The sequence below is a fragment of the Wolbachia endosymbiont of Leptopilina clavipes genome (assembly GCF_006334525.1).
GTDB lineage: Bacteria > Pseudomonadota > Alphaproteobacteria > Rickettsiales > Anaplasmataceae > Wolbachia.
Map to the genome: position 1 here is coordinate 1 of NZ_QJHA01000042.1, position 57,671 is coordinate 57,671.

A 57,671-nucleotide genomic window follows, 5' to 3' on the forward strand; every position below is an offset into this window, starting at 1 on the left:
AACCACAGTAGACATGTATAATGCTTTTCGAGCATAAAATCTGCCACCTATGACTTGGGCCTTGCTCACTTTCCTTCCGCTTTCACTAGTTTTTGGTGCAACTCCAACTAGACAAGCTATTTCCTTATTATCTAACCTGCCAAGTTCAGGTACCTCTATGAGTAGGATACTTGCGGTTTTCCGTCCAACACCTTTATAGCTAGTTAGCAGTTTGCTTTTTTCCTTCAAATCAGGATCAGAGTTTATTATATCTTCTATGTCTTGCCTAACTTGCTCTAATTGTTTTTTTGCAAATTCTATCTGTTTTTCTATATATTCCCTGGCTTTTCCTGTAACCTTATGTGTAATAGTCTAGACTTAATCTGACAAGCATGAATTAACTGACAGAAGAATTAACAAAGTCAAAACCAAAATCAGCATCCTGTTTAATGCTATCAATATTTTTCTGATAAGCAATATGCATACTATCAAAAAAGGTTTGCATAGGAGTCTTACCATAGCAATATTTACCTGAATGCGGTCTAGATCTATTGTAAGAATGCACCCAATGGTCTACGTCTAACTGAAGTTCTGCCAAAGAGGTGTAAATTTTCTTTCTAAAGATAATATTGTAACATTCATCTTGCATAGTTCTGTGGAACCTTTCACATATGCCATTAGTCTGTGGAGAACGAGCTTTGGTTCGAGAATGATCAATATTTTCTACCCCTAAATATAGCTGGTAAGCGTGATTTTCAGGTCTGCCACAATACTCTGTACCACGATCCGTCAAAACACGTAGCAATGATACTTTCTGTTCATCAAAGAACGGTACTACCCTATCATTAAGAAGATCTGCAGCTGTGATAGCAGTCCTTTCTGTGTAAAGCTTAGCAAAAGCAACTCTGGAATAGGTATCAACAAAGGTTTGCTGGTAAATTCGTCCAATACCTTTGATATTACCAACATAATAACTGTCTTGGCTACCTAAGTATCCTGGATGCTCTGTTTCAATTTCTCCATGGGCCTCTTTTTCTTCCTTAGCCTTTTCTAGAGCTGTTATCTGTTCTTCTGTTAAAATGATACCATCCTGAGCTACTTTTGCTTCTAATGCCTTTAACCTCTTTTTAAAATTTTCAAGATCGTTTCTTTGCCACACTGATCTTATTCCACTTGCAGAGATGAGAATTCCTCTCTTTTTCAGTTCGTTTGCTGCTCTTTCTTGTCCGTATGCTGGAAACTCTATTGCTATTTCAACTACTGCTTTTTCTATATCCTCCGACACTCTATTTGCATACAATGGCTTGCTTTTGCTTATCTCGTGTAAAGCCTCTTCTCCTCCTGTTTCATACAGTTCTTTGAAGCGGTAAATGTATCCCTTGAATATCCCATTACTTTACACGCCTGTGATACATTTCCTAATTGCTTTGCAAGTTCTAGCAATCCCAACTTTGGTTTTAGTATTTTTTCTTGTGTTGTATTCATATCTGACACTCCTTTAAAACTTGTCTATATTTTTATCTTACTTTGTTTGCTTGTCAGATCAAGTCTAAACTATTATAAGTAAGTAATTCTCGATTTACTCTTCCTCATATAGAATTGTTATCGACATGCAAAGCGAATGTTAATGCAGCAGATCATAAGGGTGCTACTCCCTTACATTATGCTGCTTGCGGAAACCGCTTAGAGGAAATGAAATTATTGCTTAAAAACGGAGCAAATGTTAATGCAGTGGACAATTCTGGTTTTACTCCTTTGCATTTGTCTGTTTGTGAAGGCTACACGGAGATAACACAGTTATTGCTTGGAGAGACAGAGAGTCCAAGCACAAGCTGCAGCGACGCAAGCATTGAGAATGTACAAACAATCAATCAGTTTTATCATTGGTGAGAGTAGAACATCTTTTACTAAGGTCTAACTTAAAGATAGATGGTCCCTTAAATCCTACATCTAAATGAGTTAACTATTTTTCTTGCTAACTAAGGTGTTGTAAATTTGGTCTACATCAAAACTCATCTTAGGGCACCAAATAGGGCCATCTAAGTGTGCCTCGATATAAAGAGGACTATTGTGATTTGGTAGTATGAAAAAGAGTCTGAATATAGAAGTTAAGGAGAAATTAGATAAGATTAAATTAGAAGAGATAGAACCTGATGCTTGATCGATACTAAACTGTGAACTAGTTGAACATACACCACTGTTAATACTTACTTTTCCATTAATATTTTCAAAAAGCGTACTGCCATTATATATATCAACGTAAGCAAGCTTGGAAATTTCAGGTTTATTCTTACTGCTTAACAACTTAGTGATGAATGAATTAAAATCCACATTTGTAAACTCTATTTTCTGTGCTTGAAAGTTTACATTTCCTGATAAGTTACTAGCCCAATCATCAAAGCTTGTTCCTTGAGTTTTGATTTCACCACTTAAGCTTATCTTGCCATTTATGTTATTAACTCCTATAACTTCCTTGGTGTCCAAATTTGCAATAGAAAATTTTGTGTGAATTGAGCCTGCTTTTAGATAACCCTGAAAAAACATTTGTCCATGTTCTAGTATGTAACTTATCTGTTTGATAGTGATAGTGTTGTTTCTTATCACTGTATCCAAGTTAAAATCTTTTAAGACGTTTTGCCCAATTTTAAATTCTGTAGTTTTGATTTGCACGTTTGCATCAAAATCTCCTTTCTCATCTAAAAAATTAAGCTGCTTTGTTGACCATTGAATTTGATTTATTTCATTTCTTGAGTTTCTTTTTACCTCTAATAGTTTTGGTAATTTAAAGATATTTCCATTAAATTTATTACCTGTAAGGTTTACGTCTAATAAAGGCTTAGTGTATTTTTGATCCACTAATATTTTTACACTACCGGTAATGTCGAAATCTTCTCCGAATAACTTTATTTTATCTGCAACTAGCTTGTTCTCTTGTATTTTTAATGAAAAATCCAAATCTTCAATTTTTGTGCCATTGAATATAGAATCTTTAACACTAGTTCTTATATTTACATCATATTTAAGATTTTTCAGCCATTGCACTTTGCTGAATAATGAATAATCATATTTATCTATATTAATGTTATGTATGCTAAATTTGCTATCGATCATATTGTGTTTTTTTGTGTGATTTACCTTAATTGATCCTTGCCAAGATTCTTTGTTATTTAGCAATCTGATATCTGAAAGAGATAATATTCTAGGTGCTAAATATAGTTTAGAACTTGCTGTAAATTGACTTTTCTCTCTTTCTTGCATCTTGATAGAAGGTAAAATATGTGAAATGAACGACTCACCCTTTATCAATATATCACCATTAAATTCAGACAAGTTGCCATTGTTTGAAACTCTTCCTGATAAGCGAGATATATTATTGGTTCCAGGAAATTGAAGAAGAGTATCAACGTTTATTTCGCCATTAGCAAATTTTAGCGTAGCATGAAATTTGTCCAATATCCTGTTTTGATATTGAATATTTGAAGCTTCCATATTAAAATCCAAGCTCAGGTTCTTTGGCACAACCTCTCTAAAAGATTCTAAAAGACCCTTCATATCTGTTGTTTTGTGTGAGCCGTTTTTTAGGTCGACTTTACTAAAACTAATATTGATATTAGTATGATCACTTTTTCTATCATTTTGTATTATACCAGTGCCTTGCATGCTTTTGGACTCAATTTTTAAATCAGTTGCCGTAAACTCGCTTTCATTGATATTGATATTGGATGATATCTCAATATTTTCGCTGGGAATCACATAAGAAAGGAAGCTAAGATTAATGATTTTTGCTAAATTGCTCACAGAACCGGAATTGTTATTGATTGTCAGTGTTAAATTACCCTGTTGATTTCTATTACCTTTAAATAGCAAATTTGCAAAATTTGAATCAACACTAATGTGTACATTATTTTTTGTGACATTAACCTTTCCAGAAAAATCGTAATTGTTGTCACCAATCTGTACTTCACCAAAAAACTGCTTATTTTTTTTTATAGCAACTTCCTTGATGTTAATAGTATCGGCGTTAAAACTTATTTGGCTGTCCTTTATTAATATATCAACTATATTATCATTGGCTTTCGTATTTATAATATTAAGTAAATTTTCTTTGTTGCTTTTCATGCCCAAAAATGAGATTGACTTTGGTTGCAATGAAAATGAAAACAACGATGGCCTTATTTCAATTTTTTTTGCACTAATTAAATCTGATAATTTTTGTTCCTTGTTTTTGTTATATTGTACATATACATTGTGAATAGTAAGTTTTGGAGTAATGAGCGAAACTTCAATTTTTCCTCCAACATGTACTTTAGCATCATACGTCTTCTCTAACTCTTTTACGATATATTCTCTGTAGCCACTCCAATCCTTAAAAGTTGCAGCAACGTGCATGAGAATTAATAGAAACAAGATTGATGATATGGCGTATAAAGAAAGTTTCATAATAGACCTCTCATTCCAGCATCCCTTCTCTTCTTGTCATCCCAGTCTGGGATCCAGGAAATTTGATTAGACATTAAGTTAATTAGCAAAAAAGTAGCTATTCTTATGTTAAAACACAGCATTTTTACATGAGAAGCTGGTCTGATGAGCACTGGGTTCCCAGTGGAAATTGCTCTCAAACCACAACACTCATACAGTTGTGTGTGTGACACTGTGATCCAGTGTGACTTAAATAAGGTTTTCCAGATTATATAATCAACAAAATTTCTGGATCCCAGTGTCAAGCACTGGGATGACAGGAATAGGTGCTGGAATGACAGGAATAGGTTATGGGATGAAAGGAGTGGATATTGGAATAGTAGCTGAAATGACATATAGCAATACAAAGGGTGTAATTTATACATATTTCAAATTTCCTCTAAAAATTAGGTAAAGAGTGCTAGAATAAATAATAACACTCAAAGCTATTAAAGTTACTAAATAAACAATACGAGCTAGCCCTCTATCGAAAAACAACCCTGCTGATAAGTAATTAGAGAGATAAAGAACTATTGACATAACCAATGTTGCAGTGAGAATTTTTACAATATTTAGTAATAATGCTTGGCTAATCTTATACATCTTATTTATTGTTAAATAATTAATCAATAAAATAGAATTTATCCAAGTGGAAATGGAAGTAGCAATAGCAATTCCTATATGTTGGTATTTGTTCATTAATATGAGATTTAGTATTACATTAATTCCAAGGCACGTTAATGAGAACATAGTTGGTATTTTTAGCTTTCCCCTAGCAAAGAATGTGGGTAGCAATACTTTATTTATAATAAATGCGGGTAAAGAAAGAGAAAATGCTACTAATGTAGGAACAGTTTGCTGCACTGCATAATAATCAAATCGGCCGTAAGAAAAAAGCGTAAGTAAAATTATGTCAGGAATAATGATAAAAGCAGCAGTTATTGGCATAATTAATATTAACCCTATATTAAGGGCCTTGTTCTGTATTTTGACTATATTCTCAGTATCATTTATTCGTTTTGAAATCAGAGGAAGAAGTACTGTACCAATTGCAGTGCCAATTACTCCTTGCGGTAGTTGATTTAGTCTATCGGCATAATATATATAAGAAACTGCATTTGGTATAAAACTCGCCATGATTGTGTCAATCCATACACTTATTTGTATTACACAATTGTTGATAATTGCAGGTATCACACGTTTAAAAAATAATTTTACTTCGTTACTTAATTCTAAACTAAAAGAAAAGAAAGCCTTTAATTTGTATGCACTAAATATTATTAAAAGTAGCTGCAAAATCCCTCCAATCAGGACGGCTATAGAAAGGTTATGAGCCGGTGTTTCAATGTAAGGTAAAAACAAACTGATGATTAAACAGAGGTTCAAAATGATTGGTGAAATAGCTGTTGAAGCAAAATGCTGTTTTACTTGCAACATTCCACCAATAAGTGATGCGATTGACACGAAGATTATGTAGGGCATCATAATTTTCGACAAAGTTACAGTAAAGGTAAATTTATTTTGGTCAAATCCAGGAGTGAAGATTTTGATCATGTAAGGGAAGAAGGTTTGTGTGATAAGGCAAAAAATTACTAGAATAATAAACGTAATGGATATTACACTACTTGCGAAATTAAATGCCTTTTTATTATCATATGACTCTGCAGAGTATAATGGTATGAATGAGGTAGTAAATGCTCCCTCTGCAAAAAACGATCGAAATAAATTAGCAAAGCGAAACGAGGAAAAGAATATATCTGCAAGAGAAGTTGCACCAATAACTGTAGCAATCAATACATCTCTTATTAGCCCTAAAATTCTTGAAATAGCTGTAAAAAAACTAAATGTGAAAATACTTTTAAACATATCACGATTTCAATACGATTAACTATAATGCTAAAAGCATAAATGAAAATGTTTATTCGCTAAACTTAAAACTCTATGCAAAAGTAGGTAGCTTAAATAATTAATTGACTATTTATGCTTGTGTGTTAGAAATTTTATACCTTGGCGGGCGTAGCTCAGTTGGTAGAGCGTCAGTTTGTGGTACTGAATGTCGCCAGTTCAATCCTGGTCGCTCGCCCCACTAAAAATTTCCACTTTACATAAATATAAACATTAGATATTTTTGCACGTCCGTTAGCATTCCTTGTTGCTTTAGTATTTAGATGGCGGAGGGGAAGTTTGCGATTTAGAGTAAAAATGATGCCTATTAATTAGTGAGAGGGATTGTATGTATATTTGTTTGTTAGCTTATAGTATAGTGTCAGCACTAGGAGTATTAGCTTGGTGGTTAAGTTTTGACACTTCATCACCTTTAGCCATAGGTGGAATTGCTGGTTGTATAGCTCCAGCATTGATTGCGATTTTTCACGTAGAATGTTTGCTATATAAGTTTTGCAAAAGAGATCCTATTGAGGAGGATCATGGAAAAGTAGCAAATTTTTTGAGTTTGATGATATCTACAAGCGCTGCAATTGGAGTTACACTTGCTGGAAGCATAGCTGCTATTTTTCCTAATCCAAAAATAGGATTTACATTAATAAGTGGAATGATAGGGCTGATAGCACCGATTTTAGGGCTTTTTGCAACTGTAGCTATAGTGCATTGTGTAGATGAAACAGCAATTAAATCTGCAGTAAGTGCAATTTCGATTACAGATTCTACATATGTCAAAATATCTCAGGAAGAAGAAGTTAATAAAAGTATCATTTTTCCCAAAGTTGAAAAAGTTTTTTCTGCGAGAGAGACGGCAGTTTGAGCTAAGTTAGTGTGCAATGTTGTAATCTGTAAAATTTGACATCAATCACTGATAGTTGGAATATTATAGAGTAGGAATTACTCAAGAAGATGCATAAGTACGATGTAGTGGTAGTAGGTGGCGGTCATGCCGGGTGTGAAGCAGCTACAGCTGCAGCTCGCCTTGGTGCAAACACGCTACTTATAACTCACAAAATTTCAACTATAGGAGAGATGTCTTGTAATCCAGCAATTGGAGGAGTTGCAAAGGGTGTTGTAGTTAGAGAAGTAGACGCCCTTGATGGAATAATGGGGAGAGCTATCGACCGAGCAAGCATACACTCGGTCGTTTTAAATGGCAGCAGAGGCGCAGCGGTATGGGGCCCACGTGCACAGGCAGACCGAAAATTATACAAAAAAGCAATACAGGAAATTATTCTAAATTATAACAACTTGACAGTAAAAGAAGAGTCAGTTGACGATTTTCTTATCGAAAGTGATAGCAATGGAGAATCTTATATAAAAGCTGTAATAACAGACTCAGGTGAACGTATACTGACAAGCAGAGTTGTTTTGACTACAGGGACTTTTTTACGTGGTGTGATTCATATAGGAGAGCAAACAACTCCTTCTGGAAGAATGGGAGATAAACCTGCAATAGAGCTTGCAAATACGCTAAAGAAGTATGATTTTAAACTGGGCAGATTACGTACCGGAACTCCACCGAGGCTTGATCGTGGCGCTATAAACTGGTCGGTATTACAAGAACAAGTGGGTGACAATCCACCTACACCATTTTCTTATCTTACAGAGAAAATTAACCAGCCTCAGGTTTCATGTTTTATTACTCATACTAATGAACATACACACAAAGTAATTCGAGAGAATCTTCACAGATCAGCTTCTTCATATTTAGATAACGTTATTGCACCAAGATACTGCCCATCAATTGAAACTAAAGTTAAAAAATTTGCAGAAAAAAATAATCACCAAATATTTCTAGAACCAGAAGGGATTGATGATAACACTATATATCCAAATGGAATTTCAAATTCATTGCCCATCGAAGTGCAGTATGAAATGATAAAGAGTATAAAAGGGCTTGAAAATGCAGAAATATTAAGACCTGGATATGCAGTTGAATACGATTATATCGATCCACGAGAGCTATTTCATACTCTCGAAACTAAGAAAGTTAAAGGACTATATTTTGCTGGTCAAATTAATGGTACCACTGGATATGAAGAAGCAGCCGGGCAGGGAATTATTGCCGGAATCAATGCAGCATTCTCTTTATCTCAAAAAAGTTTTGTTCTTCATCGTACAGACTCATATATCGGTGTAATGATAGACGACTTGGTCACTAAGGGAATTGCTGAGCCTTACAGATTATTCACCTCGCGTGCAGAATATAGACTGGCAATCAGGTCAGATAATGCAGATAGAAGATTGACACAAAAAGGTTATGACATCTCTCTTGTGTCGCATGAGAGATACTCTGTTTTGCAGGGTAAACTTAAATCCATTAAGCAACTTGAGGAGAAATTAGAGAGCCTAACAATTACTCCTGAGCAGCTCAGGTCCTATGGCATTAAAATATCTTATGATGGAATAAGAAAAACAGCATTAAATTTGCTCGGTTATCCAAATATTGACTGGAATAAATTACGAGAAATATGGCCAGAGTTAAACATGGATTCCAGTGTCAGCTACTTGCATAACACCAAAGCACCTCTTCCTGTCATCCAAGTAGCTGACACTGGGATCCAGTACTTGAATGATGATAGAATGGATGCAGTTGACACTGAAAAAAATGTAGATTCCAGCGCCATGTGCTGGAATAACACTATAACTGATAGCATAGCCAAGAATGAAATATATGAAGCAGTTGCAATTGAAGCAAAATACAAGCCTTATTTAGTAAGACAAGAAGCAGATATGAAGTTTCTACAAGAGGAAGTTAATACTCAAATTCCAACTAATTTCAACTACTCACAGATTAAAGGCTTGTCAACTGAAGTGATAGAAAAGTTGCAGTCAATAAAGCCAGCAACAATTGGTATTGCGAAGCAAATACAAGGTATCACTCCAGCAGCGATAGTTAGCATATTAGTGTACCTTAGGAATAAGAAAACGAAAATAGCTGCTAATTCTGCGTAAGGTATTCCATGTCAAAAATCGAAGAATTTCGCTCTTTTATGCACGAAATAAATGTTGATGCATTTATGTTGCATACTAAAGACGAGTATTTAAATGAATATTCAAAAGAGTTAGCAGAGTTATGTGGCTTCACGGGAACAAATGGGCTACTTATCGTTACAAAGAGTAATAAGTGCCCATTTTTTACAGATGGACGCTATATCACACAAGCTCGCAGTCAGCTCGATCAGGGCAGTTTTCGAGTATATAATATACAAGAAGAGGATCCACACAAATGGGTAAAAGCAAACTTAACATTGACTACTTCACTGGGTTACTATCCGCAATATTTTACTATGAAGGACATAAGAAAATATGAAGGCATTTGTAAACTAGTACCATACTTAATTAAAAAAGATAGTAGTCATAAAGCACAAACAATAGTCTCACATGTATCTGGTGAGAGTGGTAAGGATAAATGTGAAAGAGTAGCTAAAAACATAGAGGCTGAAGCAGTGCTTCTGACTGATCCAAATTCAATTTCGTGGTTATTAAATTTAAGAAATGAAAGCGCTGAATACACTCCTTGTATATTGGGTCGTGCAATACTTTATAAAAACGGCAATGTTGATTTATTTATTCAAGATAAAGAACATTCAACCGTACAAGCGGATTTAGATAATCATGTTAGTATTTTTGATATTTGTGAATTGGAAAGCTCTCTGTGCAAGATAAATTCAGTGATGATAGATCCAACGACAACTCCAATGAGCATTATGAATGCAATAGATTCCTTGTATAACCATTATTTAAATGAAAAATCAGCTTCGGTGTCATTCCAGCGCTTGACCAGAAATAAAAAAGCATGGATCCCAGTGTCAAGTACTGGGATGACAATAAGTAATGAAAGAGGTCTAATAGAAAATAAGCAGATAATTGAGAAGGAGGATCCTTGTTTGCTTCACAAAGCAGTAAAAAATCAAACTGAAATAACTGGAGCTATAAGTGCGCACATCAAAGATGGAGTAGCAGTTATAAATTTTCTATATTGGCTTGAAAACAATATTGACAGTGAAATTACTGAGCTTGAAGCTGAAGAAAAAGTTTTAGAATACAGAAAAGAGCAGAATTTGTTTAAGCAACCGAGTTTTCCAACAATTTCAGCATTCAACGAGAATGGAGCAATCATTCATTACCGTGCAAGCAATAAGACAAATAAAGTCATTCAAGAAGATGGGCTGTATTTAATTGACTCTGGTGGTCAGTACCTTGATGGCACAACCGATATTACAAGAACTATAGCAATTGGTAGTCCAACCAATGAGCAACGAGCTCACTACACAATAGTATTAAAAGCTCACATTGCGATAGCAAGTGCGGTCTTTCCTTCTGGCACTACTGGTGGAGAATTGGACATATTAGCGCGTATACATTTATGGAAATTTGGAATGGATTACATGCACGGTACAGGACATGGAGTAGGAAGTTACCTTTCGGTACACGAAGGACCGCAAGCAATATCAAGAGGAAATAAAGTGGAACTCATTCCAGGCATGATACTTTCTAACGAGCCTGGTTATTATATTCCAGAAAAGTATGGAATAAGGATTGAAAATCTTATGTATGTTGAAAAGCGAGAAAACGTCTTCTTAAGCTTTAAACAATTGACCTCTGTTCCTTATGATAAAAAGCTAATAGATATACAAATGCTTACTGAAGATGAAGTTAAATGGATAAATAGCTATCACCAATTTGTTTATAAAAATATAGAAAATGGCATAAAAGATAAGGAATGGTTAAAGAGAGTATGTGAACCTTTAAAATAGTTAATTTGTCATTTAATCAAGTATTAATATAGTTGTTCTTGTATTGTTTTTAATTAAAAACAATATATAATATTAGTTTCAAATAGGTGTAATTATGACAGATAAAGTGCAGGATGATGAATTTATGAAGCAGTACATGGATACTTGCAAAGAGCAAATAGAAAAATTGGCAAGCGACCCTAATTTGCTTCAACAGACCTTAAAGCCATTCATGCAAATGTCTCAGCAGCTTATGGCTGGCGGTATGTTAGAAGGAAATATGTCTAGTATGATACCTGATGTTGATAGCATGGATATCAACAAGATGATTGCTCAGATGCAAGGAATGATTAGCTACATAAGGAAGGACTATAAGAGGATCATGGAAAAAGATAGCTCACAAATTAAAGAGCTTGATGATTCTAGCAAAAAACTGAGAGGTATGGTCAAGAGATTGATAGATAAAGTTGAAGCTAAGTAGTATTTATTCATATCAAATTTGCTTAATAATAGTGAGGCTGAAATTTGGTATCGCCATTAAAGTTAAATAAAAACATAAAGAGATGATTGAACTTAAAAGCCAAGAAATTTGTCCAAATGGAAATAAGAAAAATTTGATTATTTTTTTTCATGGTTGGGGTTCAAGTGGCGATAATTTCGCTCACCTTGCTAAAGTTATGAGCAAATTTTTACCCGATTCATGTTTTGTGGTACCGAATGCTCCGTTTGAGAGGGAAATAGGTGATGGTTATCAGTGGTTTAGTTTAGAGGATCGTAGTGAAGAAGCACTATATAATGGGGTGAAAAATGCTGCATCAATTGTAAATCATTTTATTGATACAAAATTAAAGGAGCTTAATTTAAAAGATACTCAGCTTTCTTTAGTTGGATTTTCTCAAGGGGCAATGCTTGCAATACATGTGGCTCTTACCCGGCTTCAGTCTTGTGCGTCAGTTGTTGCGTATTCTGGTAGATTTCTTTCGCCTTCAAAAACTGCACCGGAGATAAAATCAAAACCTAACATATGTATTATTCATGGTGACGCTGATGATGTGGTACCTTTTTCTTCCCTTGATTTAGCGGTTAAAGCTCTGAAAGAAAATGGAGTAAACGCTCAAGGATACCCAATTCATGGATTAGGCCATATTATTAATGAAGAAGGAATAAGGTTGGGGGTTGAGTTTATCAAGAAGAATTTTGGAAATTAATTTCCATGCACTTGTTTTGCTTTGGTTACGGATATGTAGCTAAATTTCTATCGAAAAAATTGCTAAATTTAGGCTGGAAAGTTAACGGTACATCAAGAAATAAAGATATACAACTTTTTGATTATGAAAAGGTTGATCAAGATCTGCTTAAAAGCGTAACGCATGTTTTAGTTTCTATTCCTCCAGACGGCGATGATGTTATGGAGAGATACGGTCATTGTCTGGAGAATATTAAATGGCTTGGTTATCTGTCTGCAACTAATGTTTATGGTGACCACTGTGGTAATTGGGTGAATGAGGAATCTGAAACAAAGCCTATAGAAATTAGAGGAGAAAAGCGCCTTGAGTCTGAAAAGAAGTGGCTAAGTAGCAAATTGCCTGTACATATTTTTCGTTTGGCTGGGATATATGGTCCTGGTAGAAATGCGCTAATTGACCTGCAGCTTGGCAAAGCAAGAAATGTGAAAAAAATTTTTTCTCGTGTTCATGTTGAAGATATATCGAATATTTTATTTTCTTCCATGCAAAATATAAAGCCTTATGAGATATACAATTGTGCAGATGATTTACCTGCTACGCAATCTGAAGTGGTCACGTATGCAGCCGAGCTTCTCAATATTAGCCCTCCAGAGCCAGTTGAGATTTCTTCCGTACCAAATTACGCACGGGGTTTTTATTTAGGGTCAAAAAAAGTAAGCAATACTAAAATTAAAAAAGACCTTGGTGTCTCTCTAGTTTATCCTGATTACAAGGTGGGTTTAAAGAGTTTGTATATATTAGAATAGAGAAAATAGATTGCCAGATGCAAAAATTTTTCTTGAATGTTCCTTGTTTTGATGTAGTACCACTAGGCATACTATTATATAGAGGTAAATATGTTCAGCAATCAATCGCTCCCGGTTGAAAATATTCTATTACATCAAGCCGCTTATAATGGTAACATAAATGAAGTTAGGTTATTACTTAATGTAAAAACTGATATCAATATCAAGGATAAAAAAGGATTTACAGCCTTGCATTTTGCTGTTTATTCAGGACATTTAGACGTAGTAAAGTTACTAATCAGTAAAGAAGCTAATATTCATGCAAGAACTACTAAAGGCAGTACAGTTTTACACTTTGCTGTTGTAGCTAAAAGCAAAGCTATATTAGAGGAGTTAATTAAAGCGGGAGCTGATCCCAATATAAAAGACTGTACTGATGGTAAGACACCTTTACATATTGCTGCTCAAAATGGACTTGTAGAAGTTGTAAAGGTGTTACTTAATACTCAAGAAATTGAGATTGATGCTAAAGACAATGAATTTGGTATAACAGCTCTGTACTTAGCCTCTCAGAACGGACATACTGAAATAGTTGAACTATTAATTAGCACAAAAAATGCTGATGTTAACATAGTAGATAAAAAAAATAATGTTACACCCTTGTATCTAGCTGCTCAGAATGGGCATGAAGCAGTAGTCAAGTTGCTTCTTGATAATGGTGCTAAGGTCAATGTCTGTGATACCAGTATGAATCCTTTGTGTATAGCTATTGATAATGGCCATAAGAAAATAGTTGAGTTATTACTTAGTATAGAAGGAATAAATGTCAATATTGGCGATAAGATTGGCAATACACCTCTACATATAGCAGCTATGAAAGGTAATGAAAAAATGGCAAGATTACTGCTAGAAAAAGATGCTGATCCTAATATTAAAAACCTTTCAGGAGATACTCCTTTACAAATAGCTGAGATAATTGAAAACTCTACAGTTTTTATGCTTGAAAAGGATACAAATTCAGTACTTCTTGTGAAAAAAGGAGTTAAGGAGCTTTTGTCACAACATGTGAAGAACAACAAACCTAGCTCATCAGTAGATAAAATTGACGTATCTGTTCAGCAGAGTAGCAAAATAAGATAGATGAGAAAACTAGTTTGTGACATTGGCGTCCAGTTAAATTTACATGGATTCCAGTGTCAAGCACTGGAATGACATTATGGAAGCTGTGATGACAAGGAAGGAAGCACTAGAAAGAAATGGGTATCACGCACTGGGATGACATTATGGGAACTGAGATACAAGAAAAGAAACACTGGTTTGACATGCATCTGAACAGATACTCTCAGTGATGTAAATTCAACTTTACCCCATTTGCAACCATCAGGGTCCTTTGACTATAATCCTAACAATTCTTTTCTAATTTCTTCTTTAATTGTATCAATAATCTTTTGATCAAGTTTATTTATTAAGGAATCATCAATACCTGTAATATCATCTGGATTTTGTATCATTTTTTCAATAGCATCATCTATTTTTTTTACTCTTTTTTCATTAATTTCCTCAAATATAGGTTTAATTTTCACATAACCAGGAGCGCCCTTGCTATAATTTTTGCTGCTTTCGTTGATACAACCACCAGCACCATATGTTTTATTCACGTAGTTTTTACTACATTTTGTTACATCTTTATACCCAATCTCACCATTTTCTATATATGCTATTTTATTATCTTTACTAGAGTTTAGCTTGTCCCCTTTCTTAATTTCTTCTTTTAATTTTAAACTTTGTTCATGAATTATTGTATCTTTGTAATTCTTTTTTCCATAGGTTCTGTATGTACCTCCGCCTGCAACAGTAATTAAATCTTTACAAATTGTTTCTGAAGAGTCTCTGCACATTTTTATTAAAGTTGGTCCCCCATCCTTGTTAGATTCATCATCTTCTTGTCCACCACCTCCTTCTGTCACTTTTACTTTAATATATGGATAACTAGGGTTGACTCTCAGTTTAGTTTTAATGTAATCACCTGGCATTCCTAGTCTACTTACAGTAGACTGAGCTTTATCAGCTATATGACCAGCTTCACCACCTCCCCATGCTTCTATTTCAACGTAATCATACATTGACAGATCATCTGTATAGCCATCTCCAAGCTCATAAAGTTTTTGATCCCTGTTTTCAATAATCTGCTTCTTATGTTTCAATTGTGCTATTATTATTTCACGTAATCTCTTTTTTAAACCCTCTAAATCGAACCTACACAATTTATCAGCATAAAAGACTTCTGTTCTATTTGATTTAATTGGATGATCTAACTTCTTTACAACTCCATTTTCATCCTGTGAAACTCTTAAGTAAAAAGGCTTGTTGTCCTTGTTCACATACTGTGTTGAGCGACTACACACTCCATCAAAGCAGAGGCAACCATCATCACCATGATTACAGTTTTTTTCTTCATACTTTCCATCTGTTAACTCATATACTATTTTGCATTTGTCACAATTTTGTTTTGTATCTACCTCTTTATCCTCTTTTGCCATGCAATTGTCTCTAGGCTTATTTTCTTCAGGAATAGAAATATATCCTTTCTTATTGAATATTATTTCATTCAGTGCATCTTGTGGCTTTGCTAAAACATCAACTAATTCAATAATTCCCCCTTTTTTGCAAGGAAAATAATAAGATTGATTTGATTCTTTCGAGTAAACAGTATTGTGTTTAGCATAGCTTGCTCTCATTGACTTCAGTGATATTAGCTCACTTCCTTTTTCAAGAACGAATTCCTCCGGTTCTGGCTGCCAACCAGAAAGGCATAGCATTTTACTTTTAGGATTTTCTTTATATTTTATTTCTACTTTTGGATATCCTGAGCCATCTAGTTTGCACTTACCATTCTGAAGCTCTTTACATTCTGTTTTAATATCGGGAACATATCCATATTTTTCTAGAACTTCAAATTGCGAATTATTTTTTAATATACCTTCTATTACGCTATCGATGTCGCTTTTACTGTTACTGCTATCAGTTGTTTTTGCCACTATTGCTGGCTTTACTACTTTTAAAGGTAGATGGCCAACATATGTAGGAGAATTTTTATTAACATAAAAAGTACAGATGCCATTACTGTGAGTTCCACGTGCGTCATAAGTACAAACGTTCTCACTCATCTTCATTTTTACTTTTAGCGTATTTTCATTTACTACCTTTATTTCCTCAGGCTTTGGAGCAGTTGGTGATGGAAAACAACGGGCAGGAAATTGTAATTTTCTTTTTGATTCTTCTTTTTCAGTACCATAATATTCAGCGCAGAGCTGACCTTTTTTTCTATAAGTTTTAAAGTGATGGTGGGTATCTTTATCTGGAATAGAGTATGTAGCACTTTGAATGTTTTTATTACTTGAAATAACGCGTGGAAAAGGTAGCTCTCTTCTTTCTTTCAGCTCACCAATAATGACTCCAACTCTTGGATGGAAATAATCATTTTCTTCATTTGTTATAGGAACAATTCTAACTTGTGGTGGTGACATCGCAAGTTGTTCACAAAATGGAGGTGGGCCAGGTGCAAGTGGTACAGGCACACATTGTACTTTGGTTTGATAGCAGGTATCGCAAACATTTTCCATATTCCCTGGACGGAAAATATTTTCCCCTGAAAAGATTCTAGAAAGACCTCCAAAAAAAGTGTCCATACAAGCCGCTTTCTGACTGCAAGCACATATTTTGGGGGCATTAGCAAATTTTACTTTTTCTTCATCAGTAACACCATCTGCCCACTCCCATTCAAGGCCTTGAGCAATTTCTCCTCCAGCTTTTGTTGTATCTCCTTCCCAGTCGATAAAAACTGCTGCAGAAACTCCAGCACCACTGCTCTGTGTTCCATACACATGACGACAGAACGTTTCGCTAGGTAATTCATGACAATTTTCCCACTCATAATCGCAAACCTTAATTTTCGGATTGAAGTAACCGTCTAATCCTTGATCTTTTACCACCGTTACTTTAATTTTTTTTAATAGACGAGGATCAAAATTCAAGCTACCCAACTTGCCAGTAATGAAGTTCCAAAAACCTTTACCTACTTTACTTCCTATAGCTTCAGTATCTGTACGAAAATATATATCTCTGCAAACATCAGAATATCCACTATTTGCACCAAGCAAAACCAACATTAGAAAAAAAAATTTAGCTTTGAACTTTACATTTCTCATAAAATACCGGTAACCACTTACTCACTTTTTCGCCTTTTTCCTTTATTGCTTCATACATATACTTTATAGTCTCTTTATTAGCTGAAAGTACATGTATTTCTTTCATATTCTTCAAATCTAGATTTAAAGTTACTAAACCTTTGTATTGCTTTATCAAAAATAAACCTTCCTGTGTTGGTGTTTGCAAAATGACATTCAGTTCCTCTTTCGACAGAGAAAATGCTTTCATGTATAACCTGTTTGCATTTATGTTCGGCATCAGGATTCTCGTATCGACATGCTTATCTAAATATTGAGTAAACTTGCTAGCAAATGCTAGGTTTAAGTTTTCAGTACTTAGAATTACTACAACATTTAACTTTGTCATTCTTTGCATCCAGTTGTCAAACTCTCCCTCTGTAGGAAAAATATTACTTATCTCCCATGCTTCATCCAAAACAAGTATTGCAGGTGAGCCATCACATTTTGCTTCGAAAGAGTATAAGAAATAGTAAAGTATCACGGACATACATTCTTTTTGCTTAGTGAGATTTGCAGTATTGAGGGATATAGTTTTTGTTCCCCAGTCAATATCTGACTCATCACCATCTTGGAATAAGTAAGCAAATTCACCTTCACCACACCATTTACTTATTTTGCCTCCAAGAAGTAAAAGCACTTCAGAAATTTGAGAAATAGATCGCGATTCTCTTGGTATAGCAAATATAGAATCTACAATTTTTTTTGTCTTTTCTTCTACGTCTACCAAACTTGCATCTGCAACCATCCTTTTGATCAATTCAACAAGCATATTGCGATTAGAAGCACTATCTTCAATGTTCAGTGGGTTAAATTTTAGACTTTTATCTTTATATTTTGGATCAATTATGTAATATTGGCCGCTTACTGCTTTAGTAAATATTATTGATTTTCCAGTATTATCCAATATAACAATCCTAGGGTTAAATTTTCTTGATTCCGAAAGTAAGAAATTGATCAGTGAGGTTCTACCTGAATTTGGAGCTCCAAGTATTGTGGTATGACCATTATTTTTCTTTCCATGAAAGTTAAAAAAGTAAGGACTGCCTTTTTTTGAAAAAAAAACTGTTACTGCTTCTTTCCATCTTCCTCCTTTTAACGTACCTGATGTAAAATCATGCAACATAGCAAAGCTGCAAGCATATTTTTCTAATATATTTTTTGGTTGTGTAACAAAAGCAAAGTTTCCAGGAAGCTGTGCCCAAAAATGATTTTCCATGTGCAGATCAGTTCTAAACATCATCAACCCGATTAACGACATTACAGAGGATAAATCGCTGATATTTTTAGCTAACCTATTCTTATCATCTGCAAAGATTGTAACAATAATTTTCTGTTGACAAAAATCCATAGCAGAAATTTTTTCAAGCTCTATTATTTCATTTATTCCTGAGTTTTGAAGTAAGGTATTGTCCTCACTGATTTGCAGTATATTAATTTGTTTTTTAAATTCTTTTACTGCTTTATTATTACTAGTAAATATTATTATTTCTGTGATGATAAGCTCAGAGTCAAGTTGCAAACACCTATCTATATTTTCTAAGGGGATTTCTCGATATTCCTTTATGCAAAAAATAGAACCAAACTTCTGTTGACCTTCAAACGATGTTTGAAATTTATTGAAACCAAAAGCTACTTTTAAATTTTTAACATGCTGCGATAGATCCCTTTCACATATTGGATAATCTTTGTGCGTTAATGTAATAATGTAATGGAGAAATTCCATCATTTGAGAATATATTTTGCCTTCACTAGACCTAAGGCCCAGTTTTTTAGCTCCAAAAGGTTCTAAATCTTTTTGAATCAGGTCAGTTATTTTTTGTAATTCTTGATGATTTTTTTGTAAAAATAACTTGTGCCTATTCTTTATCCTGCCAAAAAAAAATGCATTATTAATATGTTTGCCAAAATCACTAAGTAACACCACAATGTATAACTCATTTATATACTGTAGTTTACTATCAACTAGTTTATTAAACCACGTTGAGTGTAGCTGATCGGAAAAGTCTGCAGTTTTATTCCACTGTAAGCTCAGTTTATTGCGCTTACGGACAGTGTGAATCCAAACTGTAAAATATAAACTCTGGATATTTTTTGATATACTTTTTCTAATTTCAGTTCTAAGATCACCATAGTTATCAACTGAAGAATAGTCTTCTAACTTGATTATTTTTAACAATTCCCCCTGTTTTGTTAGTATAGTTTCTTCATCGTAGTGGCAAGCATAAGGGATAAAATCTAAATTAATACTTTCTAGTAACGCTAAATTGTTCTTTTTTTCAGAATTAGAGCTAGTGGCCGGTACTTTTGGTTGCATACAACATTATGTGTATTCAATAAAAAGATAATTAAAAAACATAAAAATACTATCTTAATTTTTATCTTTTTTTTCGCTGTCGGGCTGTAATTTTATATCTTTTGCAAAGTTGAATTTTTCTTTCAAGTAATCTGTTGCTTTTTCTGTACTCCCAAACATCATGATCAGTACACCAAACAGTATCATGAAGAAAATTAGACCTCTGAACACTACTGCAAGTATCACTGTAGCTATACATAACCCTATAATTGTCGAAGGATTCATATTTTCCATAGTATCTTTAACTGAAAATGAAGAAATAAGTTCTTTCAACGTTCCTGGTATATTTTTCAATTCATCACTTGCTTTGCTAGAACATGACATGAAGATAAAACTTAACAGGGCTACAATAGCAAAAACTCTACCCAATTGAATACGCATCAGCTAAATACCTTTAAGATACTCCTTAACTGTAACAATTTTTACATCAATAGGCAAGAACCGAATTCACTTGCTCACCATAAGTAACTCATATTTAACTTTTATCACTGTGTTAGCCCTTTATTATCAACAAGAGGACTAACACTAATGGATATCAATTTACTTGACAGAATATTTGAACACAATTCAGCAGCAGCAGCTGTAGCAAACACTGCAGCCACCACAAACAGTCCTGCTCCTACTAATCCTGATGTCATTGCTCCTGCAACAATGCACCCTATTGCTAAGAGAGCAGAACTTGTTACAAGTGCGACGTGAAGATTTTTGTTTTTGATTTTACTATTATTTTCATAATTATTGGATTGCATTGTATCTTTTACCTTACTGCCTGTCACTGAGATCACACAATGAGGCCCTTCTTCAGTCTTCTTATAATGTTTAGAAGGGGATCTTCTTCCGCTTGGGCCTTTGGGCCTTGTTTTGTTCGGATGTGCTAATTTTGTTTTTCCTTCATCTTCTAGTTGCAAACTATTATCTTCCTCAGTAGGGTTTAATTTTAAGTGTACACTTTCCTCAGATGAAATGCTTGTTACTGAAGTTAAGCTGTTCCTTCTGCTACTTGATGCCAAGCTAGATGAATTTATTCGACTATCTAAATCACTACTACTACTGAGTTTAGAAGTATTTGCACCACTTGGCACTTCTACAGCATTCACAGTTATATTAGGCTTTTCATTTTTTAAATCTTTACTATCAATCGAAAGATCAGATTGACTATTCAATTGTGATTGTGTGATCTTCTTTCTTGCTTGCGATTGTTTTGATGTAAGAATTGTTGAAGCATCATAACGACCTGAACTTCTTAAGGAATTATATATTCCAGGGGTTCCTTTTCCACTTACACCCTTAGCTAAAGAATCCTTTTCCAGAGGATTAATACCTGAATTTTTGGGAATTTCAACTTCACCAGAAAGAATTTGTTTGTTAAATAGTTCCATAGTATTATTTTGTCTATTTGCTTGATTACTTCTAAGACTTTTCTGATTTTGAATAGTGCTACTAGAATGATCTTTATTGTTGCTCTTTTTAGTAATCTCTGAAATTATTTTTAATGTTTTCCCTCTTCTTGTTGGTGATCCTTGTGATTGTTCTATTTCATTCTTAAATACTGGAAGTCCGACTTCTGATCCCATTACTTCTTTTTTCAATTCTGGAAGAAATTTCTCGGTGTAATAATTATAATATTTTTCTTGCTCTCTCAGTAATTTTTCTAATTTAATTAATATGTTCGGATCAGCTCCTTTGTTGAACAACTCTATGCATTTTGGGATAGTTCCATCTCCCTTTTTTAGATTTCCATGATTATGTGTTTTTTTTGTGACCTTTTTGTATATAGCATTGCACAATTGTTGATTAATATCTTCACTCTTCTGATGTTTTGCAAAACGACTTAGCATAACATTTCTCCATACATAACAAAATGTATGAATACCTCTTTAGCGTTAATTTTACATTAAAACTGGGCAGTTATGCCTTATTGCGAATAATTATAGCAATTTGCTAACTATTTTCTTTGCTGATTACTGATTTTACATTTCAACATAATTGCTTGCCTGTTGAACTAACATATCTATCACTTCTTTTACAGGCTTTTCTCTATCAACCATGCCAACACTTTGACCGGCCATTAAAGATCCTGTTTCAACATCTCCATCAATTACTGCCCTTCTTAAAGCTCCAGCCCAGAACTTTTCTATTTCAAGCTGCCCATCTTCTTTTGAGATTTCTCCATTTTGATATTTATCAATAATGTCTCTTTGATGCTCCATAAAATCGTCACTTGCTTTGTTAACTATAGCCCTTACTGGAATTGCAGGGAAATCAGCACTAATCTGCACAGAAGATACAGCATTACGCGCAGCTGATTTGATGAATACTTCTTTAAAATTTTTGTGAGCGATTGACTCATTCGTGCAGACAAATAATGTACCTATTTGACAGCCACTTGCTCCCATTTCTAGGTAGTTCACTATCATTTCGCCTCTTCCTATTCCACCTGCAACAAACACCGGTGTTTTCTCATTTTTAAAATGAGGTAATATCTCTTGTGCGAGAACAGAAGTGCTAACAGGACCGATATGTCCTCCTGCTTCCATACCTTCTATTATTAACGCATCTACTCCCATTTTTACTAACCTTTTCGCGAGGCTTAATGCTGGTGCAAAACACATAACTTCAATGCCCGCACTCTTGATTTTTTCTATATTAGGCTTCGTTGGTAGTCCACCGGCAAGCACTATATGGCTTACTTTCGTTTCAATGCACACATCTATCAACTCACTCAACTTTGGGTGCATAGTAATTAGATTTACACCAAATGGTTTGTTAGTTAATTTCTGTGTCTCTATGATTTCTTTTTTCAGTAAGTCTGGAAACATTGCACCGCAAGCAATCACGCCAAATCCACCAGCATTTGAGATTGCTGAAACCAAATTTCTCTCTGAAACCCAGCTCATAGCGCCACCCGTTATGGCAAACTCACTACCGAGAAAATTTGTTCCTTTTTTCCAGAGGCTACTTAACATATAACCTATATCATACGTTTAAAAATGTTTTGTTTATCTATAAATGTGTGTTTTAAAGCACCAATTATATGCAAGGCTATAAAGAGTATCATAAAATATGCAAGTATCGAGTGTAACTGATTAGCTGCACTAGCTAGATCTTCATTATGGTTAATTAATAAAGGGATATGGAAAAAATATTTGATCTCTTTGCTCGAAGCAGAAGACATGACATAACCAGATAGTGGCATTAGCACCATCAAAGCATATAAACCAAAGTGTATCGTTTTGCTCGCATTGATTACAAATCGAGAAAAATTGGCTGGTAATGGCGGAACATAAGTAAAGACGCGAAAAAATATACGTACTATAATTAATCCAAGAACGGTGATACCACAAGCCTTATGAACAGCGTATATGCTGAATTTAATTTCATTGCTAATCGGCAAACTTTTCATGTACAGCCCAGAACAAAGCATGCCAATAATAAAAGCAGACATTAACCAATGAATGATCCTTAAACCTAAACTATATTTATTGTCTTTCATTAATTTTGATTACTCTAAAGTAGAATTTATATAGTAGAAAAACTATTTCTCAATCAAAATTATCTATACATAATTTCGCTGCCTTGATCAACATAAGTGCAATAATTGTATGTGACACATAAACATTGTCTATCAGATCATGAAGAAGTGGTGAAGTTTTTGAGAGTTTTTCTATTGTAACGATGAGTTATAGCTTGTACAAGAAGCCTATTGACTTTAAGCACATTTTACCCTATACAATTCCAATACCTTAAGCTACCAAGCATGCCTGATCTAAAGACAATGATGCTAAACTTTGGCCCTCAGCACCCAGCTGCACACGGGGTGTTACGTCTTGTTTTAGAGATGGATGGTGAAGTGATCGAGAGGGCAGATCCCCACATTGGACTTTTGCATCGCGGCACTGAGAAGTTAATAGAACATAAAACATATCTTCAAGCTCTGCCTTACTTTGACCGCCTTGATTATGTGTCACCAATGTCACAAGAGCATGCATATTCGTTATGTGTAGAAAAATTATTGCAGTGCGAAGTTCCGATTAGGGCAAAATATTTGCGTGTTCTATTTTGTGAGCTGACAAGAATACTAAATCATTTACTAAATATCTCTTCCCAAGCACTTGATGTTGGGGCGATGACTCCTCTTTTATGGCTCTTTGAAGAGAGAGAAAAAATACTCGAGTTCTATGAAAGGGCCTCAGGTGCAAGATTTCACGCAGCTTATATAAGGCCAGGTGGACTTGCAGCAGATATCCCAGAAGGTTTGATTGAAGATATTGCAAAATTTATAGAGCAATTTCCAAAGTATATAGATGATGTTGATGAGCTTCTAACAGAAAATAGGATATGGAAGCAACGCACTGTAGGAATTAGTGAAATATCAATAAAACAGGCGCTTGATTGGGGCTTTAGTGGACCAATGCTCCGTGCTGCTGGACTTGCTTGGGACTTGCGAAAAAGCCAGCCATATGAGATATATGATCAGTTAGATTTTGATATACCTATCGGCCAAAATGGTGACTGTTATGATCGTTATTTAGTAAGAATGGCAGAGATTAGGCAGTCTGTTAGCTTGGTGAAGCAATGCATAGAGAAAATGCCTGAAGGGCCAATAAAAACTGAAGATAGAAAGATCTCTCCACCGCCAAGAGTAGAAATGAAAGAATCTATGGAGGCTATGATTCATCATTTTAAGCTTTATTCAGAAGGATATCATGTGCCAGAAGGTGAGGCATATGTGGCTGTTGAAGCGCCAAAAGGTGAGTTTGGAGTATATATAGTTTCAGATGGTACCAATAGACCTTATAGATGTCGAATAAGAGCGCCTGGCTTTGCGCATTTACAGGCCTTAGATTTCATGGCAAAAGGACACATGCTTGCTGACATTGCAGCAATTATCGGTTCACTCGACATAGTCTTTGGTGAGATTGATAGGTAATTATTTTAAAATAGTAACTTAACTAATGGTTAAGACATCTTCTATCATAAATTGTATAAATTCATTGCCATTCCAGTAATTCATAGAGATTTTACCCAAAATGGCTTTAACATTACCCTGCATAATAGCAGAGCCAAGCTCAGTATTTGCACAGCGAAACGCAATAGCTTTGACCATAACATTATCGTCAGCAATAAAACATTTTATATGGTCAACTCCTATAACTTCCGGCTTTCTTATCTTTGCCCCTTGAATGATGAATCTCGGTTCAGGATTGCCAACACCAAATGGCTCTAAGCGTTGCAATTGATTCCACAAGGATAAGTTTATTGCTTTAGCTGTTACTATGCCATCGGCTTTTATGATTTTGTCATTTGTAGAGTTTGCAAATCTTTCAGTAAAAAAATCATATAGATCACTTATTTTACCTTCCTCAATCGAAAATCCTGCTGCCATACTGTGACCACCACCTTCAATGATTAGGTTGGTAAATTTTGCAGAAAGAACCGCAGCGCCAATATCTATCCCAGAAATTGACCTGCAGCTTGCTTTTCCTATTCCATTGTTTAAAGATATCACTATCGTTGGTAAGTGAAACTGCTCTTTTAGTCTTGATGCAATGATACCAATTATTCCCTGGTGCCAATTACCACTTACCATTATAAAATTTACACCTAAGTGGGCAAAATTTTCCGCTTGTGTTGTAGCTTCCAAAATAGCCTCATTTTCTAGCATTTTTCTTGCATTATTCAAATCTATTAGTTTTAGCGCGATTGAATGTGCATCATCATCATCGGTGGAAAGCAACCTTGCACCGAGCGATGCTTCTCCAATTCTTCCTCCGGCATTTATACATGGCCCAATACTAAACCCTAATCGCGAAACACTTGGTTTTTCAAGGATTCCCAAAGCGTCAAACAAAACACGTAAGCCAACATTTTTTCTTGCTGACATAACTTTTAATCCTTGTAAAACAAAAGCCCTATTTAGGCCTGTAATCTGCATAACATCACAGACAGTTCCAAGAGCAACCAAATCCAGTAGATCAAATAAATCTGGTTCTTTTTTGTTGGTAAAAAATCCTTGCTCACGTAGGCTTCTGTTAAGAGCAACAATTAGCAGAAATGACACTCCAACTGCTGCTAAGTTATTATAAGGAGAGCTCTCATCAAGGCGGTTGGGATTAACAACTGCTACAGCACTTGGTAATTTTTCTGTTCCAAGGTGATGGTCGACAACTATAATATCAAGTCCAAAGACTTTTGCATCTTCTATTGGTTGATATGCAAGCGTACCGCAATCAACAGAAATACATAAATCAATACCATTCTTTTTAAGTTGTAATAAAGCATCTGTGTTCAATCCATAGCCCTCATCAACACGATCTGGAATATAGATTATAGAGTGTGTCCCAATCGCTCTTAGGTACCTATTAATCAATGCTGATGACGTTGCACCATCAACATCGTAATCACCAAATATTGCAATATTCTCATTATTGTTTATTGCTTTTATTATGTGAGAAACAGCTTTATCCATATCAAGGAGGTGAAAGGGATCTGGTAATAGCGATCTGATTAGTGGGTGTAAGAAGTCATGTGCATTTTCTATGTTAACACCACGAGCAACTAATATTCTTGCTAATATTTCTGGCAACTCAAATCTCTGTATAAGAGTAAAAATCTCCCTTTGATCTGCTTCTTGTAACTTCCACAGTGCATTTGTTATGCTGCGTTTTTCAATATCAAGTAGCATATTTTTTGTAAATAAAACTACTTTACCAGAACTTTTACGCTTGTTCTATAATTGTGTTAGACTTCTGTATAACCTAAAGAAAGATATAGGAGAGTGTCACTCGAAAGGAATCACATTTATTTTGACAAAGAGCATCTGTAAAATCTGATACTTCTTCTTGCATAACATGCTCTTTAATTAGTATTATATCTATATTAGCATATAAGTGTGAATATTATATTAGTGTAATTACTTTTTGGTATACATAACAAATTTATGCCTGGAAACAGTTTTTGGTTACTCAAACCTTTTCTACCTTTATTTCATATTCTTTAAAGTATTTTTTGCACTTTCTTTATAAAAACCATAGGTACCAATCGGTTTTTAGCTTAAGAATAAAGGTTAAGTATCTGGAATTCTGGACATAAAATCCTCCTGAAAGATTAGAAAGAAAATGCAGCGCACATACAACAGAATTTGAACACGTGCTGAAGAAGATACACTACGTTTTTTGTTGAAAAATTGACTGAAAAGTCTGCAGACGAAGATAGATTTTTGAGCTCTTAAAATACCTCTACTGTTAGAGTAAGGAAAGCGAGAAGGTTTGTCAAGCAATCTTTATTGGCTGTTGTACTAGAATTCAGTTTTTCGTATAATTTGCTAGAATTTGTGTGAAGAATTTTAAATATGAAAGGCCTATATATTAAAACTTACGGCTGTCAGATGAACGTTTATGACTCCATTTTAATGGAGAATATAGTTAAGCCTTTAGGGTTCAACGTTGTTAGTGATGCAGAACAAGCTGATTTGGTGATATTAAATACTTGTCATATTAGAGAAAAGGCAGCAGAAAAGCTTTACTCAGAGCTTGGAAGAATCCATTCATCACAAAAAAATAAGGAAATGACCATAGTGGTGGCTGGATGTGTAGCGCAAGCAGAGGGAGAAGAAGTGTTCAGAAGGGCTCCTTTTGTTGATATTGTTGTTGGTCCGCAGAGTATCGCTGTTTTGCCGGAGCTGATAGTCAAAGCAAGCAGAAGTAAAGGTCATGTAATAAATACTGATTTTCCAGAAGTTGCGAAGTTTGATAAATTGCCAGATGAATGCTATGGCAATAGCCAGGGGTCTTCTGCGTTTCTTGCCATACAAGAAGGTTGTGATAAATTTTGTACGTTTTGTGTGGTACCATATACACGCGGGGCTGAGTATTCACGACCAGTAAATGAAATATTCCGTGAAACATTGAAGTTAGTTGCAAATGGGGCAAGGGAAATCAATTTGCTCGGTCAAAATGTTAATGCTTATCATGGAGAGTGCGAAGGAGAGGTGTGGGATTTAGGAAAATTAATTAGTCACATTGCTAAAATTGAAAAGCTAGAAAGAATACGCTACACAACTTCTCATCCAAGAGATATGCACGAATCTCTCTACTTGGTACATGCGGAGGAATCAAAACTCATGCCGTTTGTTCACCTACCTGTGCAGTCAGGTTCGAATAAAATATTGCATGCAATGAACAGGAAACACACTGCAGAGGAGTATTTGGAAATAATAGACAGATTTCGCAAATTGAAACCTGAAATCGAATTTTCTTCTGATTTTATTGTTGGTTTTCCTGGAGAAACTGAAAAAGATTTTGAGGAAACTATGAAGTTAGTAGAAAAAGTAAAGTACGCTCAGGCTTATAGTTTTAAATATAGCCCAAGGCCAGGAACGCCAGGGGCGGAAAGAAAAGATCAAGTACCAGAAGAGGTTAAAACAGAGCGTCTTCTTCGTTTACAGGAATTAATTAGCAAGCAACAACTTGAATTTAATCAGAGTATGATAGGAAAAACTATTCCTGTTCTATTCGGTGATAAAAAAGGTAAACACCAAAATCAAATTATTGGTAAAAGCCCATACATGCAATCAGTATGCGTTGATGATCCTGACGATAAATACAAAGATAAAATAGTAAATGTAAGGATATTGGAAGCTCGGCAAAATAGTTTGTTGGGATGCGCTGCCTAATTAGAGAAAAGTGTTCCCATGGTCTCATGTAGAAGCACTTTGTGTGTTTTTATAAGTTTATAAGCTATCTAGATTTAATCCTTAAAGGACTACAACTCTCTGTTACGCAATCATATGAGACTTGATATAATAGATTTGCGGGATTTTTTTTCTTTTCCCACTGATAGTGTACTTTTTCAACCTTTCCAGAATTATTATATTCATAAGAAAGCGATCTCCAAATAACGCTGCTTTTACTATTATTTTTGTTAGCATCGTGAAATTTCTGATAAGGCCAACTGTTATTGTCTTTATTCATCTTTAACTTAAGTAAATAAGTCTGATTTATTAATATGCTGTATAATAATGTCAACACCTATCAATGTTTATAGAAACAGAGTTTTTGGATTTGTAATTTTCTGGAAAGCTCTATATTCTTTGATTTTATCCAGTTAAAATGAATATGAAGTATTATCCTGATACAAGCAGCAGTCCTGATTTTTCATTGCTAGAAAAGGAAATCATAAAATTTTGGCAGGAAAATAAAATTTTTGAGCAGTCAGTCGAGAAACGTTCCAAGGATCATTGTTTTGTATTTTATGATGGGCCTCCGTTTGCAAATGGACTTCCGCATTACGGACACTTGCTTACTGGTTTTATAAAAGATGCATTTGCAAGATATCAAACTATGCTGCAAAAAAGGGTTGAACGCAGATTTGGTTGGGATTGCCATGGGCTACCGGCTGAGATGGGCGCGGAAAAGGAACTTAGAATATCTGGTAGAACTGAGATAGAGAAATTTGGCATTGAAAAATTCAATAGTCATTGCCGTACTTCTGTGATGAAATTTTCATCAGAATGGGAGAAGTATGTAAATAGACAAGCAAGATGGGTAGATTTTCACAATGACTATAAGACTATGGATAAGTCATTCATGGAGTCGGTCATGTGGGCATTTAAGCAGCTTTATGATAAAGGTCTGGTGTATGAATCAATACGCGTTGTTCCCTATAGCTGGGCGTGCGAAACTCCACTCTCTAATTTTGAAACAAGGCTTGATAATGCATATAGAGAAAAAATTAGCAAAGCTGTAACTGTTGCTTTTGAACTTTTAGAAAATCCAAAGCAATTTAAACAAAAATGTAGATTACTTGCTTGGACTACAACGCCTTGGACGTTGCCGAGCAATCTTGCACTGGCAGTAGGGGAGGATATTGAGTATTGTATGGTGTTAGTAAATGGTGAAGTCTGCATCTTTGCTGAAAGTTATTTAGAGAAATTTGTCAGCCACTGTGAACAAAGCAATATTCAATATGAAAACTGTAATACAAAACTTAAAGCGAGTGATCTTGCAGGTCTTTCCTATAAACCACTGTTTGATTACTTTAAAGATACAAAGAATGCGTTCCGTGTTTTCATTGCTGATTATGTTACAGGAGAAGATGGTACTGGTGTTGTGCACACTGCTCCTGGATTTGGTGAAGAAGATTTTTACCTTTGCCAAAGCCATGATATTCGAGCTGTTTGTCCAGTTGATAACGCTGGAAAATTTACTACTGAAGTTTCAGATTTGGCAGGAGTTCATGTTTTTGATGCCAATGATACAGTAATCAAGAAATTAAAAAGGCAGGGGAGCTGGTTTAAAACTGAGCAATATATTCACAATTATCCACACTGCTGGAGAACTGACACTCCTTTAATCTACCGCACTATGCCTTCTTGGTATGTTGCTGTGACAAAGTTTAAGGGAAGAATGACAGAGCTAAATAAGAGAGTTAATTGGATGCCAAATCATATAAGAGATGGTCAATTTGGAAAATGGCTTGAAGGAGCGCACGACTGGTCTATTTCACGCAATCGATTCTGGGGTACTCCAATTCCTGTGTGGAAATCAGACGATGCAAAATATCCAAGAGTGGATGTGTATGGCTCAATAGCAGAACTAGAGCGAGACTTTAATGTTAAGATAGATGACTTGCACAGACCGTTTATCGATACTTTGACGAGACCAAATCCTGATGATCCAACAGGAAAATCAGTTATGCGTCGTGTGCCTGATGTGTTTGATTGTTGGTTTGAGTCTGGCTCGATGCCGTTCGCGCAAGTTCACTATCCGTTTGAAAATAAAGAATGGTTCGAGAAAAATTTCCCTGCGGATTTTATCACTGAATATATAGCACAAACAAGAGGATGGTTCTATACGCTTTTTGTGCTTTCCACTGCTTTATTTGACAGTGAGCCATTTAAGAACTGCATATGCCACGGTGTGGTTCTTGATGTGAAAGGGCAGAAATTATCCAAACGTCTGAATAATTATGCGGACCCAATGGAAGTGTTTGACAAATATGGTTCTGATGCGCTGCGTTTTCTTATGCTGTCTGGTTCCATTGTCTGCGGTGGTAATTTACTACTCGACAAAGAAGGAAATTTAGTGCGTGATGTTCTGAAAAACGTAATAAAACCTATTTGGAACAGTTATCACTTTTTTACTATGTATGCAAATGCAGATGGAATTAAAGCTGAGATTTGTAGGGATTATCAGAATACTATTGATTGCTACATGATTTCAAAATGTTTTGAAGCTGTGGAAGGTATGCGAGCTTCTATGAACAACTATAACTCTCAGGAAGCTTGCAAAATCTTGACAGATTTTTTTGAAGTGCTAAATAATTGGTATATTCGTCGCAGTCGCGAGCGTTTTTGGAAAAGTGACTTAGATCAAGATAAAACCGACGCTTATAATGTTCTATACACAGTTTTTTATTACATACTACGGGCTGCAGCTCCTTTGTTGCCACTTATAACGGAGACTATATGGCAGGGGCTGAAGTATAAGGAAACATCTGTTCATTTGGCTGATTTTCCACAATTAGATAGATATAATAGTGAACTCATTGCCAAGATGGATTTGGTAAGGGAAATATGTAATGCTGCACTCTCTATTAGAAACATGTTTAACATACGTATAAGGCAGCCACTTGGTAGCATGACTATTTATCATAAGTCTTCCTGCAATTTTCTTGAAGATGAATATCAAGAGATGGTAAGAGATGAGGTGAATGTAAAAGCACTAGAAATAGTAAGTGAATTGAAAGAGGTTGCATCACTAGAGTTAAAATTAAATTTTCCTGTGCTTGGAAGAAAAGTTCCAGACAAAATCAAGAAACTAGTTCAATACGTTAAGGAAGGAAAGTGGAAGCAAGTTGAAAACGAACAGATATTTTTGGGAGATGAAACAGAGAGCTATACTATGGAAAAAGGTGAATATGAACTATTATTAAAAGCAAACAGTGAATATTCTGCTGTGTTTGATAATAACAAAGGAGTTGTTATTCTAAATACTGAATTAAATAATGAACTAATTCTAGAAGGGCTGGCAAGAGGTATTGTGAGGCTTATTCAAGAAACTAGAAAACAAGCTGATTTTCATATATCAGATAGAATTAGAGTAACAATAAAAACAGAAGATGAGAAAATTAAGGAAGCAATAAATACGTGGGTTGAATATATAAAAGATCAGACCCTTGCCTTATCTTTGGACACTAATAAAGAGATCGAGGCCGATCTCTATTCTAAGGAATACCAAGGTTTGACAGTTGGTATTAAGTTAATAAAGTTACAAAGTTAGTAATATTTATGCTATACTTAAATTGCTTTAAGTAGGGTGGTGATATGAATCAAGTTGTTGCAGATGGTCATAGAGAAGTTATTGATTTAAATAACAATAGTGATGGTTTAGGTAAAGTAGAATCTATTTCCAATGTTGCTTTGGAAGAGGAAGAAGAGTTTTTTGATGCTGTAAGTAAGCAGGATTGGTTAATTAAACAAATAGCTGCTTTTAATGTTCCACTCAGTATATTTCATTATAAAGATTATAATTCTGAGTTTTTTACTTCCTGGTATAATATGTCAAGTGAAATATTTAAGGAAATAAACAGAGCTTGTCCAGAGAAGAAAGTATTAAATTTAGCTCTGTCAGTTTTAATGCTTTCTTATATTGCTTTTACTGCACTGGGATTGGTCATATACAATAGATTGAGAATAAACAGTAAGACACAAGAAGGTGTAGGAGAAGATAAGACACAAAAGAGTGAGGCAAGTGTACCAAAAAGACTGGCATATGGCGTTCTTGCTGCAATAGCAATTTTTGTTAATGTGGCTGTGCTAACAGCCTTAGTTATTCCTACAACAGTTGCTTTGGCTACTTTTTATCTTTTAAATAGAGAGTTAGTCCATTCTTTAGTTACTGTTCTTAAAATAAGTACGGGGCAGTATTCTAATAAGCACCAAAATATTGAGGTATCTTTTCGTGAAACAGAAGTTCCTGAGCCAAGCATTGAATATGATATGGAAATAAAGTTTCCACCACAATTTAAACAATTACTTAAAGATTTATGCGAGAATGAAGATAATAAGTGGTTTAATGTGACACGAGATTCAGAGCATAATACCATGCTAAAATTGTCAACTAACATCAATTTAAAAAATGGTCTTAAGCCCTTGCATAATGAAGTTAAGAATGTGCTTGCAACTTCAATTCAAGAATTTGCAAAAACTATGGAAGAGCTGATGAAGCTAGAAAAGAAAGAGATTACATATGATAAACTGAAGGAATTGTTGAACGAATTCAGGCTGAAAGTTGTAGATAGTATAGGCCATCAATTGACAACTCATTTGATAGAAAATGCTTATCAAGTTGCCTTCATACAAGCAATTAAGTTTCAGCAAAATAGACGGGGAGAAGATTTTTCACTGGAGGATGGGCTAAAAAATACTTTAGTGAAACAGAAATTAGAAAGTCAAGGTAAGGAATTACCAAATGAGAAAGAGATGATAATAAAAGATCTGAGAGAAGCAGGAGCAAAAGCACCAGATATCTTAGAAGATAGTGAATTTCCTGTATTTAAAGCAGAATGGGAACGGCTTAAAGAAGAAGGGAAAATAGCTAAGAGGACAATCATTGATGTTTATAAAGAGAAGTATCGTGAAGAAACAGGAACAGCTCTAAATAGTGCTAAAAAAGAGATTGAGAATTTAAGAAAGGCAGGGCATGAAAGGTATCACAGTGTACGTCAAGAATTAGAAAAAATGTCTGATGATAAAGAGGGAAATAACTCAATAAATGATGATTTAAAAAGGAAATTAGAGGATCTTTTTAAGTTCGAGTATAATGATCAAGAAGTTGAGCAAAAGCTAATAAAATCAGTAATGAAAAAAGCAAAGGGTGAGTTGGGTCGATTAGGCATGCTTAGCTTAATAGATCAGTTTCAAAGTTTAGAAAAGAAGATAAAACATCATTCTAGCAAGAAAAGTTTAAAAGAAGCTTTAGATGAAGTGAATGATTTTATAGCAAAGATGTATTTAGAAATAACGAAACGTAAAACGCAAGATTTGTTTAAAAGTCAAGCAAAGGGTATAGAGAATTCATGTAAGCTGTTAGAGGAAAAGGAGCCGGATTTAGTACAGAGGATTAATGTGCACCGAGTGAAAATTGCAGAATGCTTAGATCAACCTATATCGTTAAGAGAAGTAATAGAAGAAAGTGAGGATTTAAATAAGTACTTAGAAGATGAGCGAAAGAGAAAAGGAGAAAAGCATCCAAGTACAAAATTAATAGAGAAGCACTTGCAAAATAACCAAGAAATTCTAAAAGCATTAAAACAGTTAGAATTAGAAAAAGAAGGATTGTTGATAAATAAAAAAACAAAAAATGATTATAGAGAAGAACTAGAATCTCGTGAAAAAATAAAATTTGCAATAATAGAAGATGATTTACTGAAAGCATTCAAGCATAAAACTTTTGATGAAGAAGAAATTAAGAAGTTATTAGAGGAAGCGGAACTTGAGTACTACTTGGCAGAAAAGTGCATAAAAACTCCTATTATTAAAATAAAAAATAATATCAAACACTTTTGTCAAGATTTATTGTCTCCTCTAGTAGATAGATTAGCAAATCTTATAATAAATAATGTACCAAAAGATAATGAGAGTGGTTTGTGGAGGATTTGGAACTCTCTCAAAGTTGGTTTTAATTATAATGTGATTGGATGGTCAGCTACTGTAAACAAAGATAATAGCACAGAAGGGAAAGCATTGAGTGTGGCACATGATACTCATAAGGAAGTAGAGACATTTCTTCAACATTTTCAATCAAGTTATGAGGAAGTAGGAGTTTTTTTGGGTAATTTATTTTCTGATGATGGAGCGACATTTAAAAATGATGTATGGCCTAAAGTAGAAGAGCATTTGCATGGAATGTGGGATAGGTTTTTCAAGGATATTGAATTCAAGATAGGGAATAAATTGGATGAAGTAAACGTGACACAGCAAAATCAGGAAACGGCGATTACGGCTTAATAATGAGCTCTCAAAGTTCCTTCAGTATTTTCACACACTAAGTTGACTATCATATTTGATTCTTTTTGGATTTCCTCTTCAGTTAAAGTGTGAGTTGGAGAGCAGAAAGTAACTGAAAATGCTATAGACATCTTATTCGATTCTATATTGTTTCCATGATATACATCAAATATCAAAACTTCTGTGATGAGCTCTGAGCTTTTTTTCACCATATTGATTATACTGCCTGCTGCTACATCTTTATTTACAATAAATGCAAAGTCGCGTTTTACACTTTGATATTTATAATCGATAAATTTTTTTCTACTTATAGGTAAATTTTCGATATTTTCTAATATCAACTCAAAGCCTACAATTTTTTGTTTGATGTTAAAAAAATCCAATATACTCGGATGCAATTCTCCAAAATAACCAACTATTTTACTTCTAAAAGATAAGGAGCCTGATTTTCCTGGGTGATAATATTCTTTTTCTGCTCTCTCTATTGCTAAATTATCACAATTGACATTAAAAAGTTCCAAAGCTGTTATGAGGTCAGCCTTTGCGTCAAAAATATCTATTTTTCTATCAGTGTTATAGTGGTTTTTCGGCGAATTATTTCCTGATCTAATTCCACTTAAAACGTACTTAGACTGAGCCTCACCATTATAAATTGGTCCAATTTCAAAAATTGCGAGATCAGATATCCCGTGAGCAATATTATCTGCAGTGACTTGCAACAAATTTGGTATGACACTTGGCCTCATTATATTGAAGTTATTATTAAATGGATTATCGATAATGAATAACTTATTCAAGTAACCAAACTTTTCAGCTATTGATTCACTCATAAAAGACCAAGTTATCACTTCATGAAATCCTCTGCTTGTCATTAAAATGCGCAAATCATCTTGTGTCTCTTCTTCTACTGTAACGTCTTCTTCTAGTTGCTCTTCCTTTATTTTATCATAGCCGTATATTCTTACTGACTCTTCAACTAAGTCAGCAGGTATGGTTACGTCCGGTCTCCAGCTTGGTACTTGTATATTCCAATTACCTTCGGTTTTTTTATCGATACTAAACCCTAGCTTTGTTAAAATATCGAATAGCTCATTAGGTGATGCAGATACACTTCCAAGTTTGTTTGCATCTTGATAATCAAAATTTATCTTGGTATCAGCCTTATTCAGATTGCCAGCAGACAATACGCTTGAGATTTCTCCACCACATAACTCCAAAATCACCTGGGCTACAAGATTCAGCCCATCAAGAATGAATCCATGATCAACTGAGCGTGTAAACCTGTAACTTGAGTCTGTGGAGATGCTGAGCTGCCTTGAAGATTTAGTGATAGAGATGGGGTCAAACCAAGCAGACTCTAAAAAGATATCAGTAGTCTCAAGAGTGCATTCACTGTACTTACTGCCCATAATTCCAGCAATTGCATGAACATTTTTATTATCAGAAATAACGCTTATGTCTTTGTTTAATAAGTACTCTTTATCATTTAAACCAATAAATTTTTCTTCGTCATTTGCTTTGCGTACTATGAGCTCTCCTTCTATTTTTTTTGCATCATACGCGTGCATCGGGCGCCCGAAAGATATCATAATGTAATTAGTAATATCAACTATTGCAGAAATGGAGCGCATTCCTATCGATTGCAATTTATCTTTTAGCCACTTTGGGCTTTCTTTATTTTTTACATTGGCAATGTATATTCCACTAATAAAGCTCTCCCCGTCAGTAACTTTGACGTTTACTGGTGAATTTATAGAGCAGGCAAGTTGTGGAACGCTTAAAGTCTTGAGTATCCCAATTCCAGTTGCTGCTAGATCACGTGCTATTCCGTAGACGCCTAAGCAATCCCCACGGTTTGGAGTAACATTTATATCAATCACAGAATCACAATTGAAAAATTTGTCCCCTATTTTATAATCGGCAGAAAGCTCAATTATTCCTTCACTTTCCTCTTGAGTTATCGCAAGTTCGAGAGCAGAGCAGAGCATCCCTTCACTTAGCACTCCTCGTATTTTCATAGACTTAATAGTGAAATCACTTTCTGGCAATGTGCTACCAAGAGATGCAAGTACAGTCTTCATGCCTTCTTTAACATTTTTTGCTCCGCAGACTATCTGCAGAACTTTACTTCCATCATTTACTTTACATAATTTTAATTTATCAGCATTTGGATGAGGTGCGACTTCTAATACTTCTGCAACAACAAACCCGGCCAATCTGGAATTGTCGATCACATTCTCTACTTCCAACCCTATGTGAGTTAATTTATCAGTAATTTCCTCTAAACTAGCATTGGTTTCTAAGTACTCTAATAACCAAGATAATGTGAATTTCATCTATCTAACAAGAAACAAAAATTCATTGTAATGTAAAATGTGATGTTTTTAAAGTTTGTTGTAATAAGTGGCTTCTATATTGCAAGAAACAACAGAGAAGCCTACTCTTTCTACAAAGAAAGAATTTTCTTTATATCACCTTTGCAGTCCATTTCCATGCAGAGTTGAATGTTCATATTGTGATCATCTATATGGAAATTATAAATGTAAGCATCACCAGTGAAATTTCCTATAACATCATGGCTTTCATTTAGCATTTCACCTGCCATGTGGAAAAGACCAGTGTCTGAGTTAGAAGAATAATCTGTAAACTTGATGTACCCGTTACCACATTCCTGTTCTAAATTTAAAGGTGGATTAGTAAAATCTATTTCGTTTATAATTGCCTCATATTAAAATTAAATTATAGTTAAAATAAGATGTTAAGTCAAGAATTTAGAATAAGATTGGTAGCTGACTATAATTTGCATTTTAATTGTATATTTTGTTAATATGTTAATGCTATAATAATACAGAGCTCCTTATATTAATTCTTGACTTTATTCTATAAAATTTATACTTTATTTACTGCTGCAGTTTAAGTATACAGGGTCAAAATGGCGTTAAATCCGCTAGAACAATTTAAAGTATATACAATAATAGAACTACCAAAATTATTTGGGTATGACATAAACTTTACCAACTCATCTCTTTTTATGATGATCTCGGTGATATTAATGGTACTGTTTTTGCTCCTTGGAATAAGAAAAGGTGCAGTAATACCAGGATATTTGCAAGCTGCAGTTGAATATGTATATGATTTTGTTGTTTCAATAATAGAAAGTAACACTGGAAGCAAAGGTTTGGAGCACATTCCTTTGATATTTACAGTATTTATTTTCATTTTATCGTGTAATTTAGTTGGTGTTCTTCCTTATAGTTTCACAGTTACAAGTCATGTGATAGTTACCTTCGCTTTATCAATGGTGGTTTTTACTTATATAACGATTGTTGGGTTTAAAGAAAGAGGAGTAGAATTTTTACGCATATTGCTACCAAAAGGAACTCCTTCGTGGCTTGCACCTATAATCATCATTATTAAATTATTTGCTTATTTAGTAAGACCGATTAGTTTATCAATAAGGCTTGCAGCAAATATGATTGCGGGTCATACAATCATCAAAGTGATAGCAGGATTCGTCATAAATATGAACATATTTTTTACACCTGCACCTTTTTTGTTTATAATTGCACTAATAGGATTTGAAGTATTTGTTGCAGTTTTGCAAGCTTATATATTTACTATATTAACATGTGTATATTTGTCAGATGCAGTAAAGTAATTGACTTCCTTGCAGAATATTTTACAATTATATTATAAAGAAATAGTTAAAGGTAATATATGGATTTAGTGGCTTTAAAATTTATAGCAATTGGTTTGGCTGTATTTGGAATGCTCGGTGCTGGTTTAGGTATAGCTAATATCTTCTCTGCTATGTTAAATGGGATTGCGAGAAATCCTGAGTCAGAAGGTAAAATGAAAAGTTACGTTTATATTGGTGCTGCCATGGTTGAAATCATGGGGTTGCTTGCGTTTGTACTTGCAATGTTATTAATATTTGCTGCTTAACAGATGCCACAGCTTGATATTTCAACTTTCTCTTCTCAAATTTTTTGGTTTTTAATTTTTTTCTCTTCACTTTTTTTTGTAGTGAGTTGTTTGTTTTTACCGAAGTTAGATGAAATAATAAGCACTAGAAGTAAAGAAGTGTTAGATTCATTTAATAGTTCTATTCACCTTTTAAGACTTACAGAAGAGCAAATTGCCAAGTATAATGCAGCTTTAAATCAAGCTAGAGTACGGGCAAAAAAAATCATAGATGATGCATTTGCTCAAGTAGAAGAAATGAGAGCGAATGTTAAGGATATATTGGAAGAGGAAGACAAGAAGATGATTAAACTTGTTGAAGAAAAGGTAGTACAATTTAAATCTAAGTATATTAGTGAATTAAAACAAATGGCTACTAGTATTGCTTTGATTTACTATACTAAGTTAACTAATTCTGAGATTGAAGAGGAATTTGTTGCTGATTTGGTATCCAAAGAATTTTAGGGTTTTTATGTCTACATTACTAGTTATAAGCCTTGCTTTTTTAGTAGGTTTTATCCTCTCATATAAATTGCTAAGGAAGGTAATAAAAAACGCGCTTAACAATAAACGTAACAAAAGCAAGTTTTCAAGTGAAGAAACTGAAAAATTCAGAAAAGATATGTTGGAGTATTACAAAAAATCTTCTGAAAAATACAAAAAATTAGATGCAGAAGTTAACAAAATGATGAATGAAGCACTTGATAAGGCTAATAGTATTATTAAGCATAATAGACAGCAACTCGATCAAACGTTAGATGAAAATTCCCATTCTAATTTGAAGAAAGTTACTGACCAAGTTGAAAAAGCTCTTGGGGATTTACAAGCTAACACAGCGAGTATAGCTGCTGATGCTGTAAAAAAAATAATGCATGAACGTAAAGATGATAAGCGTAGTAGTGAGGTTATATCTTCGTTTTCACGTGACTTGAGCAAAAAGTTGCATTAAGTTTAATGCCTGTACTTCAAACTGATAATGTAGAAAAAATTAAATTTGATTCTAGTTTATGCAAAGAACAAGAGAAACTTTTCTACTATAGGTTTAATATAATTCCTTGGCAAAAATTAAATGATACTACTTTTTTATGGTTGAAGACATAAGCCAAGATATCAACCTTTGGGTCGAATCTCATTACGGTATTGAATATGTATTGATAAAAGTAGATAGCAAACAGATTTTAAATCTTCTTAACTCACACTTTGGTATTTCAGAATTCGCAAGTAACTACTTATATTGTAAGAATCCTAATTTTTCAGCTAAAAGCATTAGGCTCAGTTCAATCTTTTTTTCCTCTTTCTTTGTTATGATTTCGACTTTAACACTGACAAAAAATATGCATATTTTGCTTTGGTGTTGATATTTATAATCGGATGTTCTAGTTCTTTATTCAAATTTGTAACTAAAATTTTTGGCTTGCGTAAAATTTCTAACCAAAAAGCAGATTATGATAAGATGAATGAACCTATATATACTATTTTATTGCCTGCTTTTAAAGAGAATGCGGTTATAAAGCAATTGATTAAGAGCATTGAAAGTTTGGATTATCCAAAATCAAAATTAGATGTAAAGCTTGTGATAGAGAGCGATGATCAAGAAATGTTGGCAGCTATAGAAAAATGCACTTTACCACAGTATTTTGAAGTAATAAAAGTGCCTCATTCTCTGCCTAGAACAAAAGCTAAGTCATGCAATTATGCTACGAGCTTTGCTAGAGGAAAGTATGTGGTAATATATGATGCAGATGACAAGCCAGATCCGTTGCAGTTAAAAAAAGCACTAATTGAATTTAATAAGGGCGACGAAAAGTTGGCTTGTGTACAGGCGAAATTAAATTACTATAACTTTGGTTGCAATTTTCTTACAAAATTCTTTTCTCTCGAGTATATGAACTGGTTTCAATATTTTTTGCCTGGATTTCAAAAAATGAACATGCCAATACCTTTGGGCGGTAGCAGTAACCATTTTTCAGTGGAAATTTTAAAGAAAGTGCTTTTTTGGGATGCTTACAATGTCACTGAAGACGCTGACCTTGGTTTGAGACTTGCGCAAATGGGATATAAAACCAGGATTATTGATTCAGAAACATTGGAAGAATCACCAACTACTGTGTTTGCGTGGATCAAACAAAGAGCACGCTGGATTAAAGGTTATATGCAAACTTATATCGTTCATTTAAAAAATATAAAATTACTTTTTAAGCACACTGGGCTTAAGGGAGTTTTGCTATTAAACCTTTTTGTTGGTTCCTCAGCTTTTATATTTTTTTCACGACTCCTTTTTTGTTACTTTCATTGGTGCTGACTCAAATTTTGAATGAATTATTCTTATATTATTTTATAATAGTATACGGTATTAACTTGATTTTTTTGATAATAGCTATCAGACAACAAAAAATGCCTTTTTATTTTTATATAGTATCAATATTTTTTCCCGTCTATAGTCTACTACATAGCGTTGCAGCTTTTCTCGCTTTGTGGGAATTTGTTATTCACCCTCAGCAATGGAATAAAACTCAGCATGGATTATGGAAGCAAAACCTGTAGCTATTTGGCTTTTTCTCTGCTCTCTCATGGTGATTTGCATGGTGGGAATTGGTGGGTTTACCAGACTTTCAAAAGCAGGATTGTCAATCACGGAATGGAAACCAATTACCGGAACATTGCCACCGCTGAGTGAACAAGACTGGCTAAAAGAAAAATCAAAATATGAAGCTACACCTGAATATAAAGCATTTAATTATGGTATGAGTATGGAAGAGTTTCGCACCATATACTTAATAGAATATGTGCACAGGTTAATTGCAAGGCTGACAGGTTTAGTTTTTATCTTACCATTTATATACTTTACACTAAAAAAAAGAATACCTAAAAATGCAGTAATAAGGTTATCTACAGCACTATTATTTGGAATTTTACAAGCTTTTGCTGGTTGGTATATGGTAAAAAGCGGTTTGGTAGTCAATCCTCATGTTAGTCACTATAAGCTTGCACTTCACTTACTGCTTGCGTTGGTTATCTTTGCATTATTGTCGTATCAATTTTTTGATTACCAAATCAAACCAAGGCAAACTAAACTTAAGGTTAGTACATGTTACATATGGATAATTTTAATCCTAGTGACAGTACAAATAATCTTCGGTGCATTTGTTGCAGGGCTAAATGCTGGTTTAATTTACAATACCTTTCCACTGATGGATGGACAAATTGTTCCAGAAGATTTATTTTTCTTACAGCCTACATGGCTCAATATCTTTGAAAATAGAGTAACAGTGCAATTCATACACCGGGCATTGGCATTGCTGATATTAGTTCTGACAGCAATACTCACAATAAAAAATGCTAGTGTAAAACCAGCATATATTATGCTACTCTCCGTCATTATTCAGGTAATTTTAGGAGTAGTCACTTTGTTGCTGCATATACCAATGGCCATTGCCATAGCCCATCAAATGTTTTCATTTATCTTATTTGGGTCAGGTTTATATTTCTTGTGTTATTTAAGAAAGCAGATCTAATACCAAATCACCAGCCTGTACATTTTTCCCCTCTGTAACATGGATATTTTTTATCACCATTTCTGATTCAGCACATATGATATTTTCCATTTTCATTGCCTCCACAACAAAGAGAGGTTGTCCTATTTCTACCTGATCTCCAGCATTTACGTGTAATTTAACTAATAAACCAGATATTGGAGATTTCACAGTGTCTACTGAAATCCCTTCTGTTTTGTTGTTTAGCATTAATTTGCTTAGTTTAGCTACATGAGGTTTCAATACACAACATTTAGCTTTCATACCTGCGTGTCTTATAAAGTATTTGCTGCCTTGCCTTTCTATTTTAAGTGCTATGTTGGTATCGCCATTAATTATGATATGTAGCAATCTATAACTTGATTTCCACCTACCTACCACGGAGTATTTATTGTGGTTATATACTGTTGTTAATATATTATCTTGGTATTTTGCATTTATGGAGTACTCATTGTCATTTATTTTCACTATGACTAAATCTCTTGCATGGTCATCTGTTGTTTCAATGCCATAAGGTATCATCCGAGTAGCTGACACTGGTGCCCCTTCTTTTTTACTAGATTCCAGTGTCACGCACTGAAATGACACCTGAGTTGTTTCATTTACTGCTTCGTGATAGTACCTTTCTTCATTTTCTAAATGAACATACAGTGCAGCAAAAATAAATATTTTAATATATTCCTCTGTGATAAAATCGCCTTGAAACCCACTGGGATAATGGTCTGGAATGAATCTTGTGTGGAGTTTTGCTGCAATAAAGTTTGGATGATGGAAAATGGATTCTAGAAATTCTATATTATTTGTTACTCCTTCTATATAACATTCAGACAATGCTTTTTGCATTCTGCTGATTGCTTCTATTCTATCTTTTCCATAGGTTATAATTTTTGCAATCATTGAGTCGTAGAACATGCTGATTTCTGAACCGCTAGCTACTCCATCATCTATTCTTACATGACCATTTTCATCTGGTTTGTCGTAATATTTGATTCTTCCGCTGGAAGGAAAAAATTTCTTTGATGGGTCTTCAGCACAAATTCTACTTTCTATTGCAGAACCAGTAAGTTTAATATCATCCTGATTGAATCTCAATTTTTCTCCACAGGAAGTTCTAATCATTTCTTCTACTATGTCTATTCCAGTTATAAATTCTGTTACTGGATGCTCAACTTGTAATCTCGTATTTACCTCAAGAAAATAGAAGTTTTGGTCTTTATCTACAACAAACTCGACAGTACCTGCTGAAAAATAACCAACTTGCTTTGCCAAAGAAACACATTGGGCATACATTTTTTGTCTTACTTCTTCACTAATAAATGGACTTGGAGTTTCTTCCATTATTTTCTGGTTATTCCTTTGTATCGAGCATTCCCTCTCTCCAAGACACACTATATTGCCATATTTATCTGCTATGATTTGTATTTCAATGTGTCTTGGCAGCTCTATATATTTCTCTATAAAAATACTGCCATCTTTAAAACTTTTCTCTGCTTCATTTGTTGCTGATGTAAATGCTAGCTCAATTTCTTTTTTGGAATATACAATTCGCATTCCTTTGCCACCACCACCTGATGCAGCTTTGAGCATAACGGGAAAACCAATCTCTTCAGCAACGATGGCTGCGTGGGCAGCATCTTCGATCTTACCCATATATCCTGGCACTACATTTACTCCAGCTTTTCTTGCCTCTTCTTTTGCTGTTATTTTATTGGCTGTAACTTCTATTGTTTCTGCACTTGGACCAATGAAATCTATGTTATGTTTTTCCAGAGCACGGGGAAAATCTGGATTTTCTGCTAAAAACCCATAGCCAGGATGAACCGCTTCAGCACCTGTTTCAACTGCCACCTCGCATATTTTTTCAATATTTAAATAACTCAGGCAAGAAGGTGAAGGACCAATGTACTTCGACTCATCTGCTTGCCTTACATGCACAGAATTTACATCTGCATCTGAATATACGCATACACAAGATATACCCATCTTGTGCGCAGTTTTGATTATCCTGCAAGCAATCTCTCCTCTATTTGCTATTAAAATTTTACTATACTTCTTTCTTATCATCTTATCAGTATACTTTCTTAAGTTAAGAAAGTAAATTTCTATATTATTCCTTGCAAGTACTTCATGTTGGGGCTAAACCACCCTCTAAAAGTTGCATAACATTAGGATCTGTCACTATAGTACTTTCGTTATAGAGGCCATATACCTCGTTACATGCCTTAAATAACAGATATGAAGACCCTCCAGAAGCTATTGTCGCTATTGAAGCCAACGCAAGAGACTGAGAAACCGAAAATAGAAGATACAAAGATACACACATAGCGATAGCACACACTATAGCCCCTGCTATATATAAGCATAGATGAAACTTCTTATTACATATAAAGCCACATTTTATATCTGCAATTTGCTTAACTTCTTTCCGCTCTGCAGGGTCCAAGAAATAAAGGGGTGATACTGCCTTCTTCCCGTCATCCTTAATATAGCTTTTATCGAGGAGTGCTTCCTTAATATATTTCTTGTTATTCTTAAATTCCTTTTCTAATCTTTTTACTTTTTCCCAATCTTTAGCTTCTTTTGCTTTCTTGACTTTGCTCTCAGTATCTTTTTCTAAATACTTTATGATCCCCTGTAACGCAGATAATAGAAACCCTTTACTTGCTGCTATATGAAATGGGTTTCCATTTTCATCAATTCTATGCTTAGCTACACAAGCAACTCTTTTCTTGCAAGCTTCAATAAATTTATTTTCATCCTCTTTTGTTACAACTCCTCTTGCAATTTCAAATAAATTATCCACATATACACCTCACTGCATTCACTAATATTAAATTATACAATACAGTTTGTTAAAAATAAATGTAAATTGATCTTTCAAATTTACTATAGTTCCACGTTGTTGCAAGTACAAATTTTAGTTATCATCGGTTGCGTTATCACAATAGACAAATATGCCAGGTATAGTCACTAGATTCGCTCCATCACCAACAGGATTTTTACATATTGGAGGAGCTCGTACTGCGTTATTTAATTGGCTCTATGCGCAGCGTCATGGTGGGGAGTTTTTGCTAAGGATTGAAGACACTGACAGAAAACGTTCAACACAAGAAGCAATTGATGCAATAATGGATGGGCTAAAATGGCTTGGAATAAACTATGATGGAGAAATAATATACCAATCGAGAAGAATAGCTAGACATATTGAAGTTGCAAATCTTTTAGTTGAAAAGGGTAGGGCGTATCACTGTTACTGCCCTGAAGATGAAGTTGCAGAAAAGAAGGCAAGAGCAAGAGAAGAAGGAAAAATATATAAGCATAAGTGTACTCATTCGACATCAAGCGCAAACCCTGTTGTCCGTTTCAAAGTGCCAGACTCAGAAGATATTGTTGTTGACGATAAAATATACGGCCAAGTTACAATAAGTAGCGATCAGCTTGATGACATAGTAATCTTGCGCTCTGACAATACTCCAACATATATTTTTGCTGTAGTGGTTGATGACCATGATGCCGGAATAACCGATATTATACGTGGCTCTGATCATCTCACTAATACCTTCAAGCAATTACTAATATATCAGGCTCTTGATTTTGATGTCCCACGCTTTGCACATGTACCGCTAATTCATGGAGAAGACGGGAATAAGTTATCTAAAAGACATGGGGCTACAAGTGTTTGCGATTATGAAAAGATGGGAATATTGCCACAGGCAATGCGTAATTACTTGCTAAGACTTGGCTGGAGTCATGGCAACGATGAGATTATTAGCGATGAGCAAGCAATAGAGTGGTTTAATTTAGAAAGCATCGGTCGTTCACCTGCACGGCTCGATTTCAAAAAACTGGAGCATTTAAATAATCATTATATTAGTAATATGAGCAATGAAGATATTCTGACTCTAATGCTTAGAGAAAATACTCTAACTGACAAAAAAAAGGGCTATTTACTGCAGGGACTGACAGAGCTGAAAAAAAGAGCAAACTATCTGACCGAATTATTGGACTTAGCAAAATTTTATATTCAAGTTGATTTTAGTGAAGAAGCTCAGCAAATTGTCAAATCTAACCTCAATGTAATTAAGTTACTTGCATCATTTCTTTCGAGTGTAGGTAGTGAAGATTGGAATAAGAATTTTTTATCTTCTCAGATTAAGGAATTTTCAAAATTACATAATATAAAAATGAGCGATATATACCACTCATTACGCGCCCCAATAACTGGAATAATGGATGCGCCTGGAATCATCGATATCATGGTAATTCTTGGTAAAGATGAGTGTATAAAAAGATTGCAAGCAATTTAAATAAAAAATTGCTTGACAGACTCTAGTAGCTTCATTATAGTGGAGAATGAAGATTTTTTAGGATCCAAAATCTATCTTCACCTGCAGGTTTTTTCACCAAATAATCAAATTTCAGCAAAAAATATATAAGTTTATTTTTGCTAGCTCTTTATTCATATAGGAGGGTTTATGTCTAGAATTCTTGATACTTGACTTTTATTTTTAAGTTAAAAAAACAATTGGCGCCTATGGTTTTCACATTAAATCATTTTAAATTGTTAAAGTTAATACGGGCTTTTTTTGCCTTTTTTTATTGGTATTTTTTTCATATTTTATTATATCATTATACTGTGGTACCATATAGACTTCAGTTTCATGATAAGGGGAGCAGGCTCCGTCTCAGCTATGGAATTAAAAAATGACTATGCATAAGATCTAATGGTGTGTCTAATCTATAGATAATTTTTTGTATTGCTAAGTTAATATTTTACATATCTGTTCAGCAAAGTGGTAAAATAAGGTAGACGAGAAAAGACAACTAAATGAGTGTCATCCCAGTGCCCAGACACTGGGATCCAGTTTTTTGATTGAAAATGTTGTCTTGTTTTCGATAAATTTTGCTGGATGCCAGTGTCAAGCACTGGCATGACACCATTTGCTGTCTTCAAAAATGAATATTCGTACAGCTATGTGTCAGCTACTCGGATGACATCGTCATAAAGAAGCCAACGTCAGCTATTTTCATAACACCTACTTACTGATTACTTTACATCAATTTTCTTGATGTGTTTCTCTGATTTAGGTATGGTTACATGCAATACCCCATCTAAAAAGTTGGCGGATACCTTATCTTGCTCTACATTTGTTGGAAGTTGAATAGATCTATAGAAAGAACCATAGTACCTTTACTTTATGGTAAAACTGCTTATCTTTTGATTCATTATCACATGTTTTTTCACCCTTCACTATTAAGTTATCGCCAGATATACTAATGTCTATGCTTTCTTTAGGAATACCTGGTAACTCTAATGATAGGCAATAGCTTTCCTTTGTTTCATAAAAATCACAAACTGGTAGTAGACTACTGCCTCTTTTGGAAAGCTCTGGGTTCCATCCTGTAAAAAAGCTATCAAATATGTCATCAACGGCTCTTTGTAACCCTCTTACACTAAAATTATCACGATTATTGTTTTTATTTAAATGAACTATATTACTCATGTTGTACCTCCTTTTACTAATACATGCATTACATAATCACTCCACTTATTAATTTCAATCCTAAATCTAAAATTTTTTAGATGCGAAAAATTTTCCCCGTTTACTATAACTTGATTATGAGAAAAAATCTTGTTTGGATTACCACGAGTAGTTCTATAAACTAGATTAACTGTAAAAAAGGGCAAGTGTATGCAAATTTATTACTTCTCTTTCCACTTCCACAATCAAACAATTTTGAATGTTTCTTATTTGACTTGCCAACAATGAGAATTGGTATAACTGCTAGCTCCGTCTTTCAGCTATGGCATTAAACAATGACATGCATAAGATCTAATAATATGTATAATTTATAAATAATTTTTGAGGTAAATTGTGAAATTGGGCGTTAATATTGATCACGTTGCAACCCTTCGCAACGCACGTGGAGCTTCTTATCCAGATCCATTAAAAGCAGCAAAAATAGCTATTGATGCTGGAGCAGATTTTATCACCGTACACTTACGAGAAGACAGAAGGCATATCAGAGATGAGGATGTATTCAATCTAAAACAAAACATTAGCACTGAGTTAAATCTTGAAATCGCAGCTACGGAAGAAATGCTCAAAATAGCAAAAGAAGTAAAACCCTATTCGATTTGTATAGTACCAGAAAAAAGAGAAGAATTAACAACCGAAGGTGGCCTGAATATCGTGAATATGCACAGTAAACTTTCTGGTATAATAGAGGAAATGCATAGCTTTGACATAAAAGTCTCACTGTTTATCGATCCAAATATTAATCAACTAAAATATCTTGAGAAGCTAGAAAGAAAGCCTGACATAATAGAAATTCACACAGGGGATTACTGTGATAATCCATCAGAAGAAAAATTAAAACTTATTACTAACTCTGCAGAATACATTAATAAGCTAGGAATAGAATGCCATGCAGGGCATGGCATAAACTATAAACATGCTAAAAGAATAAAAGAGATACCTCACATCTCAGCTCTTAATATAGGCCATTCTTTAATCAGCGAGGCTATATTTCATGGCTTACATAGTGTAACTAAAAAGATGAAAATGACAATATCTAAGTAGCTTATACTTTTTCTTTGGTATTTAAAGTACTTGAAAGAGCTTGACTTGCTTTAAACCTTACTCTTTTCTTTTTAGGAACGGTCATAATCTCACCATTTTTAGGATTACGGCATTGTCTTTCCTTACTTATAGCAGTAGAGAATGTCCCTATTCCATGCAAACGTATTTCACCTTTACGATTTAGATCGTTCTTGATTATTTCCATAAAAATATCATGAAGCTTACCCAAACTAGCTTTTGTTATATCTATACCTTGACTAGAGCACTCTTGACTCAGTTGGTTTACTATATCTTCTTTACTCATAAATTACCTTAATATTGAAAAATTACATAAACAGCATATTATGCTAATGCCAATAGTCAACTAAATTCGTCATAACAAAGAGAAAATGTCATAAACCCTTGTAAGAACTTGTATAATATTTACAAAAAAATACCATTATGAAACAATTATCTCTTAGAAAACTGACATTTTTTCCGAGCTTTATGTTGACCATATTTCTTACGCTCAACAACACGTGAATCTCTAGTTAGGAATCCACCCTTACGTAATATAGAGTGTAGATCTTGACTTATACTACTTAAAGCTCTGCTTATTCCATGAGCTAAGGCACCTGCTTGGCCAGATAGTCCTCCACCTTTTACAGTTGCAAAAACATCATACCTATCTAACATAGAAGTTACTATGAATGGCGCTTTAATCATTTGACACACTGATTCTCTTTTAAAATAAGAAATTAAATCATCTTTTTTATTAACACTAAATTTTCCACTTCCTGGCTTTATCCATACTCTTGCTACAGATTCTTTCCTTCGACCTGTGGCATATGAACGACCAAGTGAGTCAATCATTGCCTTTTTTGGCTGATCATTATTATTTATTTTCACTTTTTGCTCCATTATTTCTTATTTTTACGATTTAAAGAGGCAAAATCTATTTTTTCAGGTTGCTGTCCTTGATGCTTATGTTCTGAACCAGAATAAACATACAAATTTTCAAACCGTCTACGTGCCATAGGACCATCATCAAGCATTCTTTTTACTGCCATTTTTATCACACGCTCAGGGAATTTGCCATTTAAAATATTATCTGGAGTAGTTTTCTTTAAACCACCAGAATAACCTGTATGCCTATAGTAGATTTTATCTTTAAGTTTCTTTCCGGTAAAATGTACCTTCTCTGCATTAACAATAATTACATTATCTCCACAATCCATATGAGGTGTGTATTCAGGCTTATGCTTTCCACGCAATAGCGCTGCTACAAACGCTGCAAGCCTTCCTACTACTAATCCTTCTGCATCTATAACAAGCCATTTTTTATCGACTTGTTTCTCTTTTAAGAAAAAAGTTTTCATATATCAATACATAACAGTAGATTATGATATACTAAGTTGCTTGATAGTGTCAACAACATTAGTTATTGATTATTAAAGTAATTTATGCTAATAACTTTAATAATATGCTAGAAAGCAAAATGTTTCGATTGATTATTATATTTGTAATCGCTTTTAGTGCTATAGATTGCTATGCAATCGATTTGGAAGAGGCTATAAGCAAAGCTATCAAAAATAGCTCAAAAATAAAGTCTCAATTTTACCAATATAAAAGCGCAGAAAAATATTATAAATCTTCTGGGTTAGCTGGATTTTTACCTGACATTAATTTACAATATAATTTCGATAGTAGTTTTAGCCTGGAAAACTCTGGAAAGGATCTAATATTAAGTCAAAGAATAATAGATAGTGGTGGCACCTTTGCTACATTCAATCGATCAAGTAATCTTCTCAAAGCAGCAAAAATGCAATTTCAGCAGTCAAAACAAGAGCTTGCACTTAATGCTGTGAAAGCATATGTTAGTGTTTTACAAAAGACAGAAATATTAAAGCTCAGAGAACATAGAGAACGCGTTTCTTTGGAACATTTGTCAGCTATGAAAAAACGCTTTTCCCTTGGAGAAGTTACTAATGCTGAAGTTTTGCTAGCAAAAGCAAAATTTTCGTCTTCTATATCCGAAAGAGTTGATGCTGAAGGTAAATTAAAATTGGCAAATATTGCTTATTATCATTTGATTGGCGAAGATGCTGATGAACTTTCTGAAGCTAATGATAAATTACCTTCTGTTCCAGAGCTAAATGAATGTTTACAATTAGCAAAAACCAATAATTTATCTCTAAAAGCAGCAGTTTATCAAAAAAGAGCTGCTGGAATGGAAGTGATCGCTGAAAGCTCCAAGTGGCTTCCTTCTTTAAATCTAAGAGCAAACAAAAATTTTGGGAAAGATGGTGTAAAATTAGACAAGCTATTAGAAAATGTTCATATAGTTTTTACTCTTGATGTTCCAATCTTTAAAAAAGGAGCGAATGCTTTTGGTGTCAGTAAAGCTAAAATGGATGCAAAAAAATCTACCTACGATTATTATGAAACGGTAAAAAATATAGAAGAAGCAGTTGTAAATGCTTGGAATAACGTGCTGACAGCAAAAGCTATTATTAAAGCAAGTCAAGAAGCGGAAAAAGCAGCAGCTTTAGCATTGGAAGGAGTTAAGCAAGAGGTAAACTTAAGTTTAAAGAGTACATCTGACCTTTTGGACACTGAAGATGCATTATTTAAAGCACGCTCCGATCTGGTTGGAGCAAAAAGCAATTATGTAATTAGTGTTTACAACTTGCTTTTTATGATAAATAGTATAAACCTTTAAATTTAATGGTATGAGCGATAATCAATCTGTAAAAGATATCCTAGAAGATATAAAAAAAGCTATATCGGGTAAAAATGCAAGTGTTGATAAAGCAGAAGTAATCGATGAAGATGATGATGTACTATGCCTTGAAGAGGAGTACCCAGAAGACATCGAAGAAAAAGAAAATAGTGAAGAAGAGAATGATTGTCAAAGTGAGAAAATGAATAACCAATTTAATAGTTACAACTCAGAAGAGAAAAATTTGTATGATAATATCCAAATGAGTAATAACAAAGTGAGCTATCAAGAACAAAGTAACGAGCATTTAGTTTTAAAAGAAAATATGGAGGAAATTAAAACATTGCTTGAAAAGATGCAAAGCGAACTACGGCATAAACAACAAAAAAGAGCGGATCTTACTGTTGAAGAATTAGTTGTATCTCTTTTAAAACCTCAGCTTTCAGAGTGGCTGAATAAGTATCTACATGCATTGGTAAAAGAAGTAGTTGAAAAAGAGCTCAAAGATATAATCAATAATAAGTAGGTTATTAGTATAAAGACCAGAGTAAAAACAGCTAGAGGTAGAAAGTTATCTTCAACAAGATGGCTACATCGCCATTTGAATGATCAGTATGTGCAAAAAACCAATAAGGACGGTTATAGATCGCGCTCGGCATATAAGTTAATAGAAATAGACGATAAATTTAAACTACTCCAACAAGGGCAAAAAATTATTGATCTTGGCGCTTTTCCTGGTGGATGGTCACAAGTTGCATCTAAGAAAGGAGCGAGTGTGATTGCTGTTGACATAAAACCAATAAACGCAATTAGTGGAGTAGAGTGTATACAGTGTGATATTATCAGCGAACTTGAAATTTTAAGAGAAAAATTCAAGGATCACAAATTTGATGTAATTTTATCTGATATGGCACCAGAATCTTGCGGTTTAAAATCGTTAGATCATATCAGAATTATGCTTTTATGCGAAGCAGCGCTCAATTTTGCAAAGCATTTTTTGAATCATGATGGCAAATTTGTAGTAAAAATTTTTCAAGGAGAGTCTGATAAAGATTTCTGCAATGAGCTAAAAAAAATGTTTAAAACAGTAAGATACTTCAAACCAAAGTCAAGTAGATCTGAATCTACAGAAATGTATTTGGTCAGCTTAGGCTTTATTGGTAGCAACTCTTCTATATAGAAGATACTTACAGAAACGTTGACGAATCTTATCCTATTAAACTGAAGATTAATAACGCTCGCACAAAAGCCCCTTTTTCTTGCTTGAGTGTTTATGATAGTTAATAAAATTCTTGATTTTATTACTTAAGTATATAATAATTAAAGTATATTATTATTTTTATAGGAGAGTTTGATATGTATTTAGCATTGTTGAAACAGATATTAAGTATAGTAAATCGTGAAAATGATTTGAATGGTAATAACATAGTTGAAAAAATAAAAGAGCAAATAAAAAAATAGGCTAATCTACTTATGAAGAATGGGAGAAGAAAAAATTTGATATAAATTATGAATTTAGTAATAATGATTATTATAACAAAAAAGAATTAACATTATTACATGTAGCATTTATATATAATCAAGAAAATGTAGTAAAAGCTCTATTAAATAAGGGGGCTGATGTTAATTTGCGAGATAAAAGTGAAAGCACTCCTTTACATTTGGCTATTAGAAAAGGTAACGAAAATATAGTAAACGCTCTATTAGCAGTAGAAGGTATAGATGTTAATTTGCGAGATAAAAGTGAAAGCACTCCTTTACATCTTGCTGCTGAGAAAGGCAAAATGGAGATAGTAGAGGCTATATTAGCTAAGGGGCCTAAAAATATTGATTTGCCAGATACATGTGGATCCACTCCTTTGTACGTTGCTGCTTGGGGACATCATAAAAAGATAGTAAGAGCTCTATTAAAAGCAGGTGCTGATCCTTTATTAAGTAATCGTGATAACAAAACTCTAGATAAAGCACTTACTGAAGAAGCAATTATGCTAGCAATAATCTCGGGTGTTGGTATATTTGTTATTGCATCTGTTGTAGCTGCGATAATAGTTACTTCTGCATATTTTATTGGTGTGTCATTATCAGTAGGTGCTATGGCTGGGATAGCTGTGGCTGCTGCTGTACTCACAGGACTTGTTGCTGGTGGCATTATATATGAAGTGTTGAAGCCTTGTGATGAGTTAAAGGAGGCTATTGCACAAGCAACGTCAAGTCCTGGTAAGAAGCTAAATGAAGTTGATTTACAATCAGAAATTTCTTCAAAGTCAAGTGTAACAGTGTAGTTAAGTAGAAGGAAGAAGTCTCTTCTTCCTTTTCAAGTAGCTGACACTGATTTTCATCCAAAATAGTTTCATTCAAGTAGCTGACACTGGTTTCTTACCAAGAAAAACTTAGCATAACTTTTGTGCTCAAAAAAACTTCTGGATTCCAGCATCAAGTGCTGGAATGACATGGTAAAATATTATTCAAGTAGCCTCTGTCTCAGTGTCCATTTGGTGTCATTCAAGTCAGCTCTTTTCTTGTCATCCCAGTACTGGGATTCAGAAAACTGACCAGGTTGGTCACGCGCTGGCTCTCTAAAATTACTTTAGTTGTAAATGTTAAGAGATTTACTAAATAAAAAAAGACAAAAGAATCCCCGTATAGCGAGTTTTAATAATGTAAATTGATAATGTGCTAACAAGCGCAATTTGGCTGAATGTAGAAAAAATAAAAAAAGCCACTATAATTTTATGTAATTTGCCAATAAATATCTGAGTTTTTTACTGAATTTTGTCGTTGAGCCCAAAAACAAGGATAAATACCTTTATCAGTATAATAAGGAAAGTGGGAAGGTTTGTCAAGTAATAAAACTAGAGGGCTCAAATGGAAGAAGGTAAACTCTAAAGTGTACGTTCAGTAGCACTTTCTATAAGAGAGATTATATTATCTATCCCATAAAGCTTGATAAAAGATCCCATTCTAGGACCGGTTTTTTGTCCAAGTAATGTTTCATACAAAAACTGAAACCAATCGCGTAAGTTATTGTAATTATGTTTTTTTCCGATGGAGAAAACCTGAGATTGAATCTCTTCAGCAGTGGCCGTAATAGGCAGGGAATGTAGGTTATTCTTTAAATCTAGCAACGCTTCTTTCTCTTTTTCGTTTGAAGCTTTATACGCTTTTGTTGGCTTGATAAAGTCGTGATAATACCTAACTGCAAAATCCGAAAGCCTATCTAGCATTTTGTTGCTTTCTGGTGTAACGTTTGGTGCATAAGTTGATATAAAACCCCAAAGAATCTCTTTGTTTTCAGCATTACAAGCTGCTGCCAGGTTTAAAAGTAACGAAAAATTTATGCCTGAAGTTTCTACGTTTGGAACTTTACCCTGGTGGATGTGCCATACAGGGCTATTTACATCCTTTTCTTCACTCTCATTGTAACGCTTAGCAAACTCTAAATATTCATCAGTTGATTTTGGTATCACATCAAAATATAAACGTTTAGCTTTTTTAGGACTCTGAAAGATGTATAACGCTAAACTCTCTGTGGGTGCATAAGTTAGCCACTCCTCAATTGAAATACCATTTCCTTTTGATTTTGATATCTTCTTTCCTTCTTTATCAAGAAATAACTCATAGCAAAACAAAAGCGGTGGCTTTTCTCCAAGTATTTTACATATTTGACTTGAAAGCACAGCAGATGGAGTCAAATCCTTTCCATGAGCTTCGTAATTAACTCCGAATGCAGCCCACCTCATCCCCCAATCAGGTTTCCATTGCAGTTTACATTTTCCTTTTGTCACTGGAACTTCTATTTTTTCCCCGTTTGGGTCTTCATACGTGATTGTTCCTTTATCTGTATTTGTTTCAATTACTGGAACTTGTAAAACTTGGGAAGTTTTTGGGCATATCGGCAAGAATGGACTGTAAGTCTGCTGCCTTTCTTCCCGAAATGATGGAAGCATTACTTCCATCACTTTATCATAATTTTTCAGCAGGAGTAAAAGTTTTTCATCGTAAACGCCAGATTTATAACACTCTGTTGCACTCCTAAATTCGTATTCAAATCCAAACAAATCAAGAAATTTACACAACAACGAATTCATGTGATGACCATAACTCTCATGAGTGCCAAATGGGTCAGGTATCATGGTTAATGGCTTGTTCAGATTCTCTCTTAGCATTTCCTGATTTGGTACATTATCTGGTATTTTTCGCAAACCATCCATATCGTCGGAAACTGCAATGATTTTGGTTTTTATACTAGGAGCTATTTTTTTTAGAGCGTTTGCAATAACTGTGGTACGAAAAACTTCCCCAAAAGTACCAATATGTGGTAAACCCGAGGGACCATAACCAGTCTCAAATATTATCTCTTTTTTATTAGGGAATTCTTGTAGTATTTTTTCTGCTTCTTGAAATGGCCAGCTTATAATCATTGAATTTAAATTAATTATCTTACCTAAAGTGCTATTCATTTCAATAGATTTTTAATTAATGATGTAGTATTAGTGTTAGAGCTCTTATTAGAAGGTTAAAGATATGTCTACTGGCAGCATACAAACGAATCAATTATTTAAAGGTCTTACAAGACCTGCAATGCTCTTTGGTGTGAGTTATATGTTTGCAATATTAAACGTTCTAATTTGCATGCTAATTTTCATTAATGCAAATGATCTTAGAGTAATTCTCCTGATGTTACCAGGTATACATGGACTTGGCTATATAGCTTCTGCAAAGGAACCGTTGTTTATTGAGTTATTTATGGTAAAGTTGGGAAAATGTTCCAAATGTTTAAATCGGTTTTATCATGGGGCCAATTCTTATGACATTACTTGATGTTATGCAATGTTGAGATTTAGAGCTATTCAATCAAAGAATAAATCTATTCTAAGTAGAGAGGTTCACGCTGCCGAATTTATACCTTATTCTTGCTATTGGAATAGTACAACCTTGATAACAAAGCAGAATTGGTTAGTTAAATTTATAAAATTAAATGGCTTTGCGTTTGAAACGGCCGATGATGAAGACTTGGTGATACAAAATAATATCAGAAATCAGATGCTAAGAAGCATTTCATCTCCAGCATTTAGTTTGTACTTTCATACCATCAGGCGTAAGAAGAATATCTTTTCTGATGAATTTGCAAACCAGAGTTTACCAAATTTTTTTGCTAACCATGTAAATCTAAAATGGAGAGAAAAACACGCAACTAGGCAATCTTTTATTAATGATTTATACATTACGATTATTCGTAGGGCAGATACAAAGGGAGTAGAATTTTTATCACATCTACTGAAAAAATTTGGGCATGTAACTTCAAAACATGCTTGGGAAAGTGATATGCGTGATACCTATGAAGATTTAGAGGAAACGACAAATCGTATAGTAACAAGCCTTAGGAATTATTCGCCTAAAGTCCTTGGAGTAAAAGAAACTCCAAACGGACTGTTTTGTGAAATAATGGAGTTTCTGTCTAGAATTGTAAATTGTGGCTTTGTTACAAATACGCTTTTTCCACTAAAAACTGAAATATCAAGATACTTACCAGTTCATAGGTTATTTTTTGGCCATAAGATGATACAGGTTGTGACTCATAATGAAAGTAAATATGCTGGAATAGTTAGTATCAAAGAATATGGAAATAATACTTCCGCAGGAATGCTTGATTCTTTTTTACAACTTCCTTATGAATTTATTATCACGCAGTCTTTTCAATTTACAAATAGGCAAATGGCAATTGCGAAAATGCAGATACAGCAAAATCGTATGATACAATCTGCAGATAAAGCTATTTCTCAAATAGCAGAAATTTCTCATGCGCTTGATGATGCAATGAGTGGTAAAATTGCGTTTGGTGAACACCATTTAACTATCTTATGTATAGAAAAAAGCCCTAAATCATTGGACAATGCTTTATCATTGGTTGAATCGGAGCTTTCTAATTGTGGTGTTTATCCTGTTCGTGAGAGGGTTAATCTAGAACCAGCATTTTGGGCGCAAATTCCTGGTAATTTTGATTATATAGTAAGAAAAGGTACAATAAGTAGTCTTAATTTGGCCGGTTTTGCATCTCAACATAATTATCCTACTGGTAAAAAATTCAATAACCACTGGGGAGATGCTGTTACAGTTTTTGATACAACATCTGGCACTCCATTTTTCTTCAACTTTCATATAAGGGATGTTGGACATACTATGATAATTGGGCCAACAGGTGCTGG

General features: G+C 34.2%; 48 protein-coding genes, 1 tRNA gene and 2 pseudogenes (1 of these 51 running past the window's edge). 28 read left to right on the top strand and 23 right to left on the bottom strand.

Annotated features, from left to right (window positions below):
- Window positions 1–342: pseudogene (locus tag OUY_RS04830) on the bottom strand (IS110 family transposase); the annotation flags it as partial.
- A gap of 34 nt (window positions 343–376) precedes the next feature.
- Window positions 377–1,464 (bottom strand): annotated as a pseudogene (locus tag OUY_RS04835) (IS481 family transposase).
- Between the two features lie 114 nt (window positions 1,465–1,578).
- Here OUY_RS04835 and OUY_RS04840 point away from each other — a divergent pair.
- A complete protein-coding gene (locus tag OUY_RS04840; protein ID WP_246038738.1) occupies window positions 1,579–1,869 on the top strand; it encodes an ankyrin repeat domain-containing protein in 291 nt (96 codons plus the stop codon).
- Between the two features lie 69 nt (window positions 1,870–1,938).
- Here the strand turns inward: OUY_RS04840 and OUY_RS04845 are convergent, their stop codons facing one another.
- Both OUY_RS04845 and OUY_RS06575 read right to left on the bottom strand, forming a co-directional pair.
- Window positions 1,939–4,419 carry an AsmA family protein gene (locus tag OUY_RS04845; protein ID WP_139686836.1) on the bottom strand — a complete coding sequence of 827 codons (2,481 nt, stop codon included), beginning with the start codon at window positions 4,417–4,419 and terminating at the stop codon, window positions 1,939–1,941.
- Window positions 4,416–4,631, bottom strand: a complete 216-nt coding sequence (locus OUY_RS06575; RefSeq protein WP_010402720.1) for a hypothetical protein — start codon at window positions 4,629–4,631, stop codon at window positions 4,416–4,418. Before OUY_RS06575 ends, OUY_RS04845 begins: the two co-directional genes overlap by 4 nt.
- 65 nt (window positions 4,632–4,696) lie before the next feature.
- On the opposite strand from OUY_RS06575, the gene OUY_RS06580 reads away from it, so the two are divergent.
- Window positions 4,697–4,852: a hypothetical protein gene (locus tag OUY_RS06580; RefSeq protein WP_246038740.1), complete on the top strand. Its 156-nt coding sequence runs from the start codon at window positions 4,697–4,699 to the stop codon at window positions 4,850–4,852.
- Here the strand turns inward: OUY_RS06580 and murJ are convergent.
- Window positions 4,816–6,303 carry a murein biosynthesis integral membrane protein MurJ gene (gene murJ, locus OUY_RS04855; RefSeq protein ID WP_139686837.1) on the bottom strand — a complete coding sequence of 496 codons (1,488 nt, stop codon included), beginning with the start codon at window positions 6,301–6,303 and terminating at the stop codon, window positions 4,816–4,818. The genes OUY_RS06580 and murJ overlap by 37 nt on opposite strands.
- A gap of 144 nt (window positions 6,304–6,447) precedes the next feature.
- Here murJ and OUY_RS04860 point away from each other — a divergent pair.
- The 8 genes from OUY_RS04860 (at window position 6,448) to OUY_RS04895 (ending at window position 14,232) form a co-directional block, all read left to right on the top strand.
- Window positions 6,448–6,523, top strand: a tRNA-His gene (locus tag OUY_RS04860).
- A 147-nt stretch (window positions 6,524–6,670) separates the two neighbouring features.
- Window positions 6,671–7,198: a hypothetical protein gene (locus OUY_RS04865; RefSeq protein ID WP_139686838.1), complete on the top strand. Its 528-nt coding sequence runs from the start codon at window positions 6,671–6,673 to the stop codon at window positions 7,196–7,198.
- An 89-nt stretch (window positions 7,199–7,287) separates the two neighbouring features.
- A complete protein-coding gene (gene mnmG, locus OUY_RS04870) occupies window positions 7,288–9,336 on the top strand; it encodes a tRNA uridine-5-carboxymethylaminomethyl(34) synthesis enzyme MnmG (protein ID WP_139686839.1) in 2,049 nt (682 codons plus the stop codon).
- 8 nt (window positions 9,337–9,344) lie between these two features.
- Window positions 9,345–11,141: an aminopeptidase P family protein gene (locus OUY_RS04875; protein ID WP_139686840.1), complete on the top strand. Its 1,797-nt coding sequence runs from the start codon at window positions 9,345–9,347 to the stop codon at window positions 11,139–11,141.
- A gap of 94 nt (window positions 11,142–11,235) precedes the next feature.
- Window positions 11,236–11,601, top strand: a complete 366-nt coding sequence (locus OUY_RS04880; RefSeq protein WP_139686841.1) for a hypothetical protein — start codon at window positions 11,236–11,238, stop codon at window positions 11,599–11,601.
- Window positions 11,602–11,683: 82 nt separating this feature from the next.
- Window positions 11,684–12,328, top strand: a complete 645-nt coding sequence (locus tag OUY_RS04885) for an alpha/beta hydrolase (protein WP_010402683.1) — start codon at window positions 11,684–11,686, stop codon at window positions 12,326–12,328.
- 5 nt (window positions 12,329–12,333) lie between these two features.
- Window positions 12,334–13,113 (top strand): SDR family oxidoreductase, encoded by a 780-nt coding sequence (locus OUY_RS04890; protein WP_007302062.1) that lies wholly within the window; start codon window positions 12,334–12,336, stop codon window positions 13,111–13,113.
- Window positions 13,114–13,203: 90 nt separating this feature from the next.
- Window positions 13,204–14,232: an ankyrin repeat domain-containing protein gene (locus OUY_RS04895; protein WP_139686842.1), complete on the top strand. Its 1,029-nt coding sequence runs from the start codon at window positions 13,204–13,206 to the stop codon at window positions 14,230–14,232.
- Window positions 14,233–14,486: 254 nt separating this feature from the next.
- On the opposite strand, the gene OUY_RS04900 is transcribed toward OUY_RS04895, so the two are convergent.
- The 6 genes from OUY_RS04900 to OUY_RS04925 form a co-directional block, all read right to left on the bottom strand.
- Window positions 14,487–17,300 (bottom strand): hypothetical protein, encoded by a 2,814-nt coding sequence (locus OUY_RS04900; protein ID WP_139686843.1) that lies wholly within the window; start codon window positions 17,298–17,300, stop codon window positions 14,487–14,489.
- On the bottom strand, window positions 17,275–19,635 hold the full coding sequence (locus OUY_RS04905; protein WP_139686844.1) for a VirB4 family type IV secretion/conjugal transfer ATPase: 2,361 nt from the start codon (window positions 19,633–19,635) through the stop codon (window positions 17,275–17,277). Before OUY_RS04905 ends, OUY_RS04900 begins: the two co-directional genes overlap by 26 nt.
- Window positions 19,636–19,689: 54 nt before the next feature.
- Window positions 19,690–20,055 (bottom strand): hypothetical protein, encoded by a 366-nt coding sequence (locus OUY_RS04910; RefSeq protein ID WP_010402638.1) that lies wholly within the window; start codon window positions 20,053–20,055, stop codon window positions 19,690–19,692.
- 104 nt (window positions 20,056–20,159) lie between these two features.
- The gene (locus OUY_RS04915) at window positions 20,160–21,512 is read right to left on the bottom strand and encodes a DUF350 domain-containing protein (protein ID WP_139686845.1); all 1,353 of its coding nucleotides are present in this window, start codon (window positions 21,510–21,512) and stop codon (window positions 20,160–20,162) included.
- A 132-nt stretch (window positions 21,513–21,644) separates the two neighbouring features.
- Window positions 21,645–22,640 carry an NAD(P)H-dependent flavin oxidoreductase gene (locus OUY_RS04920; RefSeq protein WP_139686846.1) on the bottom strand — a complete coding sequence of 332 codons (996 nt, stop codon included), beginning with the start codon at window positions 22,638–22,640 and terminating at the stop codon, window positions 21,645–21,647.
- A gap of 5 nt (window positions 22,641–22,645) precedes the next feature.
- Complete coding sequence (locus tag OUY_RS04925) at window positions 22,646–23,167, bottom strand: cytochrome b (RefSeq protein ID WP_029237615.1); 522 nt, start codon at window positions 23,165–23,167, stop codon at window positions 22,646–22,648.
- 264 nt (window positions 23,168–23,431) lie between these two features.
- Here OUY_RS04925 and OUY_RS04930 point away from each other — a divergent pair, with 264 nt between their 5' ends.
- The gene (locus tag OUY_RS04930; RefSeq protein WP_139686847.1) at window positions 23,432–24,604 is read left to right on the top strand and encodes an NADH-quinone oxidoreductase subunit D; all 1,173 of its coding nucleotides are present in this window, start codon (window positions 23,432–23,434) and stop codon (window positions 24,602–24,604) included.
- An 18-nt stretch (window positions 24,605–24,622) separates the two neighbouring features.
- On the opposite strand, the gene recJ is transcribed toward OUY_RS04930, so the two are convergent.
- Complete coding sequence (gene recJ, locus OUY_RS04935) at window positions 24,623–26,359, bottom strand: single-stranded-DNA-specific exonuclease RecJ (protein WP_139686848.1); 1,737 nt, start codon at window positions 26,357–26,359, stop codon at window positions 24,623–24,625.
- Between the two features lie 666 nt (window positions 26,360–27,025).
- Here recJ and miaB point away from each other — a divergent pair.
- Window positions 27,026–28,348 carry a tRNA (N6-isopentenyl adenosine(37)-C2)-methylthiotransferase MiaB gene (gene miaB, locus OUY_RS04940; RefSeq protein ID WP_010402603.1) on the top strand — a complete coding sequence of 441 codons (1,323 nt, stop codon included), beginning with the start codon at window positions 27,026–27,028 and terminating at the stop codon, window positions 28,346–28,348.
- Window positions 28,349–28,412: 64 nt separating this feature from the next.
- On the opposite strand, the gene OUY_RS04945 is transcribed toward miaB, so the two are convergent.
- Complete coding sequence (locus tag OUY_RS04945; RefSeq protein ID WP_010402600.1) at window positions 28,413–28,646, bottom strand: hypothetical protein; 234 nt, start codon at window positions 28,644–28,646, stop codon at window positions 28,413–28,415.
- 138 nt (window positions 28,647–28,784) lie between these two features.
- Here OUY_RS04945 and ileS point away from each other — a divergent pair, with 138 nt between their 5' ends.
- Together ileS and OUY_RS04955 are read left to right on the top strand one after the other, a co-directional pair.
- Window positions 28,785–31,955: an isoleucine--tRNA ligase gene (gene ileS / locus OUY_RS04950; protein WP_139686849.1), complete on the top strand. Its 3,171-nt coding sequence runs from the start codon at window positions 28,785–28,787 to the stop codon at window positions 31,953–31,955.
- A 44-nt stretch (window positions 31,956–31,999) separates the two neighbouring features.
- Window positions 32,000–34,684, top strand: a complete 2,685-nt coding sequence (locus tag OUY_RS04955) for a hypothetical protein (RefSeq protein WP_139686850.1) — start codon at window positions 32,000–32,002, stop codon at window positions 34,682–34,684.
- Here OUY_RS04955 and pheT read toward each other — a convergent pair.
- Window positions 34,681–37,020, bottom strand: coding sequence for a phenylalanine--tRNA ligase subunit beta (gene pheT / locus OUY_RS04960; protein WP_139686851.1), 2,340 nt, complete (start codon window positions 37,018–37,020; stop codon window positions 34,681–34,683). The genes OUY_RS04955 and pheT overlap by 4 nt on opposite strands.
- 110 nt (window positions 37,021–37,130) lie before the next feature.
- Entirely contained in the window at window positions 37,131–37,400 is a 270-nt protein-coding gene (locus OUY_RS06815) for a hypothetical protein (RefSeq protein WP_010402566.1), read from the bottom strand.
- A gap of 216 nt (window positions 37,401–37,616) precedes the next feature.
- Between OUY_RS06815 and OUY_RS04970 the strand changes: the two genes are divergently transcribed.
- The 6 genes from OUY_RS04970 (at window position 37,617) to OUY_RS04995 (ending at window position 42,162) form a co-directional block, all read left to right on the top strand.
- On the top strand, window positions 37,617–38,342 hold the full coding sequence (locus OUY_RS04970; RefSeq protein WP_007302047.1) for a F0F1 ATP synthase subunit A: 726 nt from the start codon (window positions 37,617–37,619) through the stop codon (window positions 38,340–38,342).
- Between the two features lie 59 nt (window positions 38,343–38,401).
- Window positions 38,402–38,629: a F0F1 ATP synthase subunit C gene (locus OUY_RS04975; protein WP_006014985.1), complete on the top strand. Its 228-nt coding sequence runs from the start codon at window positions 38,402–38,404 to the stop codon at window positions 38,627–38,629.
- Between the two features lie 3 nt (window positions 38,630–38,632).
- The gene (locus OUY_RS04980) at window positions 38,633–39,112 is read left to right on the top strand and encodes a F0F1 ATP synthase subunit B family protein (protein ID WP_010402544.1); all 480 of its coding nucleotides are present in this window, start codon (window positions 38,633–38,635) and stop codon (window positions 39,110–39,112) included.
- Window positions 39,113–39,119: 7 nt separating this feature from the next.
- Window positions 39,120–39,596 carry a F0F1 ATP synthase subunit B family protein gene (locus tag OUY_RS04985; protein ID WP_010402542.1) on the top strand — a complete coding sequence of 159 codons (477 nt, stop codon included), beginning with the start codon at window positions 39,120–39,122 and terminating at the stop codon, window positions 39,594–39,596.
- Window positions 39,597–39,998: 402 nt separating this feature from the next.
- Window positions 39,999–40,949, top strand: coding sequence for a glycosyltransferase family 2 protein (locus OUY_RS06590; protein ID WP_246038743.1), 951 nt, complete (start codon window positions 39,999–40,001; stop codon window positions 40,947–40,949).
- A 223-nt stretch (window positions 40,950–41,172) separates the two neighbouring features.
- The gene (locus OUY_RS04995) at window positions 41,173–42,162 is read left to right on the top strand and encodes a COX15/CtaA family protein (protein ID WP_010402538.1); all 990 of its coding nucleotides are present in this window, start codon (window positions 41,173–41,175) and stop codon (window positions 42,160–42,162) included.
- Here OUY_RS04995 and OUY_RS05000 read toward each other — a convergent pair.
- Window positions 42,145–44,244, bottom strand: a complete 2,100-nt coding sequence (locus OUY_RS05000) for an acetyl-CoA carboxylase biotin carboxylase subunit (protein WP_139686852.1) — start codon at window positions 44,242–44,244, stop codon at window positions 42,145–42,147. The two genes, OUY_RS04995 and OUY_RS05000, sit on opposite strands and share 18 nt — an antisense overlap.
- 61 nt (window positions 44,245–44,305) lie before the next feature.
- The gene (locus tag OUY_RS05005; protein ID WP_139686853.1) at window positions 44,306–44,983 is read right to left on the bottom strand and encodes an ankyrin repeat domain-containing protein; all 678 of its coding nucleotides are present in this window, start codon (window positions 44,981–44,983) and stop codon (window positions 44,306–44,308) included.
- Window positions 44,984–45,134: 151 nt separating this feature from the next.
- On the opposite strand from OUY_RS05005, the gene gltX reads away from it, so the two are divergent.
- On the top strand, window positions 45,135–46,487 hold the full coding sequence (gene gltX / locus OUY_RS05010; RefSeq protein WP_010402532.1) for a glutamate--tRNA ligase: 1,353 nt from the start codon (window positions 45,135–45,137) through the stop codon (window positions 46,485–46,487).
- Window positions 46,488–47,227: 740 nt separating this feature from the next.
- Here the strand turns inward: gltX and OUY_RS06690 are convergent.
- Both OUY_RS06690 and OUY_RS05015 read right to left on the bottom strand, forming a co-directional pair.
- Complete coding sequence (locus OUY_RS06690) at window positions 47,228–47,344, bottom strand: Hsp20 family protein (protein WP_236607929.1); 117 nt, start codon at window positions 47,342–47,344, stop codon at window positions 47,228–47,230.
- 4 nt (window positions 47,345–47,348) lie between these two features.
- Window positions 47,349–47,684, bottom strand: coding sequence for an Hsp20/alpha crystallin family protein (locus OUY_RS05015; RefSeq protein WP_281277890.1), 336 nt, complete (start codon window positions 47,682–47,684; stop codon window positions 47,349–47,351).
- A 372-nt stretch (window positions 47,685–48,056) separates the two neighbouring features.
- Here OUY_RS05015 and OUY_RS05020 point away from each other — a divergent pair, with 372 nt between their 5' ends.
- Window positions 48,057–48,764, top strand: coding sequence for a pyridoxine 5'-phosphate synthase (locus tag OUY_RS05020; RefSeq protein WP_010402508.1), 708 nt, complete (start codon window positions 48,057–48,059; stop codon window positions 48,762–48,764).
- Window position 48,765: 1 nt separating this feature from the next.
- Here the strand turns inward: OUY_RS05020 and OUY_RS05025 are convergent, their stop codons facing one another.
- The 3 genes from OUY_RS05025 to rplM all read right to left on the bottom strand — a co-directional run bounded on the left by OUY_RS05025 (window position 48,766) and on the right by rplM (window position 50,122).
- The gene (locus OUY_RS05025; RefSeq protein ID WP_139686854.1) at window positions 48,766–49,068 is read right to left on the bottom strand and encodes an HU family DNA-binding protein; all 303 of its coding nucleotides are present in this window, start codon (window positions 49,066–49,068) and stop codon (window positions 48,766–48,768) included.
- 146 nt (window positions 49,069–49,214) lie between these two features.
- Window positions 49,215–49,664: a 30S ribosomal protein S9 gene (gene rpsI / locus OUY_RS05030; RefSeq protein WP_010402504.1), complete on the bottom strand. Its 450-nt coding sequence runs from the start codon at window positions 49,662–49,664 to the stop codon at window positions 49,215–49,217.
- Window positions 49,664–50,122, bottom strand: coding sequence for a 50S ribosomal protein L13 (rplM, locus tag OUY_RS05035; protein WP_006014941.1), 459 nt, complete (start codon window positions 50,120–50,122; stop codon window positions 49,664–49,666). Before rplM ends, rpsI begins: the two co-directional genes overlap by 1 nt.
- Window positions 50,123–50,226: 104 nt before the next feature.
- Between rplM and OUY_RS05040 the strand changes: the two genes are divergently transcribed.
- From OUY_RS05040 to OUY_RS05055, 4 genes are all read left to right on the top strand, one after another.
- Window positions 50,227–51,465, top strand: a complete 1,239-nt coding sequence (locus OUY_RS05040) for a TolC family protein (protein ID WP_246038744.1) — start codon at window positions 50,227–50,229, stop codon at window positions 51,463–51,465.
- Between the two features lie 10 nt (window positions 51,466–51,475).
- Entirely contained in the window at window positions 51,476–51,991 is a 516-nt protein-coding gene (locus OUY_RS05045) for a PopZ family protein (RefSeq protein ID WP_010402496.1), read from the top strand.
- Window positions 51,992–52,066: 75 nt separating this feature from the next.
- Entirely contained in the window at window positions 52,067–52,645 is a 579-nt protein-coding gene (locus tag OUY_RS05050; RefSeq protein WP_064085440.1) for an RlmE family RNA methyltransferase, read from the top strand.
- Window positions 52,646–53,036: 391 nt separating this feature from the next.
- Window positions 53,037–53,747: an ankyrin repeat domain-containing protein gene (locus OUY_RS05055; RefSeq protein WP_246038747.1), complete on the top strand. Its 711-nt coding sequence runs from the start codon at window positions 53,037–53,039 to the stop codon at window positions 53,745–53,747.
- Between the two features lie 600 nt (window positions 53,748–54,347).
- Here OUY_RS05055 and OUY_RS05060 read toward each other — a convergent pair.
- Complete coding sequence (locus tag OUY_RS05060) at window positions 54,348–55,925, bottom strand: lysine--tRNA ligase (RefSeq protein WP_039833371.1); 1,578 nt, start codon at window positions 55,923–55,925, stop codon at window positions 54,348–54,350.
- 64 nt (window positions 55,926–55,989) lie between these two features.
- Here OUY_RS05060 and OUY_RS05065 point away from each other — a divergent pair, with 64 nt between their 5' ends.
- Both OUY_RS05065 and OUY_RS05070 read left to right on the top strand, forming a co-directional pair.
- Entirely contained in the window at window positions 55,990–56,286 is a 297-nt protein-coding gene (locus OUY_RS05065; protein ID WP_139686856.1) for a type IV secretion system protein VirB3, read from the top strand.
- Between the two features lie 9 nt (window positions 56,287–56,295).
- Window positions 56,296–57,671 carry the 5' portion of a VirB4 family type IV secretion/conjugal transfer ATPase gene (locus OUY_RS05070; protein ID WP_139686857.1) on the top strand. Its footprint extends 1,030 nt past the window's final position, so 1,376 of the gene's 2,406 nt are visible here — the first part of the coding sequence; it begins with the start codon at window positions 56,296–56,298; its stop codon lies off the right edge, out of view.

Excerpts from the sequence above, each read along its gene's own strand:
- OUY_RS04900 (WP_139686843.1), bottom strand. The coding sequence starts at position 17,300 with ATGAGAAATGTAAAGTTCAAAGCTAAATTTTTTTTTCTAATGTTGGTT.
- OUY_RS04880 (WP_139686841.1), top strand. The coding sequence starts at position 11,236 with ATGACAGATAAAGTGCAGGATGATGAATTTATGAAGCAGTACATGGAT.
- recJ (WP_139686848.1), bottom strand. The coding sequence starts at position 26,359 with ATGCTACTTGATATTGAAAAACGCAGCATAACAAATGCACTGTGGAAG.
- OUY_RS05040 (WP_246038744.1), top strand. The coding sequence starts at position 50,227 with ATGCTAGAAAGCAAAATGTTTCGATTGATTATTATATTTGTAATCGCT.
- OUY_RS04875 (WP_139686840.1), top strand. The coding sequence starts at position 9,345 with ATGTCAAAAATCGAAGAATTTCGCTCTTTTATGCACGAAATAAATGTT.
- OUY_RS04885 (WP_010402683.1), top strand. The coding sequence starts at position 11,684 with ATGATTGAACTTAAAAGCCAAGAAATTTGTCCAAATGGAAATAAGAAA.
- pheT (WP_139686851.1), bottom strand. The coding sequence starts at position 37,020 with ATGAAATTCACATTATCTTGGTTATTAGAGTACTTAGAAACCAATGCT.
- gltX (WP_010402532.1), top strand. The coding sequence starts at position 45,135 with ATGCCAGGTATAGTCACTAGATTCGCTCCATCACCAACAGGATTTTTA.
- OUY_RS04995 (WP_010402538.1), top strand. The coding sequence starts at position 41,173 with ATGGAAGCAAAACCTGTAGCTATTTGGCTTTTTCTCTGCTCTCTCATG.
- OUY_RS05015 (WP_281277890.1), bottom strand. The coding sequence starts at position 47,684 with ATGAGTAATATAGTTCATTTAAATAAAAACAATAATCGTGATAATTTT.
- OUY_RS04975 (WP_006014985.1), top strand. The coding sequence starts at position 38,402 with ATGGATTTAGTGGCTTTAAAATTTATAGCAATTGGTTTGGCTGTATTT.
- OUY_RS04865 (WP_139686838.1), top strand. The coding sequence starts at position 6,671 with ATGTATATTTGTTTGTTAGCTTATAGTATAGTGTCAGCACTAGGAGTA.
- mnmG (WP_139686839.1), top strand. The coding sequence starts at position 7,288 with ATGCATAAGTACGATGTAGTGGTAGTAGGTGGCGGTCATGCCGGGTGT.
- OUY_RS04910 (WP_010402638.1), bottom strand. The coding sequence starts at position 20,055 with ATGCGTATTCAATTGGGTAGAGTTTTTGCTATTGTAGCCCTGTTAAGT.
- OUY_RS04945 (WP_010402600.1), bottom strand. The coding sequence starts at position 28,646 with ATGAATAAAGACAATAACAGTTGGCCTTATCAGAAATTTCACGATGCT.
- OUY_RS04930 (WP_139686847.1), top strand. The coding sequence starts at position 23,432 with ATGCCTGATCTAAAGACAATGATGCTAAACTTTGGCCCTCAGCACCCA.
- rpsI (WP_010402504.1), bottom strand. The coding sequence starts at position 49,664 with ATGGAGCAAAAAGTGAAAATAAATAATAATGATCAGCCAAAAAAGGCA.
- miaB (WP_010402603.1), top strand. The coding sequence starts at position 27,026 with ATGAAAGGCCTATATATTAAAACTTACGGCTGTCAGATGAACGTTTAT.
- OUY_RS04970 (WP_007302047.1), top strand. The coding sequence starts at position 37,617 with ATGGCGTTAAATCCGCTAGAACAATTTAAAGTATATACAATAATAGAA.
- ileS (WP_139686849.1), top strand. The coding sequence starts at position 28,785 with ATGAATATGAAGTATTATCCTGATACAAGCAGCAGTCCTGATTTTTCA.
- OUY_RS05065 (WP_139686856.1), top strand. The coding sequence starts at position 55,990 with ATGTCTACTGGCAGCATACAAACGAATCAATTATTTAAAGGTCTTACA.
- rplM (WP_006014941.1), bottom strand. The coding sequence starts at position 50,122 with ATGAAAACTTTTTTCTTAAAAGAGAAACAAGTCGATAAAAAATGGCTT.
- OUY_RS04955 (WP_139686850.1), top strand. The coding sequence starts at position 32,000 with ATGAATCAAGTTGTTGCAGATGGTCATAGAGAAGTTATTGATTTAAAT.
- OUY_RS04920 (WP_139686846.1), bottom strand. The coding sequence starts at position 22,640 with ATGTTAAGTAGCCTCTGGAAAAAAGGAACAAATTTTCTCGGTAGTGAG.
- OUY_RS05000 (WP_139686852.1), bottom strand. The coding sequence starts at position 44,244 with ATGATAAGAAAGAAGTATAGTAAAATTTTAATAGCAAATAGAGGAGAG.
- OUY_RS05045 (WP_010402496.1), top strand. The coding sequence starts at position 51,476 with ATGAGCGATAATCAATCTGTAAAAGATATCCTAGAAGATATAAAAAAA.
- OUY_RS04895 (WP_139686842.1), top strand. The coding sequence starts at position 13,204 with ATGTTCAGCAATCAATCGCTCCCGGTTGAAAATATTCTATTACATCAA.
- OUY_RS04905 (WP_139686844.1), bottom strand. The coding sequence starts at position 19,635 with ATGCAACCAAAAGTACCGGCCACTAGCTCTAATTCTGAAAAAAAGAAC.
- OUY_RS05025 (WP_139686854.1), bottom strand. The coding sequence starts at position 49,068 with ATGAGTAAAGAAGATATAGTAAACCAACTGAGTCAAGAGTGCTCTAGT.
- OUY_RS04890 (WP_007302062.1), top strand. The coding sequence starts at position 12,334 with ATGCACTTGTTTTGCTTTGGTTACGGATATGTAGCTAAATTTCTATCG.
- OUY_RS04925 (WP_029237615.1), bottom strand. The coding sequence starts at position 23,167 with ATGAAAGACAATAAATATAGTTTAGGTTTAAGGATCATTCATTGGTTA.
- OUY_RS04845 (WP_139686836.1), bottom strand. The coding sequence starts at position 4,419 with ATGAAACTTTCTTTATACGCCATATCATCAATCTTGTTTCTATTAATT.
- OUY_RS05060 (WP_039833371.1), bottom strand. The coding sequence starts at position 55,925 with ATGAATAGCACTTTAGGTAAGATAATTAATTTAAATTCAATGATTATA.
- murJ (WP_139686837.1), bottom strand. The coding sequence starts at position 6,303 with ATGTTTAAAAGTATTTTCACATTTAGTTTTTTTACAGCTATTTCAAGA.
- OUY_RS04980 (WP_010402544.1), top strand. The coding sequence starts at position 38,633 with ATGCCACAGCTTGATATTTCAACTTTCTCTTCTCAAATTTTTTGGTTT.
- OUY_RS04985 (WP_010402542.1), top strand. The coding sequence starts at position 39,120 with ATGTCTACATTACTAGTTATAAGCCTTGCTTTTTTAGTAGGTTTTATC.
- OUY_RS04915 (WP_139686845.1), bottom strand. The coding sequence starts at position 21,512 with ATGCTAAGTCGTTTTGCAAAACATCAGAAGAGTGAAGATATTAATCAA.